The organism is Streptomyces sp. NPDC037410, from assembly GCF_055602235.1.
The window spans coordinates 4,885-60,780 of the sequence record NZ_JBVJWR010000002.1 but is presented as its reverse complement, the minus strand read 5'-3'; the positions used below and the strand labels follow the sequence as shown (position 1 = coordinate 60,780).

51 protein-coding genes and 3 pseudogenes (1 of these 54 only partly in view) are annotated in these 55,896 nt (G+C 72.7%); 27 read left to right on the top strand and 27 right to left on the bottom strand.

The window, feature by feature from the left end; genetic code table 11:
• Positions 1-373: the end of a LysR family transcriptional regulator gene (locus tag ACZ7HT_RS03210; protein WP_471159170.1), read on the top strand. 506 nt of this gene lie to the left of the window's left edge; 373 of the gene's 879 nt are visible here — the last part of the coding sequence; its start codon lies beyond the left edge, outside the window; its stop codon occupies positions 371-373.
• 271 nt (positions 374-644) lie between these two features.
• On the opposite strand, the gene ACZ7HT_RS03205 is transcribed toward ACZ7HT_RS03210, so the two are convergent.
• Both ACZ7HT_RS03205 and ACZ7HT_RS03200 read right to left on the bottom strand, forming a co-directional pair.
• Positions 645-2,810, bottom strand: a complete 2,166-nt coding sequence (locus ACZ7HT_RS03205) for a putative bifunctional diguanylate cyclase/phosphodiesterase (RefSeq protein WP_471159168.1) — start codon at positions 2,808-2,810, stop codon at positions 645-647.
• Positions 2,807-3,619: an SAM-dependent methyltransferase gene (locus tag ACZ7HT_RS03200; protein WP_471159166.1), complete on the bottom strand. Its 813-nt coding sequence runs from the start codon at positions 3,617-3,619 to the stop codon at positions 2,807-2,809. Before ACZ7HT_RS03200 ends, ACZ7HT_RS03205 begins: the two co-directional genes overlap by 4 nt.
• A gap of 542 nt (positions 3,620-4,161) precedes the next feature.
• Here ACZ7HT_RS03200 and ACZ7HT_RS03195 point away from each other — a divergent pair.
• The 3 genes from ACZ7HT_RS03195 (at position 4,162) to ACZ7HT_RS03185 (ending at position 6,422) form a co-directional block, all read left to right on the top strand.
• Positions 4,162-4,878 carry a hypothetical protein gene (locus ACZ7HT_RS03195; protein WP_471159164.1) on the top strand — a complete coding sequence of 239 codons (717 nt, stop codon included), beginning with the start codon at positions 4,162-4,164 and terminating at the stop codon, positions 4,876-4,878.
• 61 nt (positions 4,879-4,939) lie between these two features.
• The gene (locus ACZ7HT_RS03190; RefSeq protein ID WP_471159162.1) at positions 4,940-5,704 is read left to right on the top strand and encodes a bestrophin-like domain; all 765 of its coding nucleotides are present in this window, start codon (positions 4,940-4,942) and stop codon (positions 5,702-5,704) included.
• 163 nt (positions 5,705-5,867) lie between these two features.
• Complete coding sequence (locus ACZ7HT_RS03185; RefSeq protein WP_471159160.1) at positions 5,868-6,422, top strand: hypothetical protein; 555 nt, start codon at positions 5,868-5,870, stop codon at positions 6,420-6,422.
• Positions 6,423-6,554: 132 nt separating this feature from the next.
• Here ACZ7HT_RS03185 and ACZ7HT_RS03180 read toward each other — a convergent pair whose 3' ends face one another.
• Positions 6,555-7,082 (bottom strand): hypothetical protein, encoded by a 528-nt coding sequence (locus ACZ7HT_RS03180; RefSeq protein ID WP_471159159.1) that lies wholly within the window; start codon positions 7,080-7,082, stop codon positions 6,555-6,557.
• A 392-nt stretch (positions 7,083-7,474) separates the two neighbouring features.
• Between ACZ7HT_RS03180 and ACZ7HT_RS03175 the strand changes: the two genes are divergently transcribed.
• Entirely contained in the window at positions 7,475-8,134 is a 660-nt protein-coding gene (locus ACZ7HT_RS03175) for a class F sortase (RefSeq protein WP_471159157.1), read from the top strand.
• Between the two features lie 65 nt (positions 8,135-8,199).
• On the opposite strand, the gene ACZ7HT_RS03170 is transcribed toward ACZ7HT_RS03175, so the two are convergent.
• Positions 8,200-9,075, bottom strand: a complete 876-nt coding sequence (locus ACZ7HT_RS03170; RefSeq protein ID WP_471159155.1) for a polysaccharide deacetylase family protein — start codon at positions 9,073-9,075, stop codon at positions 8,200-8,202.
• A gap of 90 nt (positions 9,076-9,165) precedes the next feature.
• Here ACZ7HT_RS03170 and ACZ7HT_RS03165 point away from each other — a divergent pair, with 90 nt between their 5' ends.
• Complete coding sequence (locus ACZ7HT_RS03165) at positions 9,166-9,627, top strand: universal stress protein (RefSeq protein ID WP_471159153.1); 462 nt, start codon at positions 9,166-9,168, stop codon at positions 9,625-9,627.
• 15 nt (positions 9,628-9,642) lie between these two features.
• On the opposite strand, the gene ACZ7HT_RS03160 is transcribed toward ACZ7HT_RS03165, so the two are convergent.
• Positions 9,643-10,878 (bottom strand): CapA family protein, encoded by a 1,236-nt coding sequence (locus tag ACZ7HT_RS03160; RefSeq protein ID WP_471159151.1) that lies wholly within the window; start codon positions 10,876-10,878, stop codon positions 9,643-9,645.
• Positions 10,879-11,140: 262 nt separating this feature from the next.
• Between ACZ7HT_RS03160 and ACZ7HT_RS03155 the strand changes: the two genes are divergently transcribed.
• The 3 genes from ACZ7HT_RS03155 (at position 11,141) to ACZ7HT_RS03145 (ending at position 12,937) form a co-directional block, all read left to right on the top strand.
• Positions 11,141-11,686 (top strand): sigma-70 family RNA polymerase sigma factor, encoded by a 546-nt coding sequence (locus ACZ7HT_RS03155; RefSeq protein ID WP_471159149.1) that lies wholly within the window; start codon positions 11,141-11,143, stop codon positions 11,684-11,686.
• A gap of 135 nt (positions 11,687-11,821) precedes the next feature.
• Positions 11,822-12,235 (top strand): PaaI family thioesterase, encoded by a 414-nt coding sequence (locus ACZ7HT_RS03150; RefSeq protein WP_471159147.1) that lies wholly within the window; start codon positions 11,822-11,824, stop codon positions 12,233-12,235.
• Between the two features lie 204 nt (positions 12,236-12,439).
• A complete protein-coding gene (locus tag ACZ7HT_RS03145; protein ID WP_471159145.1) occupies positions 12,440-12,937 on the top strand; it encodes a hypothetical protein in 498 nt (165 codons plus the stop codon).
• A gap of 6 nt (positions 12,938-12,943) precedes the next feature.
• On the opposite strand, the gene ACZ7HT_RS03140 is transcribed toward ACZ7HT_RS03145, so the two are convergent.
• Entirely contained in the window at positions 12,944-14,152 is a 1,209-nt protein-coding gene (locus ACZ7HT_RS03140; protein WP_471159143.1) for a sensor histidine kinase, read from the bottom strand.
• The gene (locus ACZ7HT_RS03135; RefSeq protein ID WP_471159141.1) at positions 14,149-15,888 is read right to left on the bottom strand and encodes a sodium/solute symporter; all 1,740 of its coding nucleotides are present in this window, start codon (positions 15,886-15,888) and stop codon (positions 14,149-14,151) included. Before ACZ7HT_RS03135 ends, ACZ7HT_RS03140 begins: the two co-directional genes overlap by 4 nt.
• On the opposite strand from ACZ7HT_RS03135, the pseudogene ACZ7HT_RS03130 reads away from it, so the two are divergent.
• Positions 15,887-15,985: pseudogene (locus ACZ7HT_RS03130) on the top strand (hypothetical protein); the annotation flags it as partial. The gene ACZ7HT_RS03135 and the pseudogene ACZ7HT_RS03130 sit on opposite strands and share 2 nt — an antisense overlap.
• 33 nt (positions 15,986-16,018) lie before the next feature.
• On the opposite strand, the pseudogene ACZ7HT_RS03125 reads toward ACZ7HT_RS03130, so the two are convergent.
• From ACZ7HT_RS03125 to ACZ7HT_RS03100, 6 genes and pseudogenes are all read right to left on the bottom strand, one after another.
• A pseudogene (locus ACZ7HT_RS03125) lies at positions 16,019-16,390 on the bottom strand (hypothetical protein); the annotation flags it as partial.
• A 78-nt stretch (positions 16,391-16,468) separates the two neighbouring features.
• Positions 16,469-17,218: a LytR/AlgR family response regulator transcription factor gene (locus ACZ7HT_RS03120; protein ID WP_471159139.1), complete on the bottom strand. Its 750-nt coding sequence runs from the start codon at positions 17,216-17,218 to the stop codon at positions 16,469-16,471.
• 182 nt (positions 17,219-17,400) lie between these two features.
• Entirely contained in the window at positions 17,401-18,273 is an 873-nt protein-coding gene (locus ACZ7HT_RS03115) for an Fpg/Nei family DNA glycosylase (RefSeq protein ID WP_471159137.1), read from the bottom strand.
• A 36-nt stretch (positions 18,274-18,309) separates the two neighbouring features.
• A complete protein-coding gene (locus ACZ7HT_RS03110) occupies positions 18,310-19,689 on the bottom strand; it encodes a wax ester/triacylglycerol synthase family O-acyltransferase (RefSeq protein WP_471159135.1) in 1,380 nt (459 codons plus the stop codon).
• A gap of 107 nt (positions 19,690-19,796) precedes the next feature.
• Positions 19,797-21,893, bottom strand: coding sequence for a SpoIIE family protein phosphatase (locus ACZ7HT_RS03105; RefSeq protein WP_471159133.1), 2,097 nt, complete (start codon positions 21,891-21,893; stop codon positions 19,797-19,799).
• A gap of 49 nt (positions 21,894-21,942) precedes the next feature.
• Positions 21,943-23,103 (bottom strand): DUF6777 domain-containing protein, encoded by a 1,161-nt coding sequence (locus ACZ7HT_RS03100; RefSeq protein WP_471159131.1) that lies wholly within the window; start codon positions 23,101-23,103, stop codon positions 21,943-21,945.
• A 233-nt stretch (positions 23,104-23,336) separates the two neighbouring features.
• Between ACZ7HT_RS03100 and ACZ7HT_RS03095 the strand changes: the two genes are divergently transcribed.
• The 3 genes from ACZ7HT_RS03095 to ACZ7HT_RS03085 are packed head-to-tail and all read left to right on the top strand — an operon-like array spanning position 23,337 to position 26,189.
• Positions 23,337-24,200 (top strand): YndJ family protein, encoded by an 864-nt coding sequence (locus tag ACZ7HT_RS03095; protein WP_471160031.1) that lies wholly within the window; start codon positions 23,337-23,339, stop codon positions 24,198-24,200.
• Positions 24,197-24,739: a DUF1990 family protein gene (locus ACZ7HT_RS03090; RefSeq protein WP_471159129.1), complete on the top strand. Its 543-nt coding sequence runs from the start codon at positions 24,197-24,199 to the stop codon at positions 24,737-24,739. The genes ACZ7HT_RS03095 and ACZ7HT_RS03090 overlap by 4 nt, the downstream gene beginning before the upstream one ends.
• A gap of 22 nt (positions 24,740-24,761) precedes the next feature.
• The gene (locus tag ACZ7HT_RS03085) at positions 24,762-26,189 is read left to right on the top strand and encodes a lipase maturation factor family protein (protein ID WP_471159127.1); all 1,428 of its coding nucleotides are present in this window, start codon (positions 24,762-24,764) and stop codon (positions 26,187-26,189) included.
• Positions 26,190-26,247: 58 nt separating this feature from the next.
• Here ACZ7HT_RS03085 and ACZ7HT_RS03080 read toward each other — a convergent pair whose 3' ends face one another.
• From ACZ7HT_RS03080 to ACZ7HT_RS03070, 3 genes are all read right to left on the bottom strand, one after another.
• Positions 26,248-26,418: a hypothetical protein gene (locus tag ACZ7HT_RS03080; RefSeq protein WP_376594700.1), complete on the bottom strand. Its 171-nt coding sequence runs from the start codon at positions 26,416-26,418 to the stop codon at positions 26,248-26,250.
• Between the two features lie 286 nt (positions 26,419-26,704).
• Positions 26,705-28,189, bottom strand: a complete 1,485-nt coding sequence (locus tag ACZ7HT_RS03075; RefSeq protein ID WP_471159124.1) for an SDR family NAD(P)-dependent oxidoreductase — start codon at positions 28,187-28,189, stop codon at positions 26,705-26,707.
• 60 nt (positions 28,190-28,249) lie between these two features.
• Positions 28,250-28,972 carry a (2Fe-2S)-binding protein gene (locus tag ACZ7HT_RS03070; RefSeq protein WP_471159122.1) on the bottom strand — a complete coding sequence of 241 codons (723 nt, stop codon included), beginning with the start codon at positions 28,970-28,972 and terminating at the stop codon, positions 28,250-28,252.
• 252 nt (positions 28,973-29,224) lie between these two features.
• Here ACZ7HT_RS03070 and ACZ7HT_RS03065 point away from each other — a divergent pair, with 252 nt between their 5' ends.
• Complete coding sequence (locus tag ACZ7HT_RS03065; RefSeq protein WP_471159120.1) at positions 29,225-30,223, top strand: DMT family transporter; 999 nt, start codon at positions 29,225-29,227, stop codon at positions 30,221-30,223.
• On the opposite strand, the gene ACZ7HT_RS03060 is transcribed toward ACZ7HT_RS03065, so the two are convergent.
• The 3 genes from ACZ7HT_RS03060 to ACZ7HT_RS03050 all read right to left on the bottom strand — a co-directional run bounded on the left by ACZ7HT_RS03060 (position 30,104) and on the right by ACZ7HT_RS03050 (position 33,710).
• Entirely contained in the window at positions 30,104-31,519 is a 1,416-nt protein-coding gene (locus ACZ7HT_RS03060; protein ID WP_471159118.1) for a transglycosylase family protein, read from the bottom strand. The two genes, ACZ7HT_RS03065 and ACZ7HT_RS03060, sit on opposite strands and share 120 nt — an antisense overlap.
• Positions 31,520-32,001: 482 nt before the next feature.
• Positions 32,002-32,421: an aspartate 1-decarboxylase gene (gene panD, locus ACZ7HT_RS03055; RefSeq protein ID WP_471159116.1), complete on the bottom strand. Its 420-nt coding sequence runs from the start codon at positions 32,419-32,421 to the stop codon at positions 32,002-32,004.
• Between the two features lie 683 nt (positions 32,422-33,104).
• Positions 33,105-33,710, bottom strand: a complete 606-nt coding sequence (locus tag ACZ7HT_RS03050; protein ID WP_471159114.1) for a TetR/AcrR family transcriptional regulator — start codon at positions 33,708-33,710, stop codon at positions 33,105-33,107.
• A gap of 160 nt (positions 33,711-33,870) precedes the next feature.
• Here ACZ7HT_RS03050 and ACZ7HT_RS03045 point away from each other — a divergent pair, with 160 nt between their 5' ends.
• The gene (locus tag ACZ7HT_RS03045) at positions 33,871-34,893 is read left to right on the top strand and encodes a hypothetical protein (RefSeq protein WP_471159112.1); all 1,023 of its coding nucleotides are present in this window, start codon (positions 33,871-33,873) and stop codon (positions 34,891-34,893) included.
• A gap of 215 nt (positions 34,894-35,108) precedes the next feature.
• Here ACZ7HT_RS03045 and ACZ7HT_RS03040 read toward each other — a convergent pair whose 3' ends face one another.
• A complete protein-coding gene (locus ACZ7HT_RS03040; RefSeq protein WP_471160028.1) occupies positions 35,109-35,366 on the bottom strand; it encodes an SHOCT domain-containing protein in 258 nt (85 codons plus the stop codon).
• Between the two features lie 228 nt (positions 35,367-35,594).
• Between ACZ7HT_RS03040 and ACZ7HT_RS03035 the strand changes: the two genes are divergently transcribed.
• The 3 genes from ACZ7HT_RS03035 to ACZ7HT_RS03025 all read left to right on the top strand — a co-directional run bounded on the left by ACZ7HT_RS03035 (position 35,595) and on the right by ACZ7HT_RS03025 (position 40,601).
• Positions 35,595-36,809 (top strand): MFS transporter, encoded by a 1,215-nt coding sequence (locus ACZ7HT_RS03035; RefSeq protein ID WP_471159110.1) that lies wholly within the window; start codon positions 35,595-35,597, stop codon positions 36,807-36,809.
• Between the two features lie 106 nt (positions 36,810-36,915).
• Complete coding sequence (locus ACZ7HT_RS03030) at positions 36,916-37,662, top strand: ABC transporter ATP-binding protein (RefSeq protein ID WP_471159108.1); 747 nt, start codon at positions 36,916-36,918, stop codon at positions 37,660-37,662.
• 2 nt (positions 37,663-37,664) lie between these two features.
• Positions 37,665-40,601 (top strand): FtsX-like permease family protein, encoded by a 2,937-nt coding sequence (locus tag ACZ7HT_RS03025; protein ID WP_471159106.1) that lies wholly within the window; start codon positions 37,665-37,667, stop codon positions 40,599-40,601.
• On the opposite strand, the gene ACZ7HT_RS03020 is transcribed toward ACZ7HT_RS03025, so the two are convergent.
• The 3 genes from ACZ7HT_RS03020 to ctaD form a co-directional block, all read right to left on the bottom strand.
• A complete protein-coding gene (locus ACZ7HT_RS03020; protein ID WP_471159104.1) occupies positions 40,591-41,910 on the bottom strand; it encodes a globin domain-containing protein in 1,320 nt (439 codons plus the stop codon). The genes ACZ7HT_RS03025 and ACZ7HT_RS03020 overlap by 11 nt on opposite strands.
• 262 nt (positions 41,911-42,172) lie before the next feature.
• Positions 42,173-42,598: a hypothetical protein gene (locus ACZ7HT_RS03015; protein ID WP_471159102.1), complete on the bottom strand. Its 426-nt coding sequence runs from the start codon at positions 42,596-42,598 to the stop codon at positions 42,173-42,175.
• Complete coding sequence (gene ctaD, locus ACZ7HT_RS03010) at positions 42,595-44,307, bottom strand: aa3-type cytochrome oxidase subunit I (protein ID WP_471159100.1); 1,713 nt, start codon at positions 44,305-44,307, stop codon at positions 42,595-42,597. Before ctaD ends, ACZ7HT_RS03015 begins: the two co-directional genes overlap by 4 nt.
• A gap of 248 nt (positions 44,308-44,555) precedes the next feature.
• On the opposite strand from ctaD, the gene ACZ7HT_RS03005 reads away from it, so the two are divergent.
• Positions 44,556-46,262 carry a sensor histidine kinase gene (locus ACZ7HT_RS03005; RefSeq protein WP_471159098.1) on the top strand — a complete coding sequence of 569 codons (1,707 nt, stop codon included), beginning with the start codon at positions 44,556-44,558 and terminating at the stop codon, positions 46,260-46,262.
• A gap of 30 nt (positions 46,263-46,292) precedes the next feature.
• Here the strand turns inward: ACZ7HT_RS03005 and ACZ7HT_RS03000 are convergent, their stop codons facing one another.
• From ACZ7HT_RS03000 to ACZ7HT_RS02990, 3 genes are all read right to left on the bottom strand, one after another.
• On the bottom strand, positions 46,293-47,027 hold the full coding sequence (locus ACZ7HT_RS03000) for a response regulator transcription factor (RefSeq protein ID WP_471159096.1): 735 nt from the start codon (positions 47,025-47,027) through the stop codon (positions 46,293-46,295).
• Positions 47,028-47,316: 289 nt separating this feature from the next.
• Entirely contained in the window at positions 47,317-47,958 is a 642-nt protein-coding gene (locus tag ACZ7HT_RS02995) for a vitamin K epoxide reductase family protein (protein WP_471159094.1), read from the bottom strand.
• On the bottom strand, positions 47,939-48,490 hold the full coding sequence (locus ACZ7HT_RS02990) for a hypothetical protein (protein WP_471159092.1): 552 nt from the start codon (positions 48,488-48,490) through the stop codon (positions 47,939-47,941). Before ACZ7HT_RS02990 ends, ACZ7HT_RS02995 begins: the two co-directional genes overlap by 20 nt.
• 218 nt (positions 48,491-48,708) lie before the next feature.
• Here ACZ7HT_RS02990 and ACZ7HT_RS02985 point away from each other — a divergent pair, with 218 nt between their 5' ends.
• From ACZ7HT_RS02985 to ACZ7HT_RS02950, 8 genes are all read left to right on the top strand, one after another.
• Positions 48,709-49,179: a pyridoxamine 5'-phosphate oxidase family protein gene (locus tag ACZ7HT_RS02985; protein ID WP_471159090.1), complete on the top strand. Its 471-nt coding sequence runs from the start codon at positions 48,709-48,711 to the stop codon at positions 49,177-49,179.
• A gap of 348 nt (positions 49,180-49,527) precedes the next feature.
• Entirely contained in the window at positions 49,528-49,881 is a 354-nt protein-coding gene (locus ACZ7HT_RS02980) for a zinc ribbon domain-containing protein YjdM (RefSeq protein WP_471159088.1), read from the top strand.
• A gap of 151 nt (positions 49,882-50,032) precedes the next feature.
• The gene (locus ACZ7HT_RS02975) at positions 50,033-50,374 is read left to right on the top strand and encodes an ArsR/SmtB family transcription factor (RefSeq protein ID WP_391819377.1); all 342 of its coding nucleotides are present in this window, start codon (positions 50,033-50,035) and stop codon (positions 50,372-50,374) included.
• A gap of 56 nt (positions 50,375-50,430) precedes the next feature.
• Positions 50,431-52,092 (top strand): SulP family inorganic anion transporter, encoded by a 1,662-nt coding sequence (locus tag ACZ7HT_RS02970; RefSeq protein WP_471160025.1) that lies wholly within the window; start codon positions 50,431-50,433, stop codon positions 52,090-52,092.
• Complete coding sequence (locus tag ACZ7HT_RS02965) at positions 52,089-52,502, top strand: pyridoxamine 5'-phosphate oxidase family protein (RefSeq protein ID WP_471159085.1); 414 nt, start codon at positions 52,089-52,091, stop codon at positions 52,500-52,502. Before ACZ7HT_RS02970 ends, ACZ7HT_RS02965 begins: the two co-directional genes overlap by 4 nt.
• Positions 52,499-52,915, top strand: coding sequence for an ATP-binding protein (locus ACZ7HT_RS02960; RefSeq protein ID WP_471159083.1), 417 nt, complete (start codon positions 52,499-52,501; stop codon positions 52,913-52,915). The genes ACZ7HT_RS02965 and ACZ7HT_RS02960 overlap by 4 nt, the downstream gene beginning before the upstream one ends.
• On the top strand, positions 52,912-53,346 hold the full coding sequence (locus ACZ7HT_RS02955) for an STAS domain-containing protein (protein WP_471159081.1): 435 nt from the start codon (positions 52,912-52,914) through the stop codon (positions 53,344-53,346). The genes ACZ7HT_RS02960 and ACZ7HT_RS02955 overlap by 4 nt, the downstream gene beginning before the upstream one ends.
• 360 nt (positions 53,347-53,706) lie before the next feature.
• Positions 53,707-54,057: an ArsR/SmtB family transcription factor gene (locus tag ACZ7HT_RS02950; RefSeq protein WP_471160022.1), complete on the top strand. Its 351-nt coding sequence runs from the start codon at positions 53,707-53,709 to the stop codon at positions 54,055-54,057.
• A gap of 357 nt (positions 54,058-54,414) precedes the next feature.
• On the opposite strand, the pseudogene ACZ7HT_RS02945 reads toward ACZ7HT_RS02950, so the two are convergent.
• Positions 54,415-55,551, bottom strand: a pseudogene (locus tag ACZ7HT_RS02945) (methyltransferase domain-containing protein); the annotation flags it as partial.
• Positions 55,552-55,896: the final 345 nt, after the last annotated feature.

Genomic DNA, 55,896 nt, shown 5'->3' with positions numbered 1-55,896 from the left:
CGTCTCCGCCGCCTCGGAGCCGGCGCCGCGGCGGCCCGTGCGGATCGCGGACCTGCGGGAACAGCCCCTGGTCATGTTCCGGCACGGCTACGACCTGCGGGAACTGACCGTGGCGGCCTGCCGGGCGGAGGGCTTCGAGCCGACGTTCACCGTCGAGGGCGGGGAGCTGGACGCGGTCCTCGGTTTCGTACGGGCGGGTCTCGGGGTCGCGGTCGTGCCGGCGATGGTGGCGGCGCGGGCGGGGCGGGACCTGCGGGTGACGGCGCTCGCCCGCCCGGGCCTGCGCCGCACGATCGCCCTCGCCCACCGCAGCGACGTGGCCCCACCGCGAGCGGCCCGCGAACTCCAGAACCTGCTGCTACGCCGCACCTGAACCGGCTACGGGCGGCGCCCCGCCCCGTTGTGGGCAATCGTTCCGCCGGGGCGGAACGGGTGGGCACAACGGGCCCGCGCCCTGCCGGCGCCAGAGGTTCCGCGCCTGGACCCGCATGTGCGGCGCACAACGTGGTGCGGGTCAGGGCGCGGAACGCGGAGGCGCCGCTAAGGGCGCCGTCCCGTGTGCCCACCCGTCCCGCCCTGCGGGACGATTGCCCACACGGGCGCGGGGCGCGGGCCCACACGGGCAGGGGCGCGGCCCCCTGGCGTCAGACCGCGTCCGCCAGGAGCAGCGAATGGATCCGGTCCGGCGCCCCCGGGCGGGCGTAGTACCAGCCCTGGGCCGTGTCGCAGCCGAGGTCGCGGAGTTGCCGTGCCTGCGCCCCCGTCTCCACGCCCTCGACCGTGACCGCGAGTTCCAGGCTGTGCGCCAGCGAGACGATCCCCTCGACGATCTTGAGGTCGACCGGGTCCACGGGGTGCTGCTGCATCCCGCGGGTGAAGGACCGGTCGAGCTTGAGGACGCTCACCGGCAGCCGCCGCAGGTTCGCCAGGTTCGAGTAGCCGGTGCCGAAGTCGTCGAGGGCGATGTCGACGCCCATCTCGGCGAGCTGTCGCAGCGGCTTCAGCAGGTCCTCGTCGGCGCCGATGAGGGCCGACTCGGTGACCTCCAGGCACAGTGCGCCCGGTTCGAGGCCTGAGCGTTCCAGGACGTCGACCGTGTCGGCGACCAGGCGCGGGTGGTGGAGCTGCGTCGGGGAGAGGTTGACGTTGATCCGGAGCGGGCCGCCGTCGGAGTGCCGGGTCTGCCAGAACCGGGCCTGGCGGACGGCCTCCTGGAGGACCCAGCGGCCGAGCGGCACGATGAGGCCGGTGTCCTCGGCGAGGGGGATGAAGCGGTCGGGGCCGAGGACGCCGTGCTGCGGGTGGCACCAGCGGACGAGGGCCTCCGCGCCGTGCACGCTGCCGTCGTCGAGGTGGACGAGCGGCTGGTACTCGATGAAGAACTCGCCGCGCTCCAGTGCGGTCGGCAGGGCCGTGGTGAGCCCGTGCCGGGTGATGGCGCGGGCGTCGGCCTCCGGGTCGGCGAGTTCGAAGCGGTTGCCGCCCGCCGACTTGGCCCGGTACATGGTGATGTCGGCGCTGCGGAGCACCTCGGCCGGGGTGCGTTCCCCCGCCGGGCCCTCGACGATGCCGAGGCTGCCGCGCACGGTGAGTTCGCGGCCGTCGATGCGCAGGGGGGTGGCGAGGGCGGCGAGGATGCGGTCGGCGAGGTCGGTGACGTCCCGCTGGCCGCCGGCGCCGGTGGTGAGGGCGACGAACTCGTCGCCGCCGAGGCGGGCGACCATCTCGCCGGCCCCGGTGACGCAGCTCTGCAGCCGGTCGGCGACCTCGACGAGGAGCCGGTCGCCGGTGGAGTGGCCGAGGCTGTCGTTGATGACCTTGAAGCCGTCGAGGTCGAGGTAGCAGAGGCCGAAGCGGGCGTTGTCGCCGGGGGCGAGCGCCTTCTCCAGGCGTTCGAAGAACAGGGTCCGGTTGGGCAGTCCGGTGAGCGCGTCGTGGGTGGCCTCGTACCGCAGGCGCAGATGGAGCAGGCGCCGTTCGGTGGTGTCCTCCATGAGGGCCAGCTGGTACTGGGGGCGGCCGTCGGCGTCGCGGAGGAGCGAGACGGTGAGGTTGGTCCAGAGAACCGTTCCGTCACCCCGGTAGTACGGCTTCTCGACGCGGTAGTGCTCGCGCTCGCCGCGGACCAGCTCCTCGTACAGCTTCCAGACGTGCGGCCCGTCCTCCGGGTGCACCCACTCGCTGACCTTGCGGCTGCGGAGCGGGCCCTCCATGCCGCCGAACATGCGGGTGAGGGTCTCGTTGACCTCCAGGACGTTGCCGTCGAGGTCGGCGATGCCGATGCCGATCGCCGCCCCGTCGAAGACCGCGCGGAAGCGGCTCTCGGTGGCGTGCAGGGCGATCTCGGCGGCGCTGCGGGCGGCGAGCGCGGAGCGGGCGATGGCCTCCTGCTCCGCGAGGGTCCGCTCGCGCAGGGCCTGCGCGTAGCCGGTGGCCATGGCGTGCTGGAGCCGGGCGCAGCGGGCGCGCAGTTCCTCGGCGGCGAGGTCCGACTCCGCACCGCAGTAGAGCACCAGGTACGAGTCGACGACGCCGAGGCTGCGGCCGAGCGCGTCCGGGTCGGTGCAGTGGGCGCCGACGAGGGCCGCGCCGGTGCGCTGGGCCGGTGCCGTGTCGAAGGGCCGGGCGTGCAGGGCGTCGCACAGGGTGCGGGCCAGCGGCAGCAGATGCCCCTCGAACTCGGCGCGGGTCAGCGAGGTGGCGGTGACGGGGAAGATCGCCCGGCTCCAGATGGTGACGAACCGCCTGAGTCTGTCCTCCGGGCCGTCGGCTTCGGCGACGGCGCCGGACGGCTGCGACGGGACCTTCACGCCTTGCGCCCCACCCCTGCGAACCCGGAGAAGGCGTACGGATCCTCCTCCTCGGCCGGGCTGTCCGGCCGCCAGAGCGGCATCGGGACGAGTCCGGGCTCGACCAGTTCGGTGCCGTCGAAGAAGCGGGTGATCTCGGCGCTCGACCGCATCACCAGCGGGTTGCGGATGTTGCGGTAGACGCCGACGGTGCCGCCGGCCTGTTCCTCGGGGAGCGGGATGCCCTCGTACGAGGCGTGGGTGAGGACGACGAGGCTGCCGGGCGCGAGGGCGTCGATCAGCTCGGCGACGGCCTCGTACGGCCGGTCCTGGTCCTCCAGGAAGTGCAGGACGGCGACGAGCAGCAGGGCCACCGGCCGGTCCAGGTCGAGGAGCCGGGTCACCTCGGGGCTGTGGAGGATGTCGGCCGGCTTGCGCAGGTCGGCGGGGACGACGGCCGCGCTGTCGTCTCCCTCAAGGACGGCGCGGCTGTGGGCCACGGCGACGGGGTCGTGGTCGACGTAGACGACCCGGGCGGCGGGGTCGGCGGCGCGGGCGACCTCGTGCACGTTGCCGAAGGTGGGTATGCCGGAGCCGATGTCGAGGAACTGGGTGACGTCGTTGTCAACGGCGTGGCGGACGGCGCGCCGCATGAAGGCGCGGTTCGCCTGCATGATCTTGGGCAGGCCAGGCATGAACTCCATGGCCTTGCGGGCCGCTTCCCGGTCCACTTCGAAATTGTGCGAGCCGCCCAGATAGAAGTCGTACATACGGGACACGCTCGGTACCGAAATGTCGATACCGGGCGGAGCCCAGGCGGGACGCTCCATCGATGTCTCCAACAAGTCGCCATGGGGGATGCGGCCATGTGTTCGCGGCCGGTGTTCGAGGTGAGGCTACTGATCACCCGCCGAGAGAGCGAGTAGAAACGGAAATTAGCGGTCCGTTCTTGGTCACACGCCTTTGGCACGTGCTCCTGGAACGCAGACTTCACGCCTTCAGGCTGTGCAAATTCACGTGCATATGATCGTGCGTCGGCTTCCGGGGACGTGCCGGTCGCGCCCGACGGTGCCCCAGGTCCCGTCCGTACCTCGGCTGTTGCCGCGTCCGGGCCCGGTCGCCGGTGCAGGATGCCCTGTCGGCCACCCCGGCCGACAGGGCGACAACCGGACAGTTCTGTGCCGGAAGGCCTGAACGGGCCCTGTCGGCCACCCGTCCGGAATCAACCCGCCCGCCAATACCGGGCATTGCGCCGAATCCACCTCCGACACCCGGCGAAACGTCAAACCCGCACATCCGGAGATCCCCTCCATCTGACGAATCCCGGCCGTTTCCGCCCCGGCGCGCCGGCTCTGTGATCAAGCTCGACGGCGTGTCTCCGTACGCATCACTCCTCGCGCGGCTGCTTGCGGCCCTCGGGCTCGTGTGGCTGATCGCCACACCGGTGCCCGTCGCCGCCGACGCCTGCGCCTACGCCTCGACCGACTCGGGCGGTTCCCAGATCGTGGTGGCCGTCGCCGGCGGCGGCCACCACGACGACGACCGGAACGGCGACGGCCAGGGGAACGGTGGCGGGAAGGGCCACGGGAAGGGCAAGGGTCACGAGCACCACGGCAACGGCAAGGGCAAGGGTCACGACCATCACGACCACCCCCATCCCTGCCACCCCGAGCCGTCCCCGCCGTGCCCGACGCCCACCCCGAAGCCGACGCCTCCGCCGTCTCCCACGCCCGAGCCCCCGGCTCCCTCCCCGAAGCCGACTCCCGAGCCGACTCCGCCGCCGAGGCCGAAGCCGACGCCCAAGCCCGAGTCGCCCCCGCCGCCCGAGCCGGTTCCGCCGCGCCCCGCGCCGCCGTCCCCCGCGCCTTCGACCACGAGGCCGCCCGAACCGGCGCCCGCGCCACCCGCGCCGTCGCCGACCCCGCCGCCCACCGTGCGGCCCCGGCCGCCGTCCCCCGTGGCGCTGCCCCACTACCGCCCCGTGACGCACACCAAGCAGAAGGGGGGCACCTCCGTCGTCACCGCGACGCTGATGATCACCGCCCCCGCCGTGCTCGCGACCGCGATCCTGCGCCCCCGGTCCAAATGACCCGCCGTCCCCCTCACCCGTCGACTCACCCGTCGACCCTCTGAATCCCGCCGGAGAATCCGTGTCCGAATGGCTTGTTCTCTCCCTCGCGATGGCCGCCGCCTGCGCCGTCGTGCTCACCATCGTCGTCATCAACAACCGCCGGCTCCCCGAGGACGACGACCCCAGCGAGACCCCGGACGTCATCGAGTACATGACGATGATGATCGGCGTGATCTACGCGATCGTGCTCGGTCTCGCCATCGCCGGCGTCTGGGAGGCCCGGGGGGCCGCCCAGGAGACCGTGCGGCAGGAAGCCCAGGCCATGCACGAGATCTCGGCGCGCGCCGAGGTGTACCCGCCGGCGGTCCGCGACAGGATCCGCGCCGACGTCGACGCGTACGTGTCGTACGTGGTCCACGACGAGTGGACGCACATGTCCGAGACGGGCGAGCTCAGCGACGAGGGCACCGCGCTCCTGGAGAAGGTCCGGCGCAGCGTCACCGACTACCAGCCCGCCAACGACTTCGAGGGGCAGGCGTACCAGCCGCTGGTGGACCAGGTGGGCGCCGCCGACGACGCCCGGGGCGCACGCGGGCAGAGCGCCGGGGAGACGATGCCGGGCGTCGTCTGGTTCGGCCTGATCATCGGGGCCCTGGTGACGGTCGGTCTGATCTTCACGCTGCAGATCCGCAGGACCGGCCGGGAGCTGCTGCTCGCCGGGCTCTTCAGCGTCCTGATCGCCTTCCTGCTCTTCCTCATCTGGGACTTCGACGCACCCTTCGGCCGGGGCATCTCGGCCACCGCCGCGCCGTTCCTCGATCTGTTCCCGCAGGTCACCCAGTGAGCCGATACGTACGAATGGGCCGCCCGGGGGACAACGGTGCCCCATTCGCACGTCTGGGATCGCGGCTGTGGTAATGCGCTCCTAGCGTTTCGGGCATCGAGGGGCACGGTCCTTCGCGGGAACCCCCTTCCGCGGCTGCCCCTCGGGACCCGGAGGATTCACCATGCGCGCGATACGTGCCGCGTCCACTGCCCTGTTGGGGGCGGCCGCCCTGGCTCTGGCCACCCCCGCCGCCCTCGCGGCGGACGGTGCTCCCGCGACCGGTTCGCGGGTGGCCAGGGCCAAGGCACCGGGCGATTTCGTCGTGTCGCCCTCGGTCGTCGCCCCGGGGGGCCGGCTGACGCTGAGCGCCCCGGGCTGCGCCAGTACGGCGACGGCCTCCGCCGGCATCTTCGACACCGCGACCATCGCGCCGGGTGCGTCGGTGACCGTCACCGTGGACACGGACGCCAAGCGCGGCGCCGTGTACACGGTGCTGTTCAACTGCACGGGCGGCGTGCAGGACACCGTCGCCCTGTCGATCAGCGGTACGTCGACCGCCACTCCCACCATCAGCGCCACGGTCCTCGCTCCCCCGCGCGGGGTGCGGGGCGGTCTCGGCGGCTCGATGGGCCCCAGCTCCACCGAACTGGCGGCGGGCGGGGCGCTGGCCCTGGCCGCGGCCTCGGGCATCGTCTACGTGGTCCGGCGCCGCTCCGGCGCCCGCCGGCGTCACTGAGCGGGCGGACCGGGCGGTGCCGGTGGCCCGGACCGGAGCGGTGTACGGCGTCCGCGGACGCCCGTCGCCCCCGGGTCCCTGAAGGGACTCGGGGGCGGCGGGCACAGCGGGCCGACCGGGAGGTTCGGCCGGTCAGACCCCTGCGCCGGTCACACGCCGGCGGCGGACGACGAAGAGCCCGCCGCCGAGGGCGGCCGCGGCGACGAGGCCGCCGCCGACGGCCATCTCCGCGGAGCTGGGAGCCATCGAACCGCCCAGACCGCCGGCCGCGCCCTGTCCGGCGATGACCCGGAACGGCTGGGTGAGCGTACGGCCGTTGCACTGGACCGCCAGGTTGTACTGACCGGGCGTGGCGTTGTCGAAGATGCGGGCGGTCGCGGTGGACACGCCGTTGACGGCGGGGCCGAGCGTGACCGTGGCGAAGGCGTTGGACGTGACCGTGCCACCGGCGCAGCCCCGGACGGTGATGGTGAGGATCCCGCCCTGGTGGACCGCGAAGGGGGACACGGTGACGCCGTTGGAGCCGTCACCGCCCCGCTCGGGCTGGAACTGGTTGATGGTGACGTTGCTCGGCCCGTTGGTGGCGGTGGCGAGGGGGGCCGCGAGCCCGACCGCAGCGAGCGCGGTGGCGGCCACCGCCAGAGTGCGTGCAGCACGCATGGTTGAACCTCCAGTGGAAGACGCCCCAAAGCGGTGCTCCGGGAGATTCGACGAGTACGCCTTCCATGACGAACCATCACAAGCCGGTGCGAGCCGTGCATGTCGGCACTGGGCCACCCCGGTGAGGCGACACGCCGGGGACGGAGTCGCCTGAGCCGACGGAACCCCAGGTCAAGCCCGTCCGGGGTGCTTATCTGACGATTACTCGGATGGGTCAGCCCGGTTGTCACCCGCCTGCCCTGCGCGCCCGCTTCCGCCGGGCGGCCGCCGCAGGCCCGCCCCTCCGCCGCCCGGACACCCGTCCGGCGGCGGCCCCCACCCGTTCGCCCCGTCCGGCGCGACGGCCCGTGCGACCGCCCTTACCGTTCTGACGACGCCGAGAAGGGAGAACCATGCCCCCGAAGGACTTCCGCGTCTTCGAGCGCAGGAGACGCCAACCCTGGGGCGTCCTGGCCCTCGCCATGCTGTCCGGCCTCGCGATGATGCGCAACGGGGTGGACGTCAACCTCGGACCGCCGCAACCCGCCGCGGCGGCCCGGCCGGTGGCCCGCCCGGTCGTCCCCCCGCCGGCCGCGAGCACCGGCCTGGAGCCGCTGCCCTACGCCCCGGCGTCACGGGTCAAGATCCCGGCGATCCAGGTGGCGGCCCCCATCATGGACGTGGGCCTGGACGAGAACGGCTGGGTGGCCGCCCCGCCGCCGGAGGACCCCAACCTCGCCGGCTGGTACCAGAACGGCATCGCGCCCGGCCAGCGCGGCACCTCCGTCCTCGTCGGCCACGTCGACAACACGAAGGGCCCCGCGGTCTTCTACGGCCTGGGCTCCCTCCAGAAGGGCCAGCACATCGAGGTCGAGCGGTACGACGGCCGGGTCGCGGTCTTCGAGATCTACGGGGTCGAGGTGTACGCCAAGGACGACTTCCCCGGCGTGCAGGTCTACGCCGACAACGGCGAGCCGGAACTGCGGGTGATCACCTGTGGCGGCGGCTACACGCGGGCGCACGGCTACGACGGGAACGTCGTCGTCTACGCGCGCATGGTGGGCTCGCGCTGACGTTCCGTCAGGACGGAAGGGCCCCGGCACCTCGTGTGCCGGGGCCCTTCGGCCGTGACGGGCGGTCAGCGCCGGGGGACGGTGATCTGGTAGCCGGAGTCGAGGAGTTCGGGCAGATAGCGGCGGAGCGCGGCGACGCTCTGGGAGCGGTTGCCGCCGGCGTCGTGGGAGAGGACGACGACGCCGGGCGCGGCGCCGTCGAGGACGCGGCGGACGATGCTGCCGGTGCCGGGCTCCGTCCAGTCCAGGGTGTCGACGGTCCAGGCGAGCGGCTCCATGCCGAGTTCGGCGCCGATCTCGAACGACAGCCGGTTCCAGGCGCCGTAGGGCGCGCGGTACCAGAGCGGGGGCGCACCGAGGGCCTTCTCGATGACCTCGCTGGTGGATCCGAGCTCCTGGCGGATCCGGGAGGGCCGCAGCTTGGGGATGAGCGGATGGGACCAGGAGTGGTTGCCGACGATGTGGCCGTCCTCCTGCATCTCCCGCAGCAGGTCCTGGTTGTCCACGGCCATCTCGCCGCAGACGAAGAACATCGCCCGGCAGTCGTAGTGGCGCAGGGTCTCCAGGATGCCGGGGGTGTACCGGGGGTCTGGTCCGTCGTCGAAGGTCAGCACCATCGAGCGGCCGACCCCGGACATGCTGAGGAAGGGCCGCCGGCGCACCGGCGGCAGCGCGCGCTTGAAGGCCGGGGGCGCGTACTCGGTCATGGGCTGGAGCCGGTACGCGGAGGGGCTCAGCCGGGCGGCGTGTGCCTGCGGCCCGGCGGCCGGGCCCGCGCGTCCCGCGCCGGACGGGCCCCGGGGCGGGGCGGCGGCGCCGGTGGCCGTGTCGGGCGTGGCGAGCCGGTCCGCCGCGAGGGCTCCGACGGTGGCGGTGGCCCCGAGGGCGGCGGCGAGGCGGAGGACCGCACGGCGCCCGCTGAGCATCTGATCCTTTTTCATGACCAATGGTCCCTACGGGCGAGGGCCCGGGCAGCTCAGCGACACCGGCCACCTGTCCGAAAACACCCGATGAGCCGATAGCCTCGGAGGGTGAGCGAACAACAGCCCGACCGGTTCGAACGCGGCACCGACGGCCCGAAAGTGATCATGGCGGGGATCGACGGCTCGGCCTCCTCCCTGCGCGCCACGGCCTACGCGGCCGGGCTCGCCCGGCGCCAGAACGCCCTGCTCGCGCTCGTGTACGTGCAGCCGGTGATCCCGGCGGGCGTCGCGCTGGGCGCGCCCGTGACCGGGACGACCGAGGAGATCGCCGACGAGCTCGTCGAAGAGATCCGGACGTCCGCGGAGAGGGTCAAGGACCTGTGGCGGATCCGGTGGCGGTTCCACACCTACCGGGGCGACGCGTACACGGGCCTGGTCCAGGCGGCCGAGGAGCTGACGGCGGACGCCGTGGTGGTGGGCGCCTCGGAGTCGGCGGGCCACCGTTTCGTCGGCTCGGTCGCCGTCCGCCTGGTGAAGGCGGGCCGCTGGCCGGTCACCGTCGTCCCGTGACCTGACCCTCCCTCCTCACCTCCCCATCACCAGGCCGTCCTTGGCGGCTCCCCGGCCGAGGACCACCTGCCGGACCGAGTCGCGGATCTCCTCCTGGTGCGCGTCCCCGCCCTCCCCCGCACCGAGGTTCACCACGCGGCCGCGCGCGGTGTCGAACCACTGCGGGAGGAACTCCGCCCTGGTGACCTCCCAGCGCCCGCCGGGTGTCCTGGGCGGGGCGAAGGTGAAGCGGCCGATGCTGCTCTGGTTGCCGCGCGGGTCGTAGGCGCCCTCGTAGTTGATCATGTCCCCGGCGATCTGGTCGCCCATCCCGTAGATGATCCAGGTCCCGTTGACCTTCTCGTAGGGCTGGGGGACGTGTGCGTGCGTACCGATGATCAGATCGATGTCCGGGCGGCCGCCGCTCTGCGAGGCGGTCAGCGCACGACCCAGGGAGAGCTGCCGCTCGTCGGGTTCGGTCTGCCACTCGGTGCCCCAGTGGACGCTGACCACCACCACGTCGGCCCCGGCCGCGCGGGCGGCGCGCGCGTCGGCGATCACCTGCTTCTCGTCGAGCAGCTTCACGGCCCAGGGCTGCCCCTCGGGCAGCGGATAGCCGTTGGTGTCGTAGGTGTAGGCGAGCTGGGCGACCGTGGCGCCGCCGGCCTTGAGCAGGGTGGGCCGGGCCGCCTCCCCGGCCGTACGGGCGGAGCCGGCGTGCCGGACGCCGGCCCGGTCGAGCGCGTCGAGGGTGCGGCGCAGGCCGGCCGCGCCGTCGTCGAGGGTGTGGTTGGAGGCGGTGGAGCAGGAGTCGTAGCCGGTGGCCTTGAGCGCGGCGGCGATCTCGGGGGGCGACTTGAAGGCGGGGTAGCCGGTGTAGGGCCCGCCCTTCTCGCCGTACACGGTCTCCATGTGGCAGACGGCCAGGTCGGCGCCGGAGACGACGGGCTTCACGCCGGAGAGCATGGGCCCGAAGTCGTAGCCGCCGTCGTCCGCGTCCTCGGCTGCGCGCCGGATGATCGAGTCGTGCGGGAGGACGTCGCCGGAGGCGACGAGGGTGAAGCCGGCGGGTGCGGAGGCCCCGCCGGGGGCGGCGGACGGCACGCTCGGGCGCGCGGCCCCGGTCCGCCCGGTCGCGGCCCCCGGGGTGGGGCCGCCGGCGGCCGGGCCGCTCCCGCCGCTCCCGCCACTCCCGCCGGTGCAGCCGGTCGCCGCCGTGAGCAGGAGCGCGGCGAGCGCCGCCACCCCCGCGGGTCTGGTGCGTGAGGTCATGTGCGGCACTCCGCCCGAATCATGTGATGAACATCTGTTCTGATGAATTGATGTCCTCGGAAAGCCGCAGTCAAGGGTCAAGGCCGCACCGGGTGACGAACCCCGCTGAAACGGACGCACCGACTCCGCCTGACCGTTCGCCGTACCATTCGCCGCTCCGTGCGACCGTTCGTCGCAGACCGTTGTCCGTTCCCTGTCCCTCGCCGTCCGGATGCGCTCGTATACGGCCCGGACGACGAGGTGCGGGAGAGGCGGGCGGAACATGACGACGACGGCGGCGAGAGCGAGGACCGACGAGCGGACCCTGGCGGAGCTGCAGCGGGACCACGGTCCCGCCCTGCTCGCCTTCCTGCTCGGGCTGACCTACGGGGACCGGCAGCGGGCCGAGGACCTCGTCCAGGAGACCCTGGTACGGGCCTGGCTCCACCCCGAGGCCTTCGACGGCCCCTACACCTCGATGCGCCCCTGGCTCTTCACTGTGGCCCGGCGCCTCGCCATCGACGCCCGCCGCTCACGCCTCGCCCGTCCCGCCGAGATCGGCGACGGCGTCCTCGCGGCGACGCCCGACCCCGCCGACGCCACGGCCTCTGCCGAGGCCGCGCTCGATGTACGGGCGGCCGTGCGGGAGCTGAGCCCCGAGCACCGCGCGGTGCTCGTCCGGCTCTACTTCCACGGCCTCACCGTCAACGAGGCCGCCGTCGACCTCGGCATCCCCGCCGGGACCGTCAAGTCCCGCTCGCACTACGCCCTGCGGCAGCTCGGCCGCTCCCTGCCCGGCTACCGACCGCACCGCGCGGCGGCGGCCTGAGCCCGAGGCCGGGGCCGTCGCCCGAGGCCGGGGCCGTCGCCCGAGGCCGTCGTCGGGGCCCGCGCCGGGGCCGCGGCCTCAGCCCGGGCCCGGGGGCCGTTGCCCGGGCTCGCGCCGTGGCCCCACAATGACGCCGTGACGCTGACACTCGCCGCCGCCGAAAAGGTCCTCGCCGACAACTTCGCCCCCTGGGTGCTCGATCTGGGACTCACCGTCGAATCAGTCGACGGCCACGAGGCCGTGCTCCGGCTGCCCTGGTCGGACCGGCTGGCCCGGGAGGGCGGCGGCCTCTCCGGCCAGGCCCTGATGGCCGCCGCCGACACCGCGACCGTGATCGCGGTCACCGCGGCCCGGGGCGGCTTCGTGCCGATGACCACCGTCCAGCAGTCGATCAGCTTCCAGCGCGCGGTGGTCGGCGCGGACGTCCTCGTACGGGCCCGGCTCACCAAGACGGGCAAGCGGATGGCCTTCGCCGACATCACCATGACCGCCGAGGGCACGGAGGAGACCGCCGCCCACGCGACCGCCGTCTACGCGCTCCTGGGCTGAGCGGACCCGGATTCCCCGCCCCTCCCGCCACCCGTGACCCGGCCGGCACCAGTAAACCCACCCGTACCGATCCGGCCGGGAAACGTATCCGAAACCACACGGGCGAGTTGAGCAAAGCGGGACCCGCGGGCGCCCTTCACGGAGGAGGCTCTCCCCCGGGCCCCTGACGTCCGGGGCCCTCACATCCGGGAGAAGGTGGGAGCGTTGCTGCCCGAGAGCACGAACGGCACCGGCGGCACGAGCGGCGGCGGCCTCGCCGTCCCGATGGCCTGGCTGTGTGCCGAGTACCTGGCCGACGAGGTGCTGCGGGCCGCCGCGCTCGTGGCGCCCGGCTCACTGGAGTACCGGGCCGGCCTCCAGGCCCTCGCCCTCACGGTCCACCTCGCCGAGGAACCGGGCGGGCCGGCCGGCGCGTGGGTCTCCTGCCGGGTCGACGAGTGGCTGCGGCACACCGCGTACGACCGGCCCTGGCCGCCCTGGGTCGAGGAGCGGCTCGCCGCGCGGCAGGCGGCGGGCGGCGACGGGCCCGACCTGGCGCTCGCCCGGACCGCGTGGAGCCGGCTGCGGGACACCTGGATCCGCGCCGCCGACCTCGACGGCCGGACCGACCCCGAGGGCCCGGTCGACGAGGCCGAGCAGATCTGGCTCCCCGCCTGGAAGCTGGGCCTCCCGCTCGCGCATCTGTCGCTGCACCTGCGCTGACGCCCGCTACGGGGCCGAAGGATGCACCCCCGGACGGTACTTGGGGACGCGTACCGTCACCTTCATCCCCGCGCCGGCCCCGGTCTCGATGACGAGCCCGTGCTCCGCCCCGTACACCTGGCGCAGTCGCTCGTCCACGTTGGACAGGCCGATGCCGGAGCCCGCCGGGTGCTCCCCGCACAGGACGGCGCGCAGCAGCTCCGGGTCCATGCCGATGCCGTCGTCCTCGACCGTCACCACCGCCTCCGCGCCCGCGTCGCGGGCGGCGATCGTGACCCGGCAGCCCCGCTCGCGGTCCTGGAGGCCGTGTTTGACGGCGTTCTCGACGAGGGGCTGGAGACAGAGGAACGGCAGGGTCACCGGCAGCACCTCCGGGGCGATCTGCAGGGTCACCTTCAGCCGGTCGCCGAAGCGGGCCCCGGCAAGCGCCAAGTACTGCTCGATGGCACGCAGTTCGTCCGCGAGCTGGGCGAACTCGCCGTGCTTGCGGAAGGAGTAGCGGGTGAAGTCGGCGAACTCCAGGAGGAGTTCCCGGGCCTGCTCCGGGTCGGTGCGGACGAACGAGGCTATCGCCGCGAGGGAGTTGAAGATGAAGTGCGGGGAGATCTGGGCGCGCAGCGCGCGGATCTCGGCCTCCACGATCCTGGTCCGCGAGCGGTCGAGTTCGGCCAGCTCCAGCTGGACGGAGACCCAGCGGGCCACCTCGGTCGCGGCCCGCACGAGGACGGCCGACTCCCGCGAGCCGTAGGCGACGAGCGCGCCGAGGACCCCGTCCTCGCCGGTGAGCGGGGCGGTCACCGCCCAGCGCAGCGGGCACGCCGGGTCGTCGCAGCCGCTGTGGGCGGAGCGGCTGCGGCCGGTCGCCAGGGTCTCGGCGGCCTGCTCGGACACGTGCGCCCGGTGGTGCGCCTCGCCGGGCCCGTCCCAGGCGAGGACCGCGCCCCGGTCGGTGAGGCAGAGCGCCTCGGTGCCGAGCAGCGAGCGGAGGGTGCGGGCCGCCTTGCGGGCGGTCTCCTCGGTGAGTCCGGCGCGCAGCGGGGGTGCGGCGAGCGAGGCGGTGTGCAGGGTGTGGAAGGTGGCCCGTTCGACGGGGGTGCCGAGGTCGGAGTCGGCGGCCGGGCCGCCGCGCCGGGCGGCGAACCGGCCCAGGACGAAGCCGGCGGCGAGCAGCACGGCCCCGGCTGCGGCCGCGGCGGCGAGGGCGATGCCACTCATCGGCGTGCCTCCTGGGCGGGGACGGGAACCGTGCCGGTGATCTCCTCCGGGAGGTGGAGCCGGGCGAGGATGGCGGGGGTGCCGGGCGGGATCCGGCGGGGGGTGGCGAGCGAGACGAGCACCATCGTCAGGAAGCCCAGGGGGACGGACCAGACGGCCGGCCAGGCCATCAGGGTGTGCGGCCAGCCCGCGGGGGCGAGTCCGGCGCGGGTCGCCATGACGGCCGCGAGGGCGGAGCCGCCGCCGAGCAGCAGACCGGCCATCGCGCCGGGCGGGGTGAGCCGCCGCCACCAGATCCCGAGGACGAGCAGCGGGCAGAAGGAGGAGGCGGAGACCGCGAAGGCGAGACCGACGGCGTCGGCGACCGGGACCTTGGAGGCGACCACCCCGACGGCGAGCGGGACGGCGGTGGCGAGCAGGGTCGCGAGGCGGAAGTGCCGTACGCCGCGGGAGGGCAGCACGTCCTGGGTGAGGACCCCGGCGACCGACATGGTGAGCCCGGAGGCGGTGGAGAGGAAGGCGGCGAAGGCGCCGGCCGCGAGGAGCGCCCCGAGGAGGTCGCCGAGGAGTCCGCCGAGGATCCGGTCGGGCAGGACGAGGACGGCGGCGTCGGCGGAGCCGGTGAGGGCGAGTTCGGGGGCGTAGACGCGGCCGAGCGCCCCGTACAGGCCGGGCAGCAGGTAGAAGGTGCCGACGAGGCCGAGCACGACGAGGGTGGTGCGGCGGGCGGCGCGGCCGTGCGGGCTGGTGTAGAAGCGGACGGCGACGTGCGGCAGTCCCATGGTGCCGAGGAAGGTCGCGAGGATCAGTCCGTACGTGGCGTACAGCTGGTGTCCGTCGCGGCCCCCGGCGAGCGGCTGGGACCAGCCGAGGGGGTCGGAGCCGCTGGCGGCCCGGTCGGGCAGGGGTGCGCCCGGGGCGAAGGCGAGCGAGGTGCCGCCCCGGACGTGGTGGGCGCCGGGGGCGAGGGTGACGGTCCGGTCGGTGTACGCGACGGAGTCGACGCTGCCGGTGACGGTGACCGTGAGCGGGGCGTCGAGCCCGATCCGTACCGTGTCCGCGAGCTTGACCACGGTGTGGCCGCGCAGCACGGCGGGGGCGTCGAACCGGGCCCGGGGCGCCCCGTCCCCGTACCAGGCGGCCAGCAGGAAGAGGGCGGGGACGAGCAGGGCGGTGAGCTTGAGCCAGTACTGGAAGGCCTGGACGAAGGTGATGCTGCGCATCCCGCCCGCGGCGACGGTGCCGGTGACGACGAGGGCGACGAGCAGCCCGCCGACCCAGTCGGGGGCGCCGGTGAGGATCTCCAGGGTGAGGCCGGCGCCCTGGAGCTGCGGCAGCAGGTAGAGCCAGCCGATGCCGACGACGAAGAGGCTGGCGAGCCGCCGGGCCTGCGGGGATTCGAGGCGGGCCTCGGCGAAGTCGGAGAGGGTGTACGCCCCGGAGCGGCGCAGCGGGGCGGCGACGAGGACGAGCAGGACGAGGTATCCGGCGGTGTAGCCGACCGGGTACCAGAGCATGGCGGGGCCCTGGACGAGGACGAGTCCCGCGATGCCGAGGAAGGAGGCGGCGGAGAGGTACTCGCCGCTGATGGCGGCGGCGTTGAGGCCGGGCCGGACGGTCCGCGAGGCGACGTAGAAGTCGGAGGTGGTGCGGGAGATGCGCAGGCCGAGGGCGCCGATGAGGACGGTGGCGAGGACGACGGCGGTGACGGCGGCGACGGCGTAGGTCTGGTTCATGCGGGGTGGTTCACCGTTCTCATCGCTCGACGAGGCCGGTTTCGACGAGGCCGGTTTCGACGGAGCCCGTCTCGGCGAAGCCCGTTTCGACGGAGCCCGTTTCGACGGAGCCCGTTTCGACGGAGCCCGTTTCGACGAGGCCGGTGAAGTCGCGTTCGTTGCGCTCGGCGCGGCGGACGTACCAGTGGGCGATGGCCCAGACGACCGGGTACACGCCGAAGCCGAGGGCCGCCCAGACGAGCGCCTCCGGTGCGGGCAGCGCGAGCAGCAGCGGCAGCGAGCCGACGAGGAGGGCGAGGGCCCCAAGGGCGGTGAGGCCGGCGCGGAGCTGGCTGCGCATCAGGGAGCGGACGTAGGTGTGACCGAGGGTGGTCTGCTCGTCGATCTCGGAGCGGGCCGGGGGGTGCGGGGCGCGGAGACGGGCCACGGTCCGGTCGCCGACCGCCGAGGCGTAGGTGACGGTCTCGCGCCGGGGGCGGCGCGGGGGTGGGTGCTCGGACATCGGCGTCCGCTCTCTCGCGGTCGTGTGGGTCCGTGGAGTCTACGCAGCGGGATCCGGGCGCGGTAGACGTGTGGTCGGTCAGCCCCCGGCCCGGCGCATCAGGAGGTCCCGCAGGTGGCGGGCGTGGCGGCGGCTGACGGCGAGGGCGGTGTCGCCGAGCCGGACGGAGGTGGCGCCGCCGTCGAGGCGGAGTTCGTCGACGCGGGCGAGGGCCACGAGGTGGCTGCGGTGGATGCGGACGAAGCCGCGGGAGGCCCAGCGCTCCTCCAGGGTGGAGAGCGGGATGCGGACGAGGTGGCTGCCGTGGTCGGTGTGGAGGCGGGCGTAGTCGCCGTGGGCCTCGACGTACGCGATGTCGTCGACGTTCAGGAACCGGGTGACGCCGCCGAGCTCGACGGGGATCTGTTCAGCGGCTGCGGGGGCGGTGACGGCGGTGGCGTGGACCAGCTCGTGGACGCGGCGGACGGCCTCGGCGAGGCGCTCGCGGCGGACGGGCTTGAGGACGTAGTCGACGGCCTTCAGGTCGAAGGCCTGGAGCGCGAAGCCCTCGTGGGCGGTGACGAAGACGACGAGCGGCGGGCGGGCGAAGCCGGCGAGCAGCCGGGCCACGTCGAGGCCGGTGAGGCCGGGCATGTGGATGTCGAGGAAGACGACGTCGATGCCGTCGTCGCCGTCGGGGCCGGTCTCCAGGGCGCGCCCGATCCTGCGCAGGGCCGCGGTGGCGTCACCGGCGCCCTCGGCCGTCCGCACTCGGGGGTCGGCGCGCAGCAGGTAGAGCAGCTCGCCGAGGGCGGGCTCCTCGTCGTCGACGGCCAGGACGCGCAGCATGCGGCGGAGTCTATGTGAGCGGTGGCGCTCTCTCCTCAGGCAGCGGCGCTCTCTATGCGCATCAGGCAGCGGCGGTCTCTATGCGAGTCAGGCAGCGGCGCTGTCTATGTGGGTCAGGCAGTGGCGCTGCCTATGTGGGTCAGGCAATGGCGCTGTCCATGCGAGTCAGGAAGCGGCGCTCTCTATTTGAGCAGCTTCGACAGGCGTCGGTCGGCGAGGGGCTTCCCGCCGGTCTGGCAGGTGGGGCAGTACTGGAGGGAGGAGTCGCTGAAGGAGACCTCGCGGATGGTGTCGCCGCAGACCGGGCAGGGTTCGCCGGTGCGCCCGTGGACGCGCAGGCCGCTCTTCTTCTCGGCCTTGAGCTTGCCGGCGGCGAGGCCGTGGGAGCGTGCGACGGCCTCGCGGAGGGTGGTGCGCATCGCCGTGTACAGGTCGGCGGTCTCTTCCGGGGTGAGGTTCTGGGTGGGTTTGAAGGGCGACATCTTCGCGGCGTGGAGGATCTCGTCGCTGTAGGCGTTGCCGATGCCGGCGATGAGGCTCTGGTCGCGCAGGGCGCCCTTGATCTGGCGCCGTTCGCCGGCGAGCAGGGCGGCGAACCGCTCGGGGCCGAAGGCCTCGGCGAGCGGGTCGGGGCCGAGGCGGGCGACGCCCGGCACCTCCTGGGGGTCGTGGACGAGGTGGACGGCGAGGCGTTTGGTGGTGCCGGCCTCGGTGAGGTCGAAGCCGTCGCCGCCGGTGAGTGCGGTACGCAGCGCCAGCGGGCCCTTGCCGGGTTTCGGCGGTCCGGAGGGCAGCGGGTCCTGCCAGCGGAGCCAGCCGGCGCGGGCCAGGTGGATCAGGAGGTGGAGTTCGCCCGCCGCCCCGAGGGTGGTGAGGTCCAGGAACTTCCCGTGCCGCCCGACCGCGGTGACCTCGGCGCCCTCGACGGCGCTCAGGGGCGGGTCGTACGTCTTGAGGACGCTGATAGCGACGGGCAGGACGCGGGCGATCTCCTTGCCGACCAGGTGCGCGTCGAGGAACTCGCGGAGCGCTTCCACCTCGGGTAGTTCGGGCATGGCTCCACCCTGCCGCACGGGTGGCCGGGACGCGCGTCAGGCGGGGGCTGCGGCGCCCTCGTCCCCGGGCGGGTCGAGCAGGTCGAGTTCGGCGGTGAGCGCGGCGGCCAGGGCGTCGAGGTCGGGGACGGCCGCGCCGTCGGCGACGAGGCCGATGTGGACCTGGCCGCCGTACGGGGACATGGCGACGGCGAGGGCCTGGCCGCGGGCGAGCGGGGCCATCGGGAAGAGCGCGCGCAGCGGGGCGCCGCCGAGGGAGAGCGCGGAGCGGGGCAGCGGCACCTGCGTGACGAGGAGGTCGAAGAGGAGGCGGGCGGCGCCGGCGGCGAGGGGGGCGCCGAAGCGGTGGGCGAGCGGGTGGAGTTGGTCGGCGAGGAGGGCGACGGCGCCCGCTCCGCGGTGGGGTCCGGCGGCCTTGTTGCGGTCCATGGCGTGGCGGACGGCGGTGAGCCGGCCGGCCGGGTCGGCTTCGGTGACCGGCAGGTCGAGCAGGTATCCGGAGAGGCTGTTGCCGGGGCCCGCGGGGGTGCCGGGGCGGCGGCGGGAGACGGGGACGAGGGCCCGCGGGTCGGCGCCGGGCAGGGGCAGGCCGCGTCCGTCGAACCAGCGGCGCAGGGCGCCGGCGACGAGGGCGAGGAGGACGTCGTTGGCGGTGCCGCCGGTGCTGCGGCGGATCCGGTGGACGCGGTCGAGGGGCAGGGTGGCGGTGGCGATCCGGCGCGTACCGCTGGGGTCGGCGGCGAGCGGGGTGGTGGGGCGCGGGTCGAGGTGGCCGGCGCGGGCGACCGAGGAGCCGACGACCGAGGCGCCGACCTCGACGGCCCGGCCGAGGTCGCCGAGGCGGTCGCGGGCGATGCCGAGGAGGCGGCCGGGTCCGGGGAGCCAGGAGCGCGGGGGGACGGGGCGGGGGCGGCCCACGGGGCGGCGGCCCGCGGCGATCTCGTCGAAGATCCCGGCGCCGATGGCGACGGCGCGCATGCCGTCGGCGAGGGCGTGGTGGAGTTTGACGAGGACGGCGAAGGAGCCGTCGGGGGCGCCGCTGAGCAGGTACATCTCCCAGGGCGGCAGGCCGCGGGCGACGGGGCGTTCCATGAGTTCGGCGGCGAGCCGGGCGGCTTCGGCGGGGAAGTCGGCGCCCTGCAGGGTGATCTCGTGGACGTGCCGGCGTACGTCGAAGTCGGGGTCGGGGGTCCAGGCGGCGCCGCCGACGGGGAACAGGACGTCACGGACGCGCATGCGGAGCCGGGGGACGGCGGCGGCGCGGCGGGCGAGCAGTTCCCGTACGTCGGCGGGCTCCTGCCCGGCGGTGGTGGGTGGGGGGCCGAAGTGGGCGAGGGCCCCGAGGTGCAGGGGGTGCTCCGTGGATTCCAGGTGCCAGAAGGCCAGGTCCAGGGGTGCCAGTAGCTCGCTGCTCAAGTTGTCCTCTTGTCTGCGATTTCCTGCGCGGTGAGACCGGTGAACGAAGTCAATCGCATACCGTCAGTTACGGTCAAGTACGATCAGTTCACGCTCAGTTAACAAGTTCAGTGCTCCACAGTGAACTCGCACCACACGCACTTCCCGCCGCCCCGTGACTCCACACCCCACGCGTCGGAGAGCCGGTCGACCAGGAGCAGCCCCCGCCCGGACACGCCCGCCTCCCCGGCCTCGCGGCGCCGGGGCAGGGCACTGGACCGGTCCTCCACCTCCACCCGCAACCGTCGCGGGGGCCCGGTGAGGATCCGCAGGGTCACGATCGCCCCGCCGTCGGTGTGCATCAGGGCGTTGGTCATCAGCTCGTCGGCGACCAGTTCGATCTCGTCCGCGCGCTCCCCCGCGCCCCAGGCCCGGACGGCGGCCCGGATCATGTGCCGGGCCGAGCTCAGCGCCTCCGGGTCGTTCTGCGCCACGTGCTGCTGGAAGCGGCCGGTGCCCTGCGGGTGGTACGTGCCGTGGCGGCGCAGCAGCAGGATCGCGACGTCGTCCTCGCCGCCCCGCTCGGCGACGACGTCGCAGAGGTGGTCGGCGAGCTGCTGGAGGTCGGAGGGGCCGCGCCGGACGAGCGAGGAGAGCCACTGGAGGCCCTCGTCGAGGTCGGCTCCGGGCTTCTCGACGAGCCCGTCGGTGTAGAGCATCAGCGTCTGGCCGGGGTCCAGTTCCAGGGTGGTCACGGGGTAGTCGAGGCGGCCGAACTCCGCGGAGAGCCCGAGCGGCAGCCCGCCGACGACCGGGAGTCTGCGGCAGCCGCCGTCGAGCTCCCGGATCAGCGGGTCGACATGGCCGGCGCGTACCACCTGGACGACCCCGGTGGCGAGGTCGACCTCGGCGTACGTGCAGGTGGCGAAGCGTTCGGTGTCGAGCTCGTGGAGGAAGACCGAGGCGCGGGCCATCACCGTGGCCGGAGGGTGCCCCTCGGCGGCGTAGGCGCGCAGCACGATCCGCAGCTGCCCCATGACGGCGGCCGCGTGGGTGTCGTGGCCCTGCACGTCGCCGATGACGCAGCCGACCCGGCCGCCGGGCAGCGCGATGATGTCGTACCAGTCGCCGCCGATGTCCCGGCCGAGGCGGGCCGAGCGGTAGCGGACGGCGGTCTGGGCGCCGGGCACGTCGGGGATGCGGCGCGGCAGCATCGCCTGCTGGAGCCCTTCGGCGAGGTCGTGCTCCTGCTCGTAGAGCATGGCCCGCTGGAGGCTCTGGGCGATGCTGCTGCCGAGGGCGACGAGCAGGGTCCGCTCGTCCTCGCTGAACCCGGTCCGGTCGCTGTAGAGCAGGCCGAGCGCGCCGATGGGCCGGGCCTGGGCGATGAGCGGCAGATAGGCGGCCGCGGTGATGCCGAGGCCGCTGATGTGCGGCCAGAGCACCGGGAAGGACTCGGCGAAGTCGCGGGCCGAGTCGATGAACCGGGGGCGCAGGGTGCGGACGACCTCGCTCATCGGGTACGGCTCGTCCACCCGGGTGAACCGGGTGCCCGGCACGAAGGCGCCGTCCGGTCCCTCGGCGACGAGATGGATGCGCCCGGCTTCGAGGAGGCCCATGACGAGGCTGGCCGCGCCGAAGTGTTCCAGCGCGCGCGAGTCGTTGAGCAGGTCGATGACGTCCTGCACGGTCCTGGCGTCGGCGAGGGCCGCCGTGGTGCCCTCGACGACGCCGGCGCGCCGCCGGCGCCCTTCGTCGAGGCCCAGGCGGGCGGCGGACTCGGTGAGTTCGTGGGTGGCGTCGCGCAGGACGCCGATGATGCGGACGGGCCGCCCGGTGCCGTCGCGCTGCACGAGGCCCTGGGTGTGGGTCCACTGGTGGCTGCCGTCTCGGCGGCGGATGCGGAAGTACGCGCCGTACTGCTCGCTGCCGTCCTTGAGCGCCTGGGCGACCAGGGTGTCGAGGCGGCGGCCCTCGTCCGGCAGCACCCGCGGAGCGAGGCTCGCGGGCCGGCCGTCGTACTCCCCGGGGTCCATGTCGAAGACGTCGAGGGCGGCGGCGTCCATGGTCATGGCCCCGGTGAGCAGGTCCCAGTCGAAGCCGCCCATGCGGAAGGCGGAGCCGTAGTCGGCCAGGATCCTGGTCCTGGCCTCCCGCTCCCCCGAGTCGTCCGGCGCGTGGTGCGGCCGCGCCATCGCCTCACCGCCCCCGCTGCCCGCGTTCATGGGGCCACGCTAGGCGCAGGCAGCCCGGCGCGCACCAGGAAGATCCGTTTCACCCCTGGAAGGTCTCCGGCTGGTCGGGCAGCGGACCGGCCGGGAAGAGCTCGTCGCCCGGCGGGGTCCCGTCGGGGACGGTGGGCGGTTCGGAGGGGGGTTCCGCGAAGGGGTCGGGGACGGTCCCGGGGTCGGTGTACGGGTCGGGGACCGGTTCCGTGTACGGGTCGGGGGCGGGCGGCAGCGGTGCCGTCGGGTCGGTGCCCGTGCCGCCGGTGCCGGACGGGTCGGGGACGTCGGGCAGCGGGGTCGCGGGGGCGGGCCGGGCGGGGTCCGGGGGGACCGGCACCGGGGAGGCAGGGTCCGGGGCGGTGCCGCGGTCGGGGGCCGTCGGGTCGGGGGTGCCGGTGCCGGAGAGGGCGCAGGTGTCGGGGTCGCAGGCCGGTGCCGTGTCGGGCGTCCTGTCCTCGTCCCCGTCCGTGCCCGTGCGCCGTTCGATCCAGCTGCGGTCGGTGGTGTTGACGATGACCAGACTGGGGACGGGGGAGCCGGCCGGCCGGACGGTGATCACGCGGTCGGGGTCGAAGCCGTCCCACTGGTCGCCCTGGTGGACGCCGCCGCGGTCGGCGGCGGGGCTGCGGAGCGGGTTGCCGCAGGCGCAGCGGACGCGCGGGGAGCCGTACTGGTCGACGAGGACGGCGGTGCCGGTCTGCAGGACGGCCTGGAAGGCGTTGGCCCGGCCCTCGCGGTAGCCGTGGTCGGTGACGCGGGTGTCGGCGCGCAGGGCGACCGGGGTGAGCCCGCGGAGCCAGTCGGCGAGCTTGGTCTCGGGGATGCCGGAGGCCTCGGCGAAGGCGCGGGCCTTGGTGCGGTCCCCGGTGAGGAGGGCGACCTGCCGTTCGACGTCGCAGCTGCCGATCGCGCGGGTGCCGCCGTAGAGGCCGGGAGTGGAGCCGGTGACCTCGCGGACCTGCTGCGCGTCCTCGCCGGGCGGCCGGGCGGCGGCGGTGGGCGGTGCGGTGTTGCGGACGGTGGAGGCGGTGAAGGGGTCGGGCCCGTGGGCGCCGAGCGGCTGGAGGAAGACGTCCTGGATGGGTGCGGCGGCCGGTTCGCCGCCGGCGCCCTCCCACACGTTCGTGCAGCCCGTGAGCAGCAGGGCCGAGACGAGGCCCGCGGCCGCGGGGCGGGTTCGCCGCGCACGGCGGAGGGATGAGCACACCTGGTTCTCCCGACTTTCTCTCCCCCGGGCGCGGCGCCCGGTTGCGGCCAGTGCCTCATGTCTGTCGCAGTGCGTGGGGCGGTGCAAGCGGAGAGCGGCCGAGCGGGTCGGAGCGCTCGGCCGGGGTGGTGACGGGTGCCCCTCCGGACACCCGCTTGAACACGTTCAAGAAAAGCTCTACGCTCGACTCGCCAGTTGAACACGTTCAAGTGGGGGTGTGTGGGATGACCGCGCTGTCGGTCCTGGTGAATTCGGTCGTGATGATCGGCATGTTCTGGGTCGTGCCGACGGGGCTCGCGCTCGTCGACGGCCCCCGGCCGCCCGGGTGGGACCGGCTCCGGCGCGTCTGGCCCCTGCTCGCCGCCCCCGGCGCCCTGGCCCTCTGGCTGCCCCGCTCCGCGGCCGCCACCGCGCTCGCCGCCGCCTACGCCCTCGCCACCCTGGCGCTCGCGCTCCAGGCCCCGGCCCGGCTGATGCTGACCCGCTCCCTCCGGCCCGGCGAGATCGCCGTCCTCTCCGCCCTGGTGGCCCCGTCCGTCGCGGGCCTGGCGCTGGTCGCCGAGCGGGCCTCGTACCCGCTGTTCGGCTTCGACCTGGACATCCTCGCCCTGACCGTCCCGCACTTCCACTTCGCGGGCTTCGCCGCCGCCCTGGTCGCCGGGCTCGTCAGCCGTACGTCCGACGGTCCCGCCGCCCGCTTCGCCGCGCTCAGCGTCCCGGCCGGCACCCTGCTCGTCCTGCTCGGCTACTTCGTCGACGACTGGGCCGAGCTCGCGGGCGCCGTCGTCCTGACCGCCGGCATGGCCGCGGTCTCCGTGCTGACCCTGCGGGAGCGCCGCGAGCTCGCCGCCGACCGGCTCACCCGGGGCCTGCTCGCCGTCTCCGCCCTGGTCCTCTTCGCCACCATGCTGCTCGCGCTCAGCTGGGCGCTCGGCGAGGCGACGGGCCTTCCACACCTCTCCCTGACCTGGACGGCCGCCACGCACGGCCTGGGCAACGCCCTCGGCTTCGCCGTCTGCGCGCTCCTCGCCCGCCGCCGCCTCGCCACGGACCACACCACTCCGGCCCCTCTCCCCCGAACGGAGCTTCCGGCATGACCCGCCTGACGCACGACCTCTCCCGTCCCCGCCCCGGCCTCACCTACCGCGAGGTCGGCGCCACCCGCGCCCCGGAGGCGCTCCCCGCCGGCTACCACCACCTGCGGCACAGCGCGGTCGTCGGCCACGGCAGGGCCGCCTTCGAGACGGCGGGGGCCGCCGTGACCACCTGGCGGATGCACCGCGCGTCCCGGGCGCGCGTCCGTGCCGACGCCGAGCGCGCCGAGCCCGGCGTCCGCCTGGAGGTGGCGCTGGGCGCGGGCCCGCTGCGGATCGGCGTCCCGTGCGAGGTGATCTGGACGGCGTACGAAGAGAACCGCACCGGTTTCGCGTACGGCACCCTGAGCGGGCACCCGGAGTGCGGCGAGGAGTCCTTCGTCGTCGCGCTCGAACCGGACGGCACGGTCCGCTTCACGGTCACCGCCTTCAGCCGCCCCGCCGCCTGGTACACCCGGCTCGGCGGGCCCGTGATCCCGCGCCTCCAGCACGCGTACGCGCGTCTCCTCGGACGGAACCTCCGGCGCCTCGTCAACGCGTGATCCCGGGCCGATACTGGAGGGGATGGAGTGGTTCACCGCACCCGACCAGTGGCTGAGCCGGATCGTCTTCCAGCGGGGCCTCGCCGGGCTGTACTGCGTGGCGTTCCTTTCGGCAGCCCTCCAGTTCCGGGCGCTGATCGGGGAGCGCGGCATGCTCCCCGTACCGGAGTACGTGCGCCGGACCCGCCCCCGGCACACGCCCTCGCTCTTCCACTGGCGCTACTCCGACCGCCTCTTCGCGACCGTCTCCTGGTCCGGCGCCGCCCTCGCGCTCGCGCTCGTCGCGGGCGCCGGGGACGCCGTGCCGCTGCCGGTGTCGATGCTGCTGTGGCTGGTGCTCTGGGGTCTCTACCTGTCGATCGTGAACGTGGGGCAGACCTGGTACGCCTTCGGCTGGGAGTCCCTGCTCCTGGAGACCGGGCTCCTCGCGGTCTTCCTCGGCAACGACGACACGGGCCCGCCGGTCCTCGTCCTGTTCCTGCTGCGCTGGCTGCTCTTCCGCGTCGAGTTCGGCGCCGGGCTGATCAAGATCCGCGGCGACCCCTGCTGGCGGAACCTGACCTGCCTCTACCACCACCACGAGACCCAGCCGATGCCCGGCCCGCTGAGCTGGTTCTTCCACCATCTGCCCCGGCCGCTGCACCGGGTGGAGGTCGCGGCCAACCACGTCGTCCAGCTGGGCGTGCCGTTCCTGCTGTTCACCCCGCAGCCGGTGGCGACGGTGGCGGCATGTCTGATGGTGGCGACGCAGCTGTGGCTGGTGCTCTCCGGCAACTTCGCCTGGCTGAACTGGATCACGATCGTGCTCGCCCTGTCCGTCGTGGACGCCTCCCCGCTCACCGGCGCGCACCCCCAGCCGGATCCCCCGCTCTGGTACGTGGTCGTGGTCGTCGCGTTCACCGCGTTCGTCCTGGTACGGAGCTACCGCCCGGTGCGCAACCTGCTCTCCCGGCGCCAGGCGATGAACCGCTCGTACGACCCGTACCACCTGGTCAACAGCTACGGCGCGTTCGGCACGGTCGGCCGGGTCCGGGACGAGATCGTCGTCGAGGGGACCGACGACCCGGTGCCGCACCCGGACACGGTGTGGCGCGAGTACGGCTTCAAGGGGAAGCCGGGCGATCCGCGCCGGCTGCCCCGGCAGTTCGCCCCGTACCATCTGCGGCTCGACTGGCTGATGTGGTTCGCCGCGCTCTCCCCCGGGTACGCGCGTGATTGGTTCGGCCCCTTCGTCGAGCGGCTGCTCGAAGGCGACCGGGACACCCTGCGGCTGCTCGCCCACAACCCGTTCCCGGACGAGCCGCCGACCCTCGTCCGCGCCCGGCTCTACCGCTACCGGTACACGACCTGGCACGAGCTCCGGACCACCGGGGCCTGGTGGCACCGCACGCTCGTACGCGAGTACATGCCGCCGATCCGCCTGCGGGAACCCACGGACACCGCCCGCTGAACGCACCGGTGCCCCCGCGCCGCGGACGGCCGGGGGCACTCGGGGTGAGGCGGAGGGATCAGTCGATGCCGGGCAGGATGTGGGGCTCGGCCAGGTCCTCCTCGTAGCCCGCGAGACGGATCGGGGCCGCGTGGGCCCAGACGTCGAGGCTGCCGAGTTCGCCGTTCCTGCGGGGCCGGTCCTTGCGTTCGGCCGGTCGCGGTTCCTGCTTCGTCAGTTCGGGTGTCACCGCGCACTCCTCTGTGTCGCGTCAATGTGGGACAGATGCCTGGCGGTCGCGGTGGCGCCGTTCGGGGCGGGACCGCGGCCTTGGTGGCAGGCCTGTCCCAGGGCGGCCGTGAGGATGGTGTGGCTCCTCGGTGGCCGACCGTGCGCCTCACATTAACCAAATGAGCGCGCCTGCGCTCTACCGGGCTGCAAAGTGTGACGCATTCGGGTGAAGCAAGACGGAAAAGCGCCCCACCGGGCCGGTGGGGCGCTCTTGCCGAACGTACGGGACCTGCGGTATTCCCGGCCTACCAGTTGGCGGGGGCGTAGTCCTTGAGGAAGACGCCGTAGAGGTCCTCGCCCGCCTCGCCGCGCACGACCGGGTCGTACACCCGGGCCGCGCCGTCGACGAGGTCGAGCGGCGCGTGGAAACCGGCCTCGGCGAGGCGCAGCTTGTCGAAGTGCGGGCGCTCGTCGGTGATCCAGCCTGTGTCCACCGAGGTCATCAGGATGCCGTCGGTCTCGAACATCTCGTGGCCACTGGTCCGCGTCACCATGTTCATCGCGGCCTTGGCCGCATTGGTGTTCGGGTGGCCGGCGCCCTTGTAGCCGCGGCTGAACACGCCCTCCATCGCCGACACGTTCACGACGTAGGCACGGCCGCTGGCCGCCTTCTTCGCCGCCTCGGCCATCGCCGGCCGCAGCTTGCTGATCAGGATGAACGGCGCCGTGTAGTTGCACAGCTGGGTCTCGAGGAGCTCCACCGGGGAGATCTGCTCGATGCTCTGCACCCAGGTGTTGGAGTCGACGACGTCCGGCACGAGGCCGCCCGCGTCGATGGCGGTGCCGTCGAGGTGCCGGGCGATGCTGGCGTTGCCGGCGACCAGGGCGAGGTCGGCGACCTGCTGCGCCTCCAGGTCCCGCACGCCGACGGGCAGCTCGGACGAGCCGACGAGCTCGCCGACCGCGCCCGAGTTGAACGCGCCGATCACGTGGTGGGCGGGCAGCTCGCCGGCGGGCAGCGGGGCCGTCTCGCCGTCGACGAGCGCGGCGTACGCCGAGGGCAGGCGGCGCACGGTCTGCGTCGCGTTGTTGATGAGGATGTCGAGCGGGCCGGCCTCGGCCATCTGGTCGGCGAGCGCGACGGCCTGCGCGGGGTCGCGCAGGTCGATGCCGACGACCTCCAGGCGGTGCATCCAGTCCGCGGAGTCCTCCATCGCCTTGAAGCGGCGGATGGCGTCCTTGGGGAAGCGGGTGGTGATGGTGGTGTGGGCGCCGTCGCGCAGCAGCCGCAGCGCGATGTACATGCCGATCTTGGCCCGGCCACCGGTGAGCAGCGCGCGCTTGCCGGTCAGGTCGGCGCGGGCCTCCCGCTTGGCCCGGTTCTCCGCCGCGCACGGCTGGCAGAGCTGGTGGTAGAAGTAGTCGACCTCGACGAACCGCGTCTTGCAGACGTAGCAGGAGCGCGGGCGCTGGAGTATCCCCGCGATCCGCCCCTCCTCCGTGACGGAACTGGGCAGCAGGCCCTCGGTCTCGTCGTCGATGCGCTGCGCGGAGCCGGTGGCCGTGGCCTCGGTGACCGCCTTGTCGTTCGCGGTCTTCGCGGCCCGGCGCTCCTGGCGGCGGCGCTGCTTCACGGTCCGGTAGATCCCGGCGGTGGCGCGCCGGACGGTGATCGCGTCCGGGTGGTCGACGTCGATGTCGTCGAGCTCGTCGAGGACGCTCAGGCAGACGGCCAGGCGCTCGGGGTCGATGCCCGGCCCGTAATCCTGGTTTTCTTCGGTCACCGTCATGGCCTTCGGGTTCCTCGTTCGCTCGTACGTCGCCGCTCGCGGGCATTCAAAGACCCAACTTTACGGAGCGGAGGGCCGCGCCTCCAAACCCGTTCGGGGTGCGTGGTCGAAGACACAGTCGCCGCACAGCCCGCCGCCCGGCGAGCGGTAGTAGAGGCAGCAGCTGGTGCGCCGCAGCCGGGGGCCGCGGACCGTACCGGCGAGGTCCGGGTGGTCCAGGAGCCCGGAGACCAGGGCGGCGGCCCGCTCGGCCGCCTCCGGCCGCCCCTGGGTACGCGCCCAGCGGATCAGCTCGCGCAGGGCGCCGGCGAGGGCGGAGCCGGCGTTGCCCCACAGGAGCCGCACGGAGAGGGCGCCGTCGCGGCGCAGGGCCGCGTGCAGCGGGACGAGATGGGCGTCGAGCACGGCCGCGCGCAGCTCGTCCACGGTCGCGGGGCGGGTCGCGGAGCCGGCCCACCACAGGTCGTCGGGCGCGGCCAGGGCCCCGTCCCAGAACAGCTCGGCGGGGTCGAGGGCCGGGAAACGGCCGTGCAGCGCGGCGGGACCGAGGGCGGTGGACCAGAGCCGGGCGGCGAGCCCGAGATGGGCGACGGAGGCCCCGACGCGCCGCTCGGAGGCGCCGATCCGGGCGGTGACGTGGTCCACGCGCGCGGTGAGGGGGCCGTCCTCCCCCGCGTACAGACGGGCGAGCGGGCGGTGCGCGCCGCCGGTGTCGGGGGCGGTGGTCCGCAGGACGAAGAAGCCGCCCGGCTCCCCGCCGTCACCGCTCGCGCCGAGTCCCATGCACGCCCCCGCCCTCACGTCCTGTCGTCACGTCCTGTCGTCGCCCCACCGTAACTCTCGGAAGTTTCCCGTCGCCGAGAGCACTCCGCCGCCTCCCCGATCCGGGCGGAAAGGGCGCTTTACACCCCTTCTGACCTGCGCGGGCGTACATCCGAGGTCGTATGCGGGGGCCGCGTACTGCGTAGGTGGTAGGGCCGAAGACGTCCCCTGGTACGACGACGCGAACGGCCGATCGGAGAGATCGTGGAAGGTATGAGTCCACTCATGCTGTCCGTCGTCCTGGCCCTGGCCTCCGCGGTCGCCTACGCGGCCGCGGCGATCGTGCAGGAGCGCGTCGCGTCCTCGGCCGCGGGTCCGCGCTACGCGCCGCTGCGCAGCCCGGCCTGGTGGGTGTCCGTCCTGCTCAACGGCTTCGGCGCGACGCTGCACGTCGCCGCCCTCGCCTACGGGCCGCTCAGCCTGGTCCAGCCGCTGGGTGCCCTGACGATCGTGTTCGCGCTGCCCATGGCGGCCCTGTTCGTCGGCCGCAGGGCCGGGCGGCGGGCCTGGCGCGGCGCCCTGATGGCCACGATGGGCCTCGCCGGGCTGCTGAGCCTGACCAGCGGCGACGAGGCCGGGTCCCTGGCCGACGGCGAACGGTGGCTGCTCGCGGGCGCCACCTTCGGCGCGGTGGCCGTCCTGTTCACCGCAGCGCACCTCGTGGGCCGGTCCGTGCTGCGCAGCATCGTGCTCGCCGCGGCGGCGGGCGTCTCCTTCGGCATCGCCTCGGTCCTCACGAAGGCGGTGGCCGAGGAGTGGACGCCCCGGTCCCCGCTCGCCGAGTGGACGGGACTGCTCGTCCTCTCGGTGTTCGCCGTGACCGGCCTCCTCCTGTCCCAGGCCTCGTACCGGGGTGCGGGTCTCGCCGCGCCGCTGGCCACCGTCACCGTGGTGAACCCGGTGGTCGCGGCGGCCGTGGGCCTGACACTGTTCGGCGAGAGCTTCCGCTACGGCACGGCGGGCACCGTCGCCGCGCTGATCTGCGGCACGGTCGCCGCGGCCGGCCTCGTCCAGCTCACGCTGGACCGCATGACGTCCGCACCGGACTCGCTGTCGGTGTCATCCGCCCCGATGGAGTCTTCCTTTCCGGACTCAGAGGACGACTCCCCGCGCCCGGAGGTAGGCCAGCGGGTCGATGTCGGAGCCGTACCCGGGACCCGTCCGGATCTCGAAGTGGAGGTGCGGTCCCGAGCTGTTGCCGGTCGACCCTGACCGCGCGATGCGCTGACCGGCGTGCACCCGCTGACCCTCGCGGACGGTGAGGGCGGAGAGGTGCCCGTACTGGCTGTAGCGGCCGTCGTCGTGGCGCACGACGATCTGGTAGCCGTACGCGCCGCCCCACCCGGCCGAGACGACCCGGCCTCCGGCGACGGCCTTGACCGAGGTGCCGGTGGGCACGGGGAAGTCGACGCCGGTGTGGTATCCGCTGGACCAGGACGAACCGCGGGTGCCGTAGCGGGTGCCGATGTCCGCGGAGACGGGCGCGGAGTAGCGGGGGGCGCTCGTCTGGGAGGCGGGCTTGGGGGCGGGGCGGGTCGCGGGCCTGGGGGCGGGGTGGGTCGCGGGCTTGTGGCTCGTCTTGGTGACGGGCTTGGGGCTCGGGTTGGTGCGCGGCTTGGGGCTGGGCTTGGGGCTCGGGATGGTGTGCGGCTTGGGGCTCCGATTGGTGTGCGTGGTGGCGGCCGCGGGCTTCCGGGCGGGGGCCTTGGGGAGAGCGGCCTGGGCGGGGGCGGCCTTGGGAAGGGCGCCCTGCGTGGGAGGGGCGGCCTTTTTGGGGGCCGCGATGTCGGCCGGCCGGGCGGCCCTGGGGGCCGGAAGGGCCTTCTTCGGCTTCCCCGGTGCGGTGATGCGCAGGGTCAGGCGCTGGCCCGGGAGGATGAGGTCGGGGTCGTCGCCGACGACGGCCCGGTTGGTCTCGTACAGGCGCTGCCAGCCGCCCTTGACGTGCTCCTCGCCGGCGATCTTCGACAGGGAGTCGCCGGGCGTCACCGTGTACATCTCGCGCACGGTGGGAACGGTCGTCGGACCGGCGCTCGGCGTCGTCTGCTCGGGTAAGGCGCGCTGCCCGGGCAGGGAGGCCGTACGGACGGCGTTGCCGCCCCCGGCGCGCAGCGCTGTGACGTCCGGGGACCCGCCGCCCCGGGCGAGCCCCGCGCGGGGGCCGCAGGACGGCCACGCTCCGGGCCCCTGGCCTTTCAGGACACGTTCGGCGATCGCGATCTGCTGGTCCTTGGAGGCGAGGTCGGCGCGCGGCGCGTAGTGCGTGCCGCCGTACCGCTCCCAGGTGGACTGGCTGAACTGGAGACCGCCGAAGTAGCCGTTGCCGGTGTTGATGTGCCAGCTGGAGGAGGACTCGCAGGAGGCGACCTTCTCCCAGACGTCCAGCGAGGCGGCCTGCGCGGCGCCGGCACCGATCAGCGGCAGGGCGGCGCCTCCCGCGGTGACGGTGAGCGAGGCACGGTTGATCCGGCTCGGCTGGTGGCGGCGGTGACGTCCGCGTACGGCCATGGGCCCCCCTATGAACACAGCAGCGGCCGTCCAAGTTAGGGGTGGCGCACGCTCCGTGACAAGGGTCGCGCGGAAGCGCGGACGTCTTCTGTCACCTCCGCGCCGCCTCCGGCCCCCCGCCGGCGGGCCCGGGCTCGGGCCGGGGCTCGGGATCCGGTACGGGCCCACCCGGCTGGGGCGCGGGCGGGGGCGCCGGATCCGGCGGGGTCGGCACCGGGTTGGGCGGGGGCACGGGCGGCGGCGAGGGCACCGGCGGCGGGATGGGCGAAGGGGGAAGCGGATCGGGGAAGGGGTGAGTCATGACGGACCTCTCGGTCGACGGGTCTCCCCTGTACAGGGTCTGCCCGACAGGGGGTCCCGCATGCGCGGAGTCCCCATGCATGGGGTCGCTCAGGCGCGGGGTCCCACAGGGGGGTCTCCCCTTCCAGGGTCACCCGGCCGCCTCACCGGCGCCCGCCGGATCCGGCCCCCTCGGCTCAGACCTACGCGGGCACGGCGTGCGGGGCGCGCACGGTGTCGGTTCCGGGGACCGGCGCCGAGGCGTCGCCGCCCAGCTCCACGATGCGGTTGTCGCCGTCGACGTGGACGACGCGCGGCACGAAGGTACGCGCCTCCGCGTCCTCCATCTGCCCGTAGCTGATCAGGATCACCAGGTCGCCGGGGTGCACCAGGTGGGCGGCCGCACCGTTGATCCCGATGACACCGGAACCGCGCTCGCCCTCGATGACGTAGGTCTCGAGGCGGGCCCCGTTGTCGATGTCGACGATGTGGACCAGCTCGCCGGGCAGCAGATCCGCCGCCTCCATCAGCTCCGCGTCGACGGTGACCGAACCCACGTAGTGCAGGTCTGCCTGGGTCACGGTGGCGCGGTGGATCTTGGACTTGAACATCGTACGTATCATCGAGGTACTCCTGGACTTAGGCTCCCTGCCTGCGTTTTTGCAGGTCAAGGGCTGTTTCCTCACCCTACAACGAGTCGCAAGTCCAGCTGACCCCAGGTTTTCAGGACCCACGCTGACCACTTGCCGACTTTCCTGACGCGTCGCCAGGTGATGACAAGGGGCTGCGGCGCCCCTCCCGCCCCCACCATGACGACCCCACAAGCCTACGCAGCACGCTCTCGGCTGCACCCGTGATCACCGTCACCTACCCCAGCAGGCCCAGCGGTGCTTCCAGGTCCCCCTACGGACCGCGAGGGAGGCACCCGCATCTCGCCAGATAACCAAGGCGGGAAGCAGCGCGGCTCCTAGCCGGCGTCCGCGATCCGTACGACCAGCTTCCCGCGGCCGTGTCCGCCCTCCAGGCGGCGTATCGCTCATTGATCTCTTGAATGCTTCCGAAGCGAGGCCGGTCCACCCGCGCTTGCACGATCCAGTTCGAGTGCGAGGTTGTCCCGCCATGGGATACCGGTGCGGCCCCCGGAGCGCATGCCGTCGATCAAGGACATCGGTTCCAGGTCGGCGGCCGTCCCGGCTTTCGCCCGTGGGCAACAGCGGTTCCAGAGTGGCCCATTGCTCGTCCGCCAGATCTCCGCGCACCATGATCCGAGATCATCGCGCGCGGTCAAAAGGCGTCTGTGCTGTCTTCAGGTTGGTGGTGCGCTTCGGCCGCGCACGAGCGGCAGGTACACCTCGTCGACGATCTCGACCAGGACCTCGTCGGGCGCGGTGGGGACGCCGCGTACGACGAACTCGTTGCGGAGCAGGGTCATGGCGACGGTGGCGACCCTGGGGTGGAGGGCCTCGGGAGAGGCTTCGCCGCGTGCGATCGCGCGCCCCAGGATGGCCAGCCAGGGGGCGGCCGCCGCGTCGCCGGACTGTTCCTGGAGTTGCGCCAGGAGTTCGGCGGTGCCACCGGAGGCGGCGAGGAGCTCCCGCAGGATCGCGCCCTGGGGGGAGCTCCAGTAGCGGTTCGCCTGACGCAGCCACTCCAGGACGTCGCCTCGCAGGCTGCCGGTGTCGGGCGGCTGGACGGCCGTGGCGAGCCGCTGGTAGGCGGCGATGGCGAGGGCGAGCCGGTTGGGCCAGCGGCGGTAGAGGGCGTTCTTGTTGGTACCGGCACGGGTGGCGACCTTGTCCATGGTCAGTCCCGAGAATCCGGCCTCGGTGAGTTCGTCAGCCGCCGCCCGCAGGATCGCGTCCTCCAGGGCGGCTCCGCGTCGCCGTGTCTGCCCGACAGCCGGCTGACCCATCGGCCCCATTGGACCCATCGGCCCCGTCGGCTTCTCCGGCATGACCCCTACCCGCTATCGATACTCGGCGTACCTCTCCATTGTGACGACGTGCCCAGACCCTCGGCAAATAGGGTACGGTCCGTACCGTAAGTCTTAGCGGTCGGAGAGGGAGCGACGCATGCGCGCCAAGGGCATCAGCTACGACACCGGATTCGCCTCGAACGGCCACCTCGGCCGTGAGCGCTTCGATGCGGAGGTGGTGCGGCGCGAGCTGACGATCATCCGCGACGACCTGCACTGCACCGCGGTCCGCATCATGGGCGGGGACCCGGACCGGATCGAACTCGCCGCGGGACACGCCGCAGACCTCGGGCTCGAAGTCTGGTTCTCCCCCTACCCGCTCGAACTGACCACCGACGAGATGCTGTCCCTGTTCGCCGACTGCGCCGAGCGCGCGGAGCGGCTCAGGCGACGCGGAGCCGACGTCGTGTTCGTCACCGGCGCCGAACTGAGTCTGATGAACAAGGGATTCCTGCCCGGCGACAGCACCGACGAGCGCGTCGCACTCCTGAGCCGCCCCGAGCGGGTGCGCGAGCACATCGGCGAGGCCGGCGCCAGGGTCAACGCGTTCCTGGCCGAGGCCGTGGCAGTGGTCCGCGGACGCTTCCACGGCAAGGTCACCTATGCCGCCGTACCGCTGGAGAACGTCGACTGGGCCCCGTTCGACATCATGTCCCTCGATCTCTACCGGTCGGCCGAGATCGCCGACCGGTTCGCCGCGGGCGTTCGGCACCTCGTCGAGCAGGGCAAACCGGTGGCCATCACGGAGTTCGGCGCGGCCACCTATCGGGGCGCCGCCGACCGGGGTGCTCGTGGCCTGGAGATCGTCGAGTACGACGGGGACACCCGCGCGCCGCTGCGACTCGACGGAGAGTACGCCCGTGACGAAGGCGGTCAGGCGGCCTGTCTGCGTGAACTGCTGGAGGCGTTCGACGCCGGAGGCATCGACACGGCCTTCGTGTTCACCTTCGCTCTCTACGACTTCCCGCACCGCCCCGACGGCGACCCCCGCGACGACCTGGACCTGGCCAGCTACGGCATAGTCAAGGTGCTCGAAGACCGCCCCGGCGCCACCTTCCCCGGCATGCCGTGGGAACCCAAAGCCGCGTTCACCGCACTCGCCGACCGCTACCGCGACTGAACGGCGCCGAAGCGGCGGTGTAGGGATCCCGCATCCCCGCCGCAGTCCTGGAGCCGGCCGAGCCGGGTGGTGTGCTTGATCTTCCGTCGGCGCAGGTAGTGCCGGTCACGCAGCGAGGTGTTCGCGCGATCGTCCCCGCGTCGATCAGGTCCTCGTCGTCGCGAAGCTGGGCGGGCGGGGCCCGTCTGCCAGGACTCCTCAGCGGCTGCGTGGGCTCACGGTTCCGCGTTGCGCAGGGCGGTCAGGCGCCGTCGGTACTCCTCTTCGTCGATCTCACCGCGCGCGAGTCGCTCGCTCAGGATCTGCTCGGCGGGCGCCGCGGGCCGGGACGCCGGCGGCCGTTCCGCAGCACGGTCCAGTGCGCGGAAGGCCATCACCGCAACAGTGATGAGAAGGCCCCAGAACAGCACCATCCCGGCTGACATGGCGAACCAGCCCCATCCGTTCAAGCCGTTGCCGTACCAGAACATCATGGCCATTCACACTCCCGACAACCGGGCCGGCAGGAGCCGGACGCCCCTGCCTCCGGCCCGTCCGACACTTCCACCGTGTCCGGTCCAGGACGCCGCGCACAGGGCCGACCGGCCCCTGGCAGTGGGCCGGTCGGCCTCGGAAGGGAACGGCTGGCACCTGGGGCCGGGCACGCGGCTGCGGCAGTGTGGTGGCACACCCTGCTTCCGGATTGCCGGCGGGAGGCCACCATGGTCCGGAACCCGGAGAGCCCGCCCGTCGCGGATGCCCCGCGACCGTGGCAGATGCTGCTCCTCGCCACCATCGGGTTCACGCTCTGTTTCTGGGCGTGGGCGCTGCTCGCCCCGCTCGGCCCTCGGCTCCGTGACGACCTCGGCCTCAGCTCCTTCGAGCAGGCGCTGGTGGTCGCCGTGCCCGTGGTGGTCGGCGCGCTCGGCCGGATCCCGGCAGGAGCGCTGACGGACCGCTGGGGCGCCCGCAGGGTCTTCCCCCTCGTCGCGGCCCTGACGATCCTCCCCGTGCTGTACTTGGGGCACCTGGCCGACTCGTTGCCCGAGGTGATCGCGGGCGGCTTCCTCCTCGGCCTCGGGGGTACGGCCTTCGCCGTCGGGGTGCCGTTCGTCAACGCCTGGTACCCACCCGCACGGCGGGGCGTGGCTCTCGGGATCTTCGGCATCGGCACCGGGGGAACGGCCTTGTCGGCCTTCACCACCGTCCAACTGACCGACGCCGTAGGACGGGCGTTCCCGTTCGACCTCGTGGCCGGCTGCCTCGCCGTGTACGCCGGAATCGCCTGGTTCCTGCTCCGCGACCGCCCGGGGCGCGCGGTGGCGACGGCGACGCTTTTCTCGCGCACGGCCCTGGCCGTGCGTACGCCGGCCACCTGGCACCTCGCTTTCCTGTACGCCGTGTCCTTCGGAGGATTCGTCGCGTTCAGCGTCTACCTGCCGACCTACCTCACCAGGGCGTACGAGCTGGGCCGCTCCGACGCGGCGCTGCGGACCGCGGGATTCGTCGTCCTCGCCGTGGCGATGCGGCCGGTGGGCGGCTGGCTGTCGGACCGTACCCACCCCGTACCCGTCCTGACGGTGTCGTACGGGCTCGTCGCGGCATGCGCCCTGGTCGCGGCCTTCGAGGCGGAGCTGGTCCCCGTGGGAACAGCCGCCTTCCTCGGCATGGCCGCCGGCCTGGGCGCCGGGTCCGCGGCGGTCTTCGCGCTGGTCGCCGCTCTGGTCCCGGCCGAGCGGGTCGGCTCGGTGACGGGAGTGGTCGGGGCGGCGGGCGGTCTCGGGGGCTTCTTCCCACCGCTCGTGATGGGAGCGGTCGACAGCATCGCGCACGACTACACATGGGGATTCGTCCTCCTCGCCGTCACCGCGGCGGGCGCGGGAACCCTGGCGGCCACCGCTGTCCGGCGACGCGCCCGGGCGACCGCGGGCCTGTGACCGCGGTCGGCGAAGCCGCCGAGGAGGCCGCCGCCCGGCGATTGGGCCCTTCGGCCCCTCATCCGGGCCTGGGTGGCCGTAGCTCCGGTTCCTTCGGGAGGTTGGCATGGAAGGCATGAAGTCCGACCGGGCACTCCTCGTCGCCACCGGGGTTCGCAAGATCTACCGGACGGGATCTGTGGAGGTCACCGCCCTGGACGACCTGGATCTCCTCGTGCGCCACGGGGAGATGGTGGGAGTCATGGGGCCGTCCGGTTCCGGAAAGACCACGCTGTTGAACTGTCTGTCGGGGCTCGACGACATCGACGCCGGCCGGGTGGAGGTCGACGGCCACGATCTGTTCGCGATGTCCGACGCGGCGCGCACGGAGCACCGGGCCCACACCATGGGGTTCGTCTTCCAGGCGTTCAATCTGATACCGGTCTTCTCCGCGGTGGAGAACGTCGAACTGCCCCTGCTGCTCGTCGGCACCCGGCCCCCTGAGGCACGCCGCAGGGCACTGGCCATGCTCGACAGGGTGGGCCTCGGCCACCGCGTGGAACACCGGCCGAGCGAGATGTCCGGGGGTGAACAACAGCGGGTGACCATCGCCCGTGCCCTGGCCGGCAGCCCCGCCATCGTGTGGGCGGACGAATCGACGGGCAACCTCGACAGCGCGATGGCCGACCAGGTCATGGACCTGTTGTGCGAGCTCAACCGGGCGGAGGGCCAGACGATCGTCCTGGTCACCCACGACAGCGCCATCGGCGCCCGCGTCCCCCGGCTGATCCGGATGCGGGACGGACGGCTGGTCGACGACGTCCGCCAGTCCGTCACCGTCTCCGCCGCGATCCCAGACGTCCCTTTGAGCTGACCATGTACCCGAACCTCCTCGTTCCGCTGCTCATCGTCCTCGCGCTCGCCCTCGCGGCCCTGGTGCTGGTGGCCGTCCGGCAGCCGGTGTCACGGCGGCTGGCCTTCCGGCAGGTCGCCCGTCGGCGCACCGAGGCGGCGCTGGTGATCGGCGGGTCGATGCTCGGCACGGCCATCGTCATCGGGGCTCTGGTCGTCGGCGACACCTTGAACTTCTCCGTACGACAGGAGGCGTACCGGACCCTGGGGCCGGTGGACGAGCGTGTCGTCGCACCCTCCGGACCGACCGGGCGGACCGTCACCGAGCGGCTGGCCGCCCTGGCGGGCGATCCCGATGTCGACGGCGTCCTGAGCGCCCGAGCGACCCCGGCATCGGCTGTCAGCACCACCGGCGATCGCACGGCCGCCGAACCGCGCGTGCTGGCCTGGCAGGTGGACTTCGACGAGGCGTCGCGCTTCGGCGCACCGGCTGGGCGATCCGGTCTCGGCGGACCGGATCCGCAGCCCGGCCAGGTCGTGGTCAACGAGCCACTGGCCCGGTCCCTGAGTGTCGGAGCCGGGGATCCGGTCACGCTGTATCTGTTCGGAGCGCCGCGGACGTACCGGGTCGAGCGTGTGGTGCCGGAGCAGGGTCTGGCGGGGGTCGGCCTGGGGGGCAGGCTGAACCGCGACGTGTTCCTGGCGCCGGGCGCCCTGGACTCCGCCGCACGCGCCTCCGGTGCGGAGCCGCGCTCGGTCACCTTCGTGTCCAACCGCGGCGGCGTCGAAAGCGGCGAAGCCCTCACCGACCGGGTGAGCGACGACATCCGGAAGGCTCTGGGCCCGCTCGCCGGCCAGACGTCGATCGAGACTCCGAAGCACACGGTCCTTCGGGACGCGAAGCAAGCCGGGGACTCCCTCGGTGCCCTGTTCCTCATGATCGGCAGTTTCAGCATCATCGCGGGCGCACTGCTCCTGGTGAACATCTTCGTGATGCTCGGCGAGGAACGGAAGTCGCAGATGGGCATGGTGCGGGCCGTGGGGATGAAGCGCTCGCGCCTCGTCGGGTCCTTCACCCTCGAAGGGGCCACCTACGCGTTGCTGTCCGCACTGCCGGGCGTGGCCATCGGGGTCGCCGTCGGCTGGGGCGTCGCCGTGGTGGCGGCGCAGATCTTCCAGGGCTGGTCCGTCGGCGGAAGCAGTCTCCGCATCGCGTTCGCCGTCACCCCCACCAGCATCCTCAACGGACTGGCCATGGGCCTGCTCATCGCCTTCGCGGCGATCCTGGCGACCAGCGTGCGCATCAGCAGGTTCAACATCATCGCCGCCATCCGCGACCTCCCGACCACGCCCGGCCAGGGGCCGGGCCGCCGACTGCTCGCGGTCTCCACCACCCTGGCCATCATCTGCGCCTTCGTGTCCGTGCCGGCCGTGGCACGCAGCCAGCCCGACGCGACGTACCTCGTGCCGGCGCTCGCCCTCGCCTTCGCCACTCCGGCACTGCTGCGCGTCCTCCCCCGTCACGCGGTCACCACCCTGGTCGCAGGAGCCGTTCTCTCCTGGACGCTCCTGGCGCCCGTCGTACGCCCCCGGATCTTCGACACGCCGTCGATGTCCGTGTACGTCATCCAGGGCGCCCTGGCCGCCTTCTCCGCGGTGGTGCTGGTCAGCGACAACCAGAAGACGCTGCTGCGCCCCGTACGACGCCTCCTCCAACGCCCGACGGAGGGCGGCCTGGCGGCGCGGCTCGCCGTCGCGTACCCCTTGGCCAAGCGGTTCAGGACCGGCGCGACGCTGGTGATGTACACGCTGATCGTGTTCGTCCTCGTCCTCCTGACGGAGATCTCGGGCATCCTCCGCGCCGGAGTGGACGGAGTCGTCGCCGATGCCACCGCCGGATACTCCCTGCGGCTGGACTACAACCCGCAGGTCGCCGGAGACCGGCTCGCCACCGAGCTACGGACCGGCCCCTCGGCCTCCGGGATCTCCGCCGTGACACCGCTGCTCAACGCCACGGGCAGGGCCACCGATCCAGGGCACCGCAGCACTCGGCCGCTCGACATCGCCGCCGTCGGGGTGCCCGACGGCGCGATCACCGGCATCACCTTCCGCGAGCGGCTGCCCGGCCTGTCCGACGACCCGGCGGTGTGGCGCGCACTGGCCACCGATCCTCGTTACGTCGTCATCGACGGCTTCTTCGGCAGCACCGGCGGCCCCGCGGGCGACTACTACGACCCCGGAGACACCCTCACTCTGACGGATCCCCGCACGGGTCGCAGCGAACAGAAGGTGATCGCCGGCGTGCTCAGCAACGGCATGGTCTTCTACCCGGGTACCGGCGCCAGTTCGACGACGTACCCCGTCGTGTCGAGCGACCGGGCGACGCGCGAGCTCTTCGGCGTGCAGGCGCAGAACGCCTCCGCACTGGTGAGAACCAGCCCCGGCACCTCACCCGACGCCCTGGCGACCCAGCTGCAGGGTGAGCAGCTCTCGTCCAGCCTCGTCGCCACGCCCATCGAGTCCGACATCCGCCGCCAGTTCGACTCCAGCACCGCGTTCTTCCGCCTCATGCAGGGTTTCCTCGCCCTGGGTCTCGGCGTGGGCATCACCGGCCTCGGCGTCGTCATGGTCCGAGCCGTACGCGAACGCCGGCGCACCATCGGCATCCTGCGGGCCCTCGGCTTCCGGGCGTGGACCGTCCGGCGGTCCTTCCTGTGGGAGAGCGCGTTCGTCGCCGTGGAGGGAATCGTGCTCGGATCCCTGCTGGGCGTGCTCACCACGTGGCTGATGTACAGCAACAGCGCTGCCTTCGCGGGCCTCGACGGAGGCTTCCCGGTCGAATGGGCCAGCATCTGCGGCCTGGCCGCGGCCACCTTCGCGGCATCCCTCCTGGCCACGATCGGGCCGGCGCGCCGTGCCGCGGGGATCCGTCCGGCGCTCGCGGTCCGCGTCACGGAGTGACGTGCGCCCGCGGACGGGCGGTCTGCGCGGTACGCGTGCCCATCGGTCCGGGGCAGCCGGGGGACGCCGTCCCGTCGATCGGGTCGTGGTGAATGCGGCGTGGAGGAGCCGTCATCGCCGTCAGCCTCTCCACGGTGGCGGCGACCATGGCGGGCGGGCCGCTCACGTAGGCGACACGCCCGGACCAGTCGCCGTGCCGGACCGCCGCTTCGGCGAGCGGGCCGTCGTCGGCGGCCCCGGGGCCCTCACCGATCACCGGAACGACGCGCAGCCAGGAGTGGCGGGTCTCCAGCTCGGCGAGAGCGGCCGTGTCGTACAGGTCCTCCAGCGTGCGGGCGCCGAGGAACAGGTGTGCGCTGCGGCCGTGCGGGCGGCGCACGGCCAGCTCGTCCAGGAGTGCCTTGGCCGTGGCCCATCCCGTCCCACCCGCCACGACGAGTACGTCGTGCGTCGGACCGTCGTCGAGCGTCATGGTTCCCTGTGCGGGCCCGATGCGCAGCGGGTCGCCGACGCGGGTGTGCGACACGAGCGCGTCGCTCACGCCGCCCGGGCCCGTACGCCGGATGTGGAACTCCAGCTCTCCGTCCGTCCGCGGCGCGCAGGCCATGGAGTACGGCCGCCAGGCGTGCGGCAGCAGCGGCGATTCAAGCCTGGCGTACTGTCCCGCCCGGTACGGAAAGGGTTCCGCGGTGCAGACCCGGAGGACGGCGACGTCGGGACCGCACATGCGGTGTTCCGTCACCGTCGCGTTCCAGAAGGCGGGCTCGGCCAACGCCTCGTGCGCGCCGCCGACCATGGCGGCCACGGCGAACCTCACCATCCGCACCCAGGCCCGCTCCATCTCCTGGGCCCATCGCTCCCCGGCACTGCGCCGCAGGGCTTCGACGAGCGCGGACTCGAACACCTCGTAGTGCACGGGCCGCACTCCCAGCTTGCGGTGGTCGCGGCCCAGTCGGGCGCAGTAGTCCGCCACCTCGTCCGGCCGGTCCAGGTGGTCGATCAGGTACCAGAAGGCCCTTTCCAGGTGCGCCTGCTGGAAGTCCATCGAGTCGGGGAACAGCCCGCGCAGATACGGATGCTGCTCGAACATCGCCTGATAGAGGTGATCGATGAGGTCGCTGAAGGGGGTCACCGATGGCAGATGGCGCTTGATCGTCTCCTGGTCGCCGGTTCCGTCGAACGAGCGCGCGCCCTCCGCCGGCCCCTCGGTCCCGCGCGAGGAGAACAGCTGCCGGCGCAGCCGCATCGCGTCCTGGCGCGCGAGGAGCGCGTGGTACTCGTCGTAAGCGTCGCCTGTGATGGTGCTCAAGTGCCTGCTCTCTCCGTGCCGTATGTCCCGGGGCTCCACCCCGTCCCTCCCGGCGTCCGGACGGCGGGCGCGGGGCCGGCCCGGCCAGGACCGGCGCGCACGCGGAGCGATGACCACCGTGGGGGGGGGGGCGGCCGAAAGCGAAGAGGTGGGGCCGGCAACCCGTCCCACGCGGGGGGGAGGCAGGCTTTCCCCGCCTTCCCCCCACCCCCCCGCCCCCAACAAAAGGGCCGTTAGGCCCTTTCGCTCCGTGTCTCCGTCCTCACGTCGGCAGCAGCGCGATGCTCATCGCCACGACCAGGCCCGCGCCAAGGCCGACAGCGAGGGCGAAGGCGTACGGGGTCGGACGGGATGTCCTGCGGGGCGGGGCCGAGTCCAGGGCGGCCCAGCAGGCGGCGTCCTCCCGTTCCTCGCGGTGGCGCCGAACCGCCGCGCCTACGCGCGCCGTGGCGCTCGCGGCGACACCCGCCGCCGCCACGGCGGGGAGAAGCGGAGCCGGGACTCCGACGAGGAGCAACAGCGCGATCACACCGGCCGTCGTCCAGCCGGTCACACACGCCGTCGCGGCCAGGCGCCGGGAGGCCGGACGGTCGGCGCCCGCACGCAGGTCGACGAGCGCGGGGACGTACCAGACGCACCCGGAGGCGGTCACGACACCCATCCCCAGGGCCAGGACGGCTGCCGTCACCGGACGCCCGCCGTCTCGTCGGACCGGTTCTCCAGTCGGTCGAGGGCGGCGGTCTCAGGGTGGTGCAGGTCGAACGCCGGGGACTCGGAGCGGATCTTCGGCAGGGTGAGGAAGTTGTGCCGCGGCGGCGGGCAGGACGTCGCCCACTCCAGTGAACGGCCGTACCCCCACGGGTCGTCGACCTCGACGCGCTTCCCGTAACGGCCGGTCTTCCAGACGTTGTAGAAGAACGGCAGGAAGGACAGGCCGAGGAGGAAGGAGCCGATGGTGGACACGGTGTTGAGGGCGGTGAAACCGTCGGCGTTCAGGTAGTCGGCGTACCGGCGGGGCATTCCCTCGGCGCCGAGCCAGTGCTGGACGAGGAAGGTGGCGTGGAAGCCCACCGTGAGGGTCCAGAAGGTGATCTTGCCGAGCCGTTCGTCGAGCATCTTGCCGGTGAACTTCGGCCACCAGAAGTGGAAGCCGGCGAACATCGCGTACACGACGGTGCCGAACAGCGTGTAGTGGAAGTGCGCGACGACGAAGTACGAGTCGGAGACGTGGAAGTCCATCGGGGGCGAGGCCAGGATGACGCCGGTCAGACCACCGAAGGTGAAGGTCATGAGGAAGCCGGTGGCCCAGAGCATCGGGGTCTCGAAGGACAGTGAGCCCTTCCACATCGTTCCGATCCAGTTGAAGAACTTCACGCCGGTCGGTACGGCGATGAGGAACGTCATGAAGGAGAAGAACGGAAGGAGCACGCCACCGGTGACGTACATGTGGTGCGCCCACACGGTCACGGACAGACCGGCGATCGCGATGGTCGCGGCCACCAGACCGATGTAGCCGAACATCGGCTTACGGCTGAAGACCGGGACGACCTCCGAGATGATGCCGAAGAACGGCAGGGCCAGGATGTACACCTCGGGGTGCCCGAAGAACCAGAACAGGTGCTGCCACAGCAGCGCTCCGCCGTTGCCCGGGTCGAAGACGTGAGACCCGAACTTCCGGTCGCATTCGAGCGCGAAGAGCGCCGCCGCGAGGACCGGGAACACCATCAGCACGAGCAGCGACGTGAGCAGCACGTTCCAGGTGAAGATCGGCATCCGGAACATCGTCATGCCCGGAGCGCGCATGCAGATGATCGTGGTGATGAAGTTGACCGCGCCCGCGATCGACCCGAAACCGGAGAGGGCGACGCCCATGATCCACAGGTCGGCACCGAGGCCGGGCGAGTGGATGGCGTCGGAGAGCGGCGCGTAGAGGAACCAGCCGAAGTCCGCGGCCCCGCCGGGGGTGAGGAAGCCGCCGGCCGCTATCAGCGAGCCGAAGAGGTAGAGCCAGTAGGCCAGCATGTTCAGACGGGGGAAGGCCACGTCCGGCGCGCCGATCTGCAGCGGCATGATCCAGTTCGCGAAGCCGGTGAAGAGCGGCATGGCGAAGAGCAGCAGCATGATCGAGCCGTGCATGGTGAACGCCTGGTTGAACTGCTCGTTCGACATGATCTGCGTGCCGGGGCGCGCCAGCTCCGCGCGCATCATCAGGGCCATGACACCCCCGATGACGAAGAAGAAGAGCGCCGAGCAGAGGTAGAGCGTGCCGATCTGCTTGTGGTCGGTGGTCGTCAGCCACCCCACCCACGAGGGCCGGACCGGCCGTATGGGGCCCTCGGCGGGCTCCGGGAGACGTGTCTCCCAGGCCTTCATCTGAATGCTGCGTGCCTCGTCCACCGGACGACGACCTCCCATTCCACGTTGCGTGCCAACGGGCCGGGAAGCGTCCTCGTACGGGGGCTGCCTCGGGCGCTTCCCGGCCGCCGCCACATGATCGGCGGAGGGCACCCGGGGCCCGATAGGGTCGAACAGTCCTTCCGCGTGGTGCGGGGCAGGGCCGAACGGCCCTCTCTTCAGCGCTCGCACACGACGTACGCTGCAACGCGTACAGCCCCCACGAGAGTCAACGAGAGCCGACAGCACGCATGCCTGACACTTCGCCGCACGAGCCCCCGTCCTGGCCTCGCCTCGACGTCCCGGACCGGATGCACGGCCTGCTCACCGCGGTGATGGACCTCGGCCGCGATCTCGAACTCCCGCAGGTGCTGCGGAGCATCGTGGAGGCCGCCGTCAGTCTGACCGATGCCGAGTACGGGGCGCTCGGCGTGATCGACGACCGGCAGAAGCTGTCCCAGTTCCTGCCGGTGGGCATGGCCGACGCCGTCGTGGCACGGATCGGTCCGGCGCCCTGCGGCCACGGCATCCTCGGCGAACTCATCAGCAACCCCACCCCCCTGCGGCTCACCGACCTCACCCGGCATCCGAGCAGCTTCGGCTTCCCTCCGCACCATCCGCCGATGCGCACCTTCCTGGGAGCACCGATCCGTGTGCGGGACGAGGTCTTCGGCAACATCTATCTCACCGAGAAGCGGGGCGGCGGCGCCTTCGACGCCGACGACGAAGCGGTGCTCACCACGCTGTCGATGGCGGCGGGCGTCGCGGTCGACAACGCCCGCCTCTACCACGACAGTCGTCGCCGGGAGCACCGTCTGGAGGCTCTGGGCGAGATCACCCGCACCTTGCTCGCGGGCACCGACACCGACGGGGTGCTGCGCCTGATCGCCCGACGGGCCATGGAGGTGGCCGACGCCGATCTCGCCGCCGTGCTGCTCCCCTCCGGGCCGGCCGGCCCGGTGGCGACGGGCCCCCTCTCGACCGGCGATCTGACCGTGCATGTGGCTCACGGCGACACGGCAGAGCTCGTCCACGGAGCCGTTCTCCCGGCGTCCGGTTCGCTGGCGGGCCTCGCTGCGAGCATGCGCGGGCCGGTCGTCACGACGGATGTGCGCACCGATCCGCGGGCGCTTCCGCTCGGCGGGACGACCGGGGACGAGCACGGTCCCGTGGTGGCCGTTCCGCTCCCCGTCGACGCTGCCGTGTGCGGGGCCCTGCGGCTGAGCCGGAGAGCCGGGCGGCCGGGCTTCGACGTCGCCGAGACCCAGCTGCTCAGCGGTTTCGCCGATCAGGCGGCGATCGCACTCGAACTCGCCCGGCGGCGGGCCGAGTCCGAGGAACTGGCCGTGCTCCACGACCGCGACCGCATCGCCCGCGATCTGCACGACGTCGCCATCCAGCGGCTGTTCGCCACGGGCATGACGCTGCAGAGCGCGACCCGCGTCGTCGACCACCCCGGAGCCGCGGAGCGGATCACCCGCGCCGTGGACGATCTCGACACCACGATCCAGATCATCCGGTCGACGATTCTCCAACTGCGCACGACCGACGACGACCGCGGCGGACCCGCGCTGCGCCGGCGCATGGCCGAGACGGTCCAACTTGCCGCGCAGCACCTGGGGTTCGCCCCTTCGCTGCGCATCCTGGGCCCGGTCGACACCGGTGTCCCCGAGCCGCTGGCCGAGCACGTTCTGGCAGTGACGGCGGAGGCGCTGAGCAACACCGCCCGGCACGCCGGGGCAGGACGGGCCGAGGTGGTGCTCTCGGTCACGGACTCGGCCGATCGTCTCGTACTCACCGTCACCGACGACGGTACCGGGCTCGGGGCAGCCACCCCGACGGGCGGGCTGGTCAACATGCGCTCGCGCGCGACACAGTCCGGGGGAACCCTGCGCCTGGAGGAACCCCGGGAGGGTGGCACGCGGGTCACCTGGAGCGCTCCGCTGTCCGCCGACTGAGCCCGCACCGCCTTCCCGGGGCGTCCCCCGCTACTGAAGGTTCCCCTGCGGCTCCCGGAGTCGCTCGGCGATCATCGCCGCCTGGATCCGCCGCCCCACCCCCAGCTTGCCGAGGATCGACGACACCCGGTTCTTCACCGTCTTCTCCGCGAGGAACAGCCGCTCGCCGATCTGGCGGTTCGTGAGGCCCAGCCCGATGAGGTCGAGGATCTCCAGCTCGCGGGGCGAGAGGCGGTCGAGCTCCCCGGGCGCGGCCGTCTCGGGCGCGGGCTCCGGCCCCCGTATGCGCGCCATCACCCGGCTCGTCATCCGAGGGTCGAGCAGCGACGTGCCGGTCGCCACCGTGCGGACGGCGGCGACCAGATCGGAGCCGCCGATCTGCTTCAGCACGTAGCCGGCCGCGCCGGCCATGATGGCGTCGAACAGGGCCTCGTCGTCGTCGAAGGAGGTCAGCATGAGACAGGCCAGGCCCGGAAGCTCCGCCCGGAGTTCGCGGCACACCTCGACGCCCTCGTGGTCGCCGCCGGTCGCGCTGCCCAGGCGTACGTCGAGGACGGCGACGTCCGGTCGCACGGCGGGGATCCGGGCGAGCGCCTCGCGGGCGGTGGCCGCCTCGCCGACGACCTCGATGTCGGGCTCGGCTTCGAGCAGATCGCGCACGCCCCGGCGGACGACCTCGTGGTCGTCGAGAAGGAAGACCCGCACCCGTGCGGCGGCGGGGAGGCCGACCGTGGGGGCGGCCGGAAGAAAGGGACGGGGCTTCACCGAGAACTCCTGGGCAAGGGCGGTACGGCCGCCACGACAGCGGCGGTTTCGCGGCCGCGGCGAAGCACGGCCGCCTGCGAAACGAGCGTCAGTATGGCACCGGCCCCTCGGGGCCGAACGGCCCTGGTCGGGTAGGGCCGTTCGGCCCTGTCAGCCGGTCCGCTCTCCGTGATCGACTCACCTCCGCGACCCGGGGCGCCGGCCCCGGTGCGGCCCGGCCGTCCCCCAGGCCCGTGGCCGGCGCACCCGGGCCGCAGCCGAAGGTCCCGTACTGCCTGACCCCGCCGGCTCACAGCAGGCCCTGCCAGTAGTCCCAGAAGCGGGTCCCGATCAGCATCAGCACGCTCGCGCACCAGACGGCCGGCACGACCCATTGGAACTCCACGGCCCAGGCCACCACCGACCTGGGCGCACGCACGATCCCGTGCCTGAGGTTGTGCACCGTCGTGTACCAGAACATGACGATCGTCGCGGCCCAGGCCAGGCAGCACCAGAGACACAGTGCGCCGATCTCGTAGAGCGCCTGGCTCATCAGCCACATGCAGAAGCCCACGCCGAACAGCGTCCCGAGTTGGAGCCCGAGCCAGAACCAGCGGCGGTAGCGTGCCCCGGCCAGGGCGCCGACACCGATCGCGACGACGACGGCGTACGCGACGAGGCCCGGCATCGGGTTCGGAAACCCGAACACCGACGCCTGTTCGCTGCGCATCACGTTGGTACAGGAGAGCACCGGGCTGAGATTGCAGGACGGCATGAACCCGGGGTCCTCAAGCAGGAGGAACTTGTCGAGCGTGATCACGAACGAGGCGAGGACACCGAGCCCGCCGGTGACCACCAGAAGCCACGCGAAGGCACGGGTGGCTCCGATCGTACGGTCGGCGGGCGCCTCGACCCTCGAGGCGGTGGCGGGGTCACGCAGAGCGCTGGTCATCTCGGACTTCCCTTGCGGTGGTCAGGTCTGGGGCTGGGGCCGTGGCTGCCTGATGTACGGCCCCGCGAGCCGCCCCCACCGGCCACACGACCTCCACCGTCACTCCGCGCGTACGCGCGTACGCGACCATGTGCGCGGTGGCGTCACGCCCGTTGGACGGCGAGCCGTCCCAGACGGCCAGGAGCCGCCCGCACTGGTCGATCAGCGCTTCGTCGGCGCGCACGCAGGCGTCGCGGTCGCTCGGGTCGTAGGCCAGCAGGCGGACCTGCTCGGCCAGCGCCATCACCTCCCGGGCCGGACCCAGGTCGAGCGGCGGCAGCGCCGCGGGCACCGCACCCTGCGCTGGAAGGAGTACGACGAGCCGCCGGCCCGATGCCCGCACCGCACGGCCGAACGCCGCCGAAAGACCGGAACCCACCCGGACGAGACCGGGCGCCGGATCCCCGAGCCGCTCCATGCGCACGCGCAGCTCGCTTTCCACGGCTCTCAGCGTGTCCGGGGGCAGGTCGGCATGTCCCACCGCCGCGATCATCGATTGCCCTCGCTTCCTCGCCCTCCGGGCGTTCGTCAGCCGTTCCGTCACCGGGCCGGTCCGGCCCGAGCCCAGTGAACCGGGCCCGGTCACCGGGCCGACAGGGGCCGAACGGCCCTTCCGGGCTTCGACCGTGTGCCCTGTACTGAGGGGCGTCGGGGCTGCCGGTCCCGCCCCGCGCCGGCCGCGCGACCACAGCGAACCCCTGGGAAGGCACCGTGCACGACAAGGCAGTCCATGACGTGAAGGACCCGTGGGGCGGGCCTGACGCGGACCTGCGGCGCACCGTCGAGCTGGACCCCGGCGAGGCCCTGCGGCTCCTCTCCGGGACTCCCCTCGGCCGGATCGTCTTCACGCGGCACGCGCTGCCCGCGATCCGTCCCGTCCACCACATCGTGGACGTGGGCGACATCGTCATCCGCACCCACGAGGACGCCGCCCTCACGACGCGCGCCCAGGAGGCAGGTGCCCGGGGCGTGGTGGTCGCGTACGAGGCCGACGACATCGACATCGACGCCCGTCTCGGCTGGAGCGTCGTGGTGACCGGATACTGCCGCCTGGTCACCGACCCTCAGGAGACCGCCCGTTACAAGGCGGCGATCCGCCCCTGGACCGACCACCCCATGGACCAGGTCGTCCGCATCCGCCCGGACCTGGTCACGGGCATCCGCCTCGTCCGCGTCGGCTGAACTGCCCCACGCGGAAACGCTCCGGGACCTGTCCGGTCCCGGAGCGTCCCGCTGTGGGGCCGACCTCGTCGCGGGGGCCGGTTGCGGCAGAGAAGACGAATGCCACGCGGCCCTGCGAGGCGACCCACCCATGTGCGTGCCTTTCGCGCGAGAACTGCCGGTGGACCTCCGACCCGGGTACCGGAGCGTCGGTGGGCCGGAGGTCCCTCAGCAGTGAACGCGAACGGAACACCCTGGCAGTAGGGGCCGAACGGCCCCATCAGCGCGGTGCGCCGGTGACGTCCACCCCCACCTACGACACTGTTGCCGATTTTCGCAATTAACAGTTTGCGACCATAGAATCGTGGAGTGAACGAGAATCTCCCCCCGTGCCCCCAGTGCTCCAGCACCTACACCTACGAGATGGGCGCCCTCCTGGTCTGCCCCGAATGCGGTCACGAGTGGTCGGCCGCGACCGTCGGCGAGGCGACCGCCTCCGGCGAGAAGGTGATCAAGGACTCCGTCGGCAACGTCCTCGCCGACGGCGACACGGTGACCGTCGTCAAGACCCTCAAGGTCAAGGGCAGCCCGACCGGCATCAAGGCCGGCACCAAGGTGCGCAACATCCGCCTCGTGGACGGCGTCGACGGGCACGACATCGACTGCAAGGTCGACGGCTTCGGACCCATGCAGCTCAAGTCCAGCGTGGTCAAGAAGGCCTGACCGGACTTCCGGCACCACGACCTCACGTCTCCATGAATTGCATAATTTGGCAATTCGATACATGATGTGTTCGCTGTGTCCGTAGGTAGCCGCGGGCACAGCACCAAGCGATGCCTTCGCACACGCGAGGCGACGAGGAGAGTGCGCGACCGTGTCGGTTCCGCTGTACCAGGCCAAGGCCGAGTTCTTCCGGATGCTGGGTCACCCGGTCCGCATCCGCGTCCTTGAACTCCTGCAGGAGGGTCCGATGGCCGTGCGGGACCTTCTGGCGGCGATCGAAGTCGAACCGCCCGCACTCTCCCAGCAGCTGGCGGTCCTGCGCCGATCGGGGATCGTGACGTCGACCCGCGGCGGGGCGACCGTCGTCTACCGGCTGGCCGGGGGCGATGTGGCCGACCTCATGCAGGCCGCCCGGCGCATCCTCACCGAGATGCTGGTGGGGCAGAACGAGCTCCTCGCCGAGCTCCGGGAGGCCGAGGTCTCGCACCGGTGAACACCGTACTGACCAGGCTGCGGTCCCTCCTGCCCGTGCGCGCCGACTTCACCGCCATGGCCCGCAACCCGCGCCGGGACCTCTTGGCCGGGCTGACCGTCGCCATCGTCGCGCTGCCGCTCGCGCTCGGCTTCGGCGTCTCCTCCGGTCTCGGTGCCGAGGCCGGCCTCGCGACCGCCGTCGTGGCCGGGGCGCTCGCCGCGCTGTTCGGCGGTTCGAACCTCCAGGTGTCCGGGCCCACCGGCGCCATGACCGTCGTCCTCGTCCCCATCGTGGCGCAGTACGGCCCCAGCGGCGTGCTCACAGTCGGGCTGATCGCCGGGTTGATCGTGGTCGGGCTCGCCCTGGCCCGGGCGGGCAGGTACATGGCGTACATCCCCGCCTCGGTGGTGGAGGGCTTCACGCTCGGCATCGCGCTGGTGATCGGGCTTCAGCAGGTGCCGAACGCCCTCGGTGTCCCCAAACCCGAGGGCGACCGGGTCCTTGAAGTGACGTGGCGCGCCCTCGCGGAGTTCGTCCGGACCCCGAACTGGACGGCTCTCGCGCTCGCACTCGGCGTCGCCGCCGTGATGCTCGTCGGCGCACGGTGGCGGCCGGCGATCCCCTTCTCCATCGTGGCGGTGATCGCCGCGACCGTCGTCACCCAGGCGTTCCACCTGGACGGGGCCGCACCGATCGGCGATCTGCCGGCCGGGCTCCCCGTCCCCTCTCTCGCTTTCGTCGACCTGTCGCGGCTGGGGTCCCTGATCGCGCCGGCGCTTGCGGTCGCCGCCCTTGCCGCCCTGGAGTCGCTGCTCTCGGCGCAGGTCGCCGACGGCATGACCGTGGGGCAGAAGCACGACCCGGACCGGGAGCTGTTCGGCCAGGGCCTGGCGAACCTCGCGGCGCCCCTGTTCGGTGGCGTCCCCGCGACCGGCGCCATCGCCCGTACGGCAGTGAACGTCCGTACCGGCGCGTCCTCGCGGCTCGCCGCCCTCGCCCATGCGGCGGTCCTGGCAGTCATCATCTTCGCCGCGGCGCCCCTCGTGTCGAAGATCCCGCTCGCCGCGCTCGCCGGCGTCCTGCTCGCCACCGCCGTCCGCATGATCGAGGTGGGATCGCTGCGGGCGATGGCGAAGGCGACCCGTTCCGACGCGGTCGTCCTGGTCCTGACCGCCGTCGCCACCCTCGCGCTCGACCTCGTGTACGCGGTGATCATCGGTTTCGTCGTCGCGGGCGGCCTCGCCCTCCGTGCCGTGGCCAAGCAGGCCCGCCTCGCGGAGGTCGGATTCCGGGCGGACCTGCCGGGTGAGCACAGCGAGGAGGAGCACGCCCTTCTGGCGGAGCACATCGTGGCCTACCGGATCGACGGCCCTCTCTTCTTCGCCGCCGCCCACCGCTTCCTGCTGGAGCTGACCGAGGTGGCGGACGTCCGCGTGGTGATCCTGCGGATGTCCCGGATCACCACGATCGACGCCACCGGCGCCCTCGTCCTCAAGGACGCCGTCGAGAAGCTCAACCGGCGCGGCATCGCCGTCATGACCTCCGGGATACGGCCGGGCCAGCGCCAGGCCCTCGACTCCGTGGGCACGCTCGACCTGTTGCGTCTCGACGGGCGGGAGTTCGCCACCACGCCCGAGGCGATCGCCGGGGCCCGTGCTCACCTCCGAGGCGCCGGCGTCCTGACCGACGTACCCCCGCAGCGCACCCGTACGACCGCCGAGGAGCCCGCCCGATGACCGCCGCCACCACGCGCCGCATGGCCGACGTCTCCGGCGCGGAGGCGTTGTGGCTCCTGGAGGGAACGGCCCAGGGGCGCCTCGTCTACATGCGGCGCGAGGTGCCGGTCCTCCGGCCCGCCGTCCACGTCCTGGAGTACGGCCGGCTCATCGTCCGCTGCCCCGTCCAGGCCGACGTGGTCGCCGGCAGGCCGGTCCTGACCTACCAGGCCGACGAGATCCGGCTGCCCGCCGGCACGGGATGGAGCGTCACGGTCTCGGGGCCCGCTGAGCCGGTCACGGACGCCGTCGAGGCCGCCCATTACCTCCGTACGCTGCCGGGCTGGGCGTACGGGCCGCACGACACGCTGCTGCGGATCACCCCGCAGAGCGTGGTCGGTCACCGGCTGGGCACGGTGGAGTCCGCGTGACCTCAGACGTCGAGACCCTCCCGCACCGGCGCGTACTGACGGCGCCCACGGTGCCGGCCTCGGTGCGGCTGGTGCGCGAAGAGGCGGAGGCGACCTTCGACTCATGGGGCATCACCGCCTCGCACCCCACGATGGGTCCGGCCCTGCTCGTCCTGAGCGAGCTGGTCACCAACAGCGTCCGGCACGCCGCCGAAAGGTCCCCGGGCCTCACCGTCATCTTCGCCGCCGGAGAGTACACACTCGCCTTCGCCGTCCACGACCGCCACCCCTACCACCCCGGGGTCGTCCCGACCGGCAACACGGGTGGCCTGGCCACCGTCGCCCAGGTGACGGCCGAGTCCGGCGGCACCTGCGTCCTGCGGCGCGACGCGGACGGCAGCGGCAAAGCCGTCTGGATCACCCTCCCCCTGTGAACACGAAGGCAACGACGATGACCATCGAATGGCGCTACACCACCCACCCCGGCCTCAGTGTGCTCTCCCTGTCGGGGTACCTCGGGGCGGACGCCGTCGGGCGGTTCAGCGGCGCCGTGGGCTGGGTCCTGGCGCGCGGGACCGGCCCGGTCGTCCTCGACCTCACCAGCCTCCGCGGCTGGTCCGCCGGCGGCCAGCTGGCCGTCGCGGACGCGGCCCGTCGGCTCGCGGCCGAGGAGCGCGCGCTCGAACTCGCCGCCATCCCCGCCGACGGGTCCCTGGTCCCCACCGGCGACAACCCGCAGATCCCCGTGCACTGCGACCTGCCCACCGCGCTCGCCGCTCACCTGCATCGCGGTGAGGAGCAGCGCGAATGGTGCAGTGACGACTGGCCCGGCTCTCGTAGCAACACGTCCCCTCGCCGGAACTGACGCTCGAACAAGCGCCGACTCCCAGGCCCCTTGTCGCACGTCAGACGGTGTGCCCCGGTGGCCGCCGGCCCAAAGGCCGCGCCCTGCCGGCCTCTTGACCGGCGGACGAGGTTCGCTCCCCCGCCGGAGTGGCGCGGCGCAGCCGTCCGAGGTCGATGGAGGCCGTCACCGCCACGCGGACACGGGATTCTCAGGAGGCTCCTCTGGATTCATCGCCCATTGCCGATCTCAGCAATGGGCAAGGCTGCCAGCTCGGCGCGAAGGCGCGAGGATGATCCCCATGGCGACAGGTTCCGGGTGGAAACGATGTGCGGTGCGGCCGCGGAAGCGAGACCTCGGGGAGCTCGGGCGGTGGGCACGGTGAGCGCTCCGCTGTACCAACTGAAGGCCGAGTTCTTCAAGACGCTCGGGCATCCTGTCCGCATCCGCGTCCTGGAGCTGCTGAGCGAGCGGGACCACGCGGTCTCGGAGATGCTCTCCGAGGTCGCGGTCGAGCCGGCTCACCTGTCGCAGCAGCTCGCCGTGTTGCGCCGTGCGAACCTGGTCGTCGCACGACGCGAGGGTTCGACGGCGTACTACTCGCCGACCAGCCCCCAGGTGGCCGACCTGCTCGCGGTCGCGCGGTCGATCCTCTCCGGCGTGCTCGCGGGCCAGGCGGAGCTTCTCGCCGATCTCCGGGCAGCGGCACCGGGAGCACCACCACCCGCCTGACGGCGGTTCCGATACCGGCGGCCGTCCCCGCGGCACATGGACAGCGCTCTGCGCTGCAGGGACGGCCGCCTCCCCTACGAAAGACGGCGAACCGGCGGAGTCGCGACCGCAGGGACGGGACAGTCCCATAACTCCGACGACAGAGCGCTCCTTACGACCTCGGGAAAGATTGAGTTCGGGGTGTGCCGGCCTGGTGGTCGAGCAGCAGTCAGTGTCGCGGGCGAGGACGAGTTCGGTGCTTGTCCGTGGTCTGCTGGAACGCATGGCGGCTCGGTCGGAGACCAGGCAGGCGATCGCGATGTGGGTCTCGGCATAGACTTCACGGCGGCCGGTGAACCGCCGGAGCGGGGCCCACTGCCGCAGTTCGGCGATGGTGTGCCCGACGCAGATCCTGGCCGAGGACTTGCGGCGCCGCGCTTCGCGCCAGGCGTACTTGTCGCCGCCGCAAGCGTCGTCCTTCGGCTTCATCGGCCGGGCGCCCACTTGACGGGGAAGCTCCTTGGCCAGCCCTTGGTACCCCGAGTCGACCTTGACTCGAACGCCGGGACGATGGCGCAACTGCGCGGCGATGCCCTCGCTGCGCACCGCCGTTTGATCGTGCATACGCCCCGGCCGGACGACACCGGACGGGAGCATGCAGCCCCGGCCGTCGCTGAACGTTGTCGTTTTGATCGTGTTCTGCCTGCGCTTGCCCGAGACGAATGCCCGGCGGCCGGGTCGGCCCGCTTGCGGACGGCGGACCTGTGTCTCCGCCCCTCGAGCCGCAGCCCGACGCCCTCGGCGTCGGCGTGGGCGGGGGCGAAGACACAGGTCGCGCCGCAGATCCGCGGCGGACCGTTCGCGCGCCCGCTCGTCCACGAAGCTCCACGCCGAGCACGCCTGCCGGGCACCGGGGTCGAGCAGCATCTCGGGGCGTGCGTAGTACGCCTCCTTGAAGCCGTCGGTGCAGTCGACGGGTATCGGCACCAGGGTCACCGTCGTGTGTCCACCGAGGGCCTCGGTCAAGTCCGTGATCGCCGGATAGCGGCGCGCCTCTGTGTCCAGCACCTCCGGCGCGTACTCGTACAGCCAGAAGTCCCGCACGAGATCGGGGTCGCAGGTCAGCACGACCGCGGGGCCCCGCGCCACTCGGCGCATCTCGCGCAGCCCGGCCTTGTAGTCGCTCCACTGGTGCACGCTGAAGGTGGTCATCGCCGCGTCGAACGAATCGTCGCCGAACGGCAGGTGTTCGGCGACGCCGTCGACGGCGGGCGACAGGTGCGCCGGCCGCTGGGCGCGCATCGTCGCCGACGGCTCGACCGCCGTCACCTCCAGCGTTGCCGACTCGTACGACCCTGCTCCGGCCCCGACGTTGACCACCGTGCGCGCCCCACCCAAGGCGGCGGTGATCACCCGCTCGATCCTTGCGTCCGGCTGCCGGTAGGTGGCGTAGCCGCCGCCTATCTTGCCGTAGTCCGCATCCCCTGCGCTGCCGTCCACCCCGCGTTCGCTCATGATCCAAACCTCACCACGCTGTCAACACGTCTATCCCGCTACCGCGCCCAAGGGCGCCGACCTGGAACCAGGGTGCGCAGGTTCTCCGATGATCAACCACCAGGTCAATGCCGGCACACCCGAACTCGATTCCTCCCGAGGTCGCTAGTTAGTCTCTTTTGGGAACTCGCTCGCTCAGTGAGTTTCCATCGGGAACTGACCTCATGGCGCAAGATAGGGCCCATGAGCGCCGCCGTGCGCGGAGGAGTGGAGACGTGGTGATGAGGTCGGTGCCCGAGCGGGACGCCGCCCCCGCGACCCCGCCGGCGGCGGCGGGGGGTCGCGACCGGTGGAGCCTCCTTCTCC

Bases quoted from the DNA above. Each gene is read 5' to 3' on its own strand.
- ACZ7HT_RS03200 (WP_471159166.1), bottom strand. From the start codon at position 3,619: ATGGAGCGTCCCGCCTGGGCTCCGCCCGGTATCGACATTTCGGTACCG.
- ACZ7HT_RS03185 (WP_471159160.1), top strand. From the start codon at position 5,868: ATGCGCGCGATACGTGCCGCGTCCACTGCCCTGTTGGGGGCGGCCGCC.
- ACZ7HT_RS03180 (WP_471159159.1), bottom strand. From the start codon at position 7,082: ATGCGTGCTGCACGCACTCTGGCGGTGGCCGCCACCGCGCTCGCTGCG.
- ACZ7HT_RS03175 (WP_471159157.1), top strand. From the start codon at position 7,475: ATGCCCCCGAAGGACTTCCGCGTCTTCGAGCGCAGGAGACGCCAACCC.
- ACZ7HT_RS03170 (WP_471159155.1), bottom strand. From the start codon at position 9,075: ATGAAAAAGGATCAGATGCTCAGCGGGCGCCGTGCGGTCCTCCGCCTC.
- ACZ7HT_RS03160 (WP_471159151.1), bottom strand. From the start codon at position 10,878: ATGACCTCACGCACCAGACCCGCGGGGGTGGCGGCGCTCGCCGCGCTC.
- ACZ7HT_RS03155 (WP_471159149.1), top strand. From the start codon at position 11,141: ATGACGACGACGGCGGCGAGAGCGAGGACCGACGAGCGGACCCTGGCG.
- ACZ7HT_RS03140 (WP_471159143.1), bottom strand. From the start codon at position 14,152: ATGAGTGGCATCGCCCTCGCCGCCGCGGCCGCAGCCGGGGCCGTGCTG.
- ACZ7HT_RS03135 (WP_471159141.1), bottom strand. From the start codon at position 15,888: ATGAACCAGACCTACGCCGTCGCCGCCGTCACCGCCGTCGTCCTCGCC.
- ACZ7HT_RS03120 (WP_471159139.1), bottom strand. From the start codon at position 17,218: ATGCTGCGCGTCCTGGCCGTCGACGACGAGGAGCCCGCCCTCGGCGAG.
- ACZ7HT_RS03115 (WP_471159137.1), bottom strand. From the start codon at position 18,273: ATGCCCGAACTACCCGAGGTGGAAGCGCTCCGCGAGTTCCTCGACGCG.
- ACZ7HT_RS03105 (WP_471159133.1), bottom strand. From the start codon at position 21,893: ATGAACGCGGGCAGCGGGGGCGGTGAGGCGATGGCGCGGCCGCACCAC.
- ACZ7HT_RS03090 (WP_471159129.1), top strand. From the start codon at position 24,197: ATGACCCGCCTGACGCACGACCTCTCCCGTCCCCGCCCCGGCCTCACC.
- ACZ7HT_RS03085 (WP_471159127.1), top strand. From the start codon at position 24,762: ATGGAGTGGTTCACCGCACCCGACCAGTGGCTGAGCCGGATCGTCTTC.
- ACZ7HT_RS03075 (WP_471159124.1), bottom strand. From the start codon at position 28,189: ATGACGGTGACCGAAGAAAACCAGGATTACGGGCCGGGCATCGACCCC.
- ACZ7HT_RS03070 (WP_471159122.1), bottom strand. From the start codon at position 28,972: ATGGGACTCGGCGCGAGCGGTGACGGCGGGGAGCCGGGCGGCTTCTTC.
- ACZ7HT_RS03065 (WP_471159120.1), top strand. From the start codon at position 29,225: ATGAGTCCACTCATGCTGTCCGTCGTCCTGGCCCTGGCCTCCGCGGTC.
- ACZ7HT_RS03060 (WP_471159118.1), bottom strand. From the start codon at position 31,519: ATGGCCGTACGCGGACGTCACCGCCGCCACCAGCCGAGCCGGATCAAC.
- panD (WP_471159116.1), bottom strand. From the start codon at position 32,421: ATGATACGTACGATGTTCAAGTCCAAGATCCACCGCGCCACCGTGACC.
- ACZ7HT_RS03050 (WP_471159114.1), bottom strand. From the start codon at position 33,710: ATGGGTCAGCCGGCTGTCGGGCAGACACGGCGACGCGGAGCCGCCCTG.
- ACZ7HT_RS03045 (WP_471159112.1), top strand. From the start codon at position 33,871: ATGCGCGCCAAGGGCATCAGCTACGACACCGGATTCGCCTCGAACGGC.
- ACZ7HT_RS03040 (WP_471160028.1), bottom strand. From the start codon at position 35,366: ATGATGTTCTGGTACGGCAACGGCTTGAACGGATGGGGCTGGTTCGCC.
- ACZ7HT_RS03035 (WP_471159110.1), top strand. From the start codon at position 35,595: ATGGTCCGGAACCCGGAGAGCCCGCCCGTCGCGGATGCCCCGCGACCG.
- ACZ7HT_RS03030 (WP_471159108.1), top strand. From the start codon at position 36,916: ATGGAAGGCATGAAGTCCGACCGGGCACTCCTCGTCGCCACCGGGGTT.
- ACZ7HT_RS03025 (WP_471159106.1), top strand. From the start codon at position 37,665: ATGTACCCGAACCTCCTCGTTCCGCTGCTCATCGTCCTCGCGCTCGCC.
- ACZ7HT_RS03005 (WP_471159098.1), top strand. From the start codon at position 44,556: ATGCCTGACACTTCGCCGCACGAGCCCCCGTCCTGGCCTCGCCTCGAC.
- ACZ7HT_RS02995 (WP_471159094.1), bottom strand. From the start codon at position 47,958: ATGACCAGCGCTCTGCGTGACCCCGCCACCGCCTCGAGGGTCGAGGCG.
- ACZ7HT_RS02990 (WP_471159092.1), bottom strand. From the start codon at position 48,490: ATGATCGCGGCGGTGGGACATGCCGACCTGCCCCCGGACACGCTGAGA.
- ACZ7HT_RS02970 (WP_471160025.1), top strand. From the start codon at position 50,431: ATGGCCCGCAACCCGCGCCGGGACCTCTTGGCCGGGCTGACCGTCGCC.
- ACZ7HT_RS02965 (WP_471159085.1), top strand. From the start codon at position 52,089: ATGACCGCCGCCACCACGCGCCGCATGGCCGACGTCTCCGGCGCGGAG.